The following is a 57447-nucleotide window of genomic DNA, read 5'->3' as shown; positions in this document are numbered from 1 at the left end:
AAAAAAACAATCCGAACAAGCTGTAGAGGAGTCGCAAACGGCTAAAGATATATCAGAGAAACTAAAAGAGAACATTGAAAATAACATGGTTGATATTATCGAGGCAAAAAATCCACCAACAACAGGTCTTAAAGCAAATAAAACATTATGGCGTGACATCAGTAACGGGAAACCTGGTATTTTGAAAATATGGACAGGAGTAGAATGGGAGTCGGTTGTTCCAGATGTAGAAGGAATAAAAAGAGATCTTGAGCTTACTAATGAGGCTGTAAGTTCAAAAATTTCAGGAAAACAGATGGAAGACTATATCGGAGGATTAGGCAGTACGAACATACTTGTCAATTCCGCTTTTGAAGATAGAGAAATTAATACGAGCACCGGCATAATAACTGACAGAACACCTAGTTTAAGTAAATGGGTTGCAACTACTTCTGTAGGTACATCCGTTACTCCTACAACAGATAAGCGACATGACGGTTATAATTCCGTCAAAATCCAGGCGAATGGTTTAGTGACAAACGTTTGGACGGGCGTAAGCCAAAAAACAGCTGTCACATCAGGGGCAGGGAAATTAGTGTTATCAGCATGGGTATTTACAGACAACAAAGATAATTTAGATCAAGATGGAGATTTAGAAATTAAGTTTCTGAATGGATCAACTATAGTTACAACTATTAATGTAAATCTAAAAGATAAATTGAACAATGGCGTATGGACCTTTATTTATGGCACTGCCGATGTTCCTTCGAGTGCTGTTACAAACGCTGATGTTCGTATAGGGATACGTAAAAACGGACTTATTTGGGTTTCTCAACCACAATTTCAACAAGGTGAGAAACCTTCTAGTTTTATGGAAAACCAAAAAGACTATACTAACTACGATCAACTTGTGGATGAAATCGCTAAGAAAGTCGCGACATCAGAATTTGATAGCAAAATAACAAGCGTTCAAACAACGATCAATCAACAATCTGATCGTATCGATCTTAAAGCAGAGAAAAAAGATATTTATAACAAGATTGAATCAGATGGGCGCTATGGTGATAAAGCCATTGTGGAAAGACATGAAAGTTCCATCTCATTATTAACAGACGAAATAAGCTTACGTGTTAAAGATGGCGATATAGCATCAGCGATTAACCAAACAGCACAAGCGGTACTGATCCAAGCAACTAAGATTTATTTAGACGGTTTCATTGAAGCAAAGCATCTTAAAGCACAAGAACTTGTAGGGGTTACAATCAAGACTGCTCCAAATGGAAACCAAAGATACGTTAAGTTAAATCAGCAAAACATTGAGCTATATGATAGAGACACTGCGAGAGCAGAATTTAGATTTTTTAATAGATCAGACGGTACAGCTATCAATCCTACTCTTACGCTAGGACGATCTGTAAGTGGTGGTATAGTAGGCGCTTTAAATATTACTCAGTGGACTCCTATAAACGCTCAAGGTGTAGATAACTACCAAAATGCACAAGCAACTATTGGGATGGTAGAGCAGTACAACCCTATTACCAATGAATTTACTTACGGATCTAGAATCAACTTCTTCCAAAATGGGCTGATGGCTATCAAGTCTACTAATAGTCATAACTATAGTAACAACAATGGTACATTTAATTTTAAAAATACTGGTAAAACTACCGGAAATCAAATGATGTTATCAGATAACAACATAGATGCTGACTTGCGTTTAGCTTTTATCCGTATTAGAGCATCTCATGCAACAGGATATCAGAGTTACTTACAGCTGGTACCTACTGGTGAAAATACCCCTACAGCAGGATTACAGCTTGGTAACTTGAGCTACACTAGCTTAACTAATCGCTCATCTCGTTCTATCAAATCAAACATTAGAGACTTAGAGATTGACTCGCTAGAGAAAATCATGAGTTTGAAAGTTCGACAGTACAATTTCAAGAGTGATGTGGAGAAGCTTTACCAAATGAGGAAGGAAGCAGTGGGAACTAGTCAGGTATTCACTACAAGGGATATTCCTTTGCAATACGGACTTGTCCTAGAAGATACTGATGAGACTTTTGTATCTGACTTGAAAGATGGAATTAACTTGTACACGCTTGTAACTCTTAATGTAGACGCTACTCAGAAGATTAAGCTTACACAAGATGATCATGAGGAAGAAATAAATAATCTCAAGTCCAAAGTGGCTAGTCAGGATGATGAAATTGCAGATCTAAAATTACAAGTAGCTGGTCCTTTTTATTTTGCAAAAAGGAGTGAAAAAATGGATCGTATCGATGTATTATTAAAAGCTTTTATAGCCACTTTCGGTGGTTTCTGTGGGTATTTCTTGGGAGGATGGGATGCGACATTGAAAATCTTAGTGACGATGGCAGTTATTGATTATTTAACTGGCATGATAGCAGCAGGATATAACGGGGAATTAAAAAGTAAAGTTGGTTTCAAAGGCATCGCCAAAAAGGTGGTGCTTTTTCTTTTGGTTGGTGCGGCCGCTCAATTAGATTCAGTGCTTGGAAGTAACAGTGCAATCCGTGAAGCAACAATTTTCTTCTTCATGGGTAATGAATTACTTTCACTTTTAGAAAACGCTGGGCGTATGGGGATCCCATTACCTTCAGCATTAACGAACGCAGTTGAAATTTTAGGCGGTAAACCAAAACAAGAAGAGAAAAAAGGAGAAGATGCATAATGGGTTATATTGTTGATATGTCTAAGTGGAATGGTAGTCCTGATTGGGATACAGCAGCAAAACATTTAGATTTCGTAATTGCCCGTGTACAGGATGGATCTAACTATGTCGATCCAGTATATAAATCTTATGTAGCTGCTATGAAGGCTCGCAATATTCCGTTTGGTAACTATGCGTTCTGTCGTTTCGTTTCAATTGCAGATGCAAAGAAGGAAGCGCAAGATTTCTGGAATCGCGGTGACAAGAGCGCTACGGTTTGGGTTGCGGATGTTGAAGTGAAAACAATGAACGATATGAGAGCAGGTACACAGGCTTACATCGATGAGTTATATCGATTAGGAGCTAAGAAAGTTGGTTTATATGTTGGCCATCATATGTATGCACCTTTTGGTATGGCGAATGTAAAATGTGATTTTGTATGGATACCACGTTATGGCGGTAATAAACCAGCCTATCCTTGTGATATTTGGCAATACACGGAAACAGGAAATGTACCTGGTATCGGGAAATGTGATTTGAATTATCTTGTAGGTAGCAAGTCTTTATCCTGGTTTACGAATCAATCAAAACCTTCTGAAAAGGTGCAAGAACAAGGTAAACAAGAGAAAGAGAAACCTGAAGGGATTGGCATTGCTACTTCAAAATACGCAGATGGTTATGGCGTAAATTTATATGAAAATCCAGCTGATCCACAATACACAGGTAATATAACGCGAAAAATCCCTTATCTCATTTTTCAAGGATATTGGGATGGCGGTGATAAGGATATGATTTGTTTAGGTAGCGAGAAGCAATGGGCAAAATTAGAGCATTTCGATGTACAGTGGTTCTGCGTTTACTCTAAATATCCTCCAGGATACGGAATTGCGGTGCATTCTGAGCCTGAGTGTATAAATCACATCGATAACATCGATGGAACGGTTCCGTACCGTGTTTGGGGTAAATATTTGGATGCTATTGATATCGGTGGAAACAGATGGATTAAAGCGGAACATGTAACAATTAAATAGTGTAAAAGCCGGCTCTTATTGAAGCGAGTCGGCTTTTTAGTGTTTTAATAAACAAGAAATTGAACAGACTTTCGAGCAGTACGAATTGCATAAAGTATTTTGTCATTAGTAAATCTAATTCTGGAATCAGTATGCCTGTCGATATATTCTAAAAAATTCTTGTCTTTTAAGATTACTGCTGGTTCTCTAGAATCGTTATAAAAATCTAAGTTTTATTCAACAATAGCGCCCTTTTATGGAATAACTGAGTAGCTTCTATTAGCTGAGTCCGTAGGGACTACAGGGATACCTAATCAAATAGAAACCTTAGTTATTAACCGTATTAAAAATAGTTTCATAAGATACTTTGTGACAAATAACTAAAAGGTGTGATTCAAATGATTAAGGAAGAAGTTCAAAAGCTGCTTAATAATTTAATTCAACTCGAAAATTTATCGTCTTCTATCTATTTAGCCATGTCTGCCGATGCGAATCGTAAAAACTATACTGGTATGGCACATTGGTTAAAGCTTCAGTCGGACGAAGAGCGAACACATATGTTAAAGCTTATTGATTACTTAGCAGGAAAAGATGGAATCGTACAAATACTTGCAATACCAGCACAACCTACAGATTTTGGTACACCACTAGAAACTTTTGAGAAGGCGTTAGAACATGAACTGTTTGTAACAAACGCATACCGGCGAGCTTATGATTATATTACTCAAGTAGATTCTCAAACCCTGATTATTATTCTAGATTTTTTAAGGGAACAAATTGAAGAGGAAAATCAAACCTTAACCATTGTAGAACGGTTAAAAATAGCAAAGGATAATCCAGCTGCTTTATTGTTATTAGATCAAGAGTTGGGGCAAAGGAAGAACGTTGGAGCAGTAGAATCAAACGGATAAAAAGCAAATATTTCTTTTGAACATTGGAAATGACTCAAACTTCATGTGTAAATATAGCATGCACATTGAACAGAAGAAGTCAAAATAAACGCTATTCTTCCTGTATATTTCTACAGAGAGAATAACGTTTTTTCGTTTTGGGGATATTTCAAAATCTTAGCTTGATGGGTATGGCTACCCCTTATAGACAAAATAAAAAAGAAAAGCTTGTGTTGTGATCAATCATCGTCGTCATTATCACAGTTGAAACACTGAGCGAACGAATCATCTGGACATTCTCCAGGGATCGGTTCACACGGGTTAAAGTTTTGATTATCGAGAACTTCGTATGGTCTCATCATATCATGGTCTTCGTGTTCAAGGATGTGGCAGTGCCACGGGTAGATTCCTATAAATGGCCCAAAACGCGCAATGATACGGGTGACCTCCCCAGGATTGGCACGAACGGTATCTTTCCAACCCATCTCGCTTGGATCGGGTGGTTGTGGCGGTCCAACTATAAGGTCAGGACCATTTGGATCACCAGTAAACGTAGCACGATTCAAAATTTGAAAAGTAACAAGGTGCAAGTGAATCGGGTGAGTGTCAGGTGTAGTATTGTAAAGCTCCCAAATCTCTATCGTCCCATTATATGGGGTTTCTGTAAGGGGTAATTGATGCCAATCTAGGTTATTTAATAAAAGTTTTAAACGCCCGAATTCATCAGTAGTTTCAACTAAGAGATTTTTTCGTACGGTTACAGCATCATTAGGATCCAAGTGTTCCAAGCAACTCAACTTTTTTGGGATTTTACTATTGTCAGGTTTGTGCAATTTTTGTTTGACACGAAATTCCATAATTTGTGTAAGGTTTGAAGAAGGTGGGTCACCGTTAGGGAATGGAGCTGGTGCGTCATTTGTTAAGATGATACTTTGGCCTCTATGGTTTGAAAAATCGATAATAACATCGACACGTTCAGCTGGTGCAAGGATGATTTCTGATACGATGATTGGTTTTTCCAAAAGTCCCCCTTCTGTGCCAATTTGGACAAAATCTTGGGCAGAACTCAACTTTATACGGTAAAAACGAGCATTGGATCCATTAAGGATGCGGAATCGGTATTTTCGTGGCTCGACTGCAAGATAAGGCCATACTTTTCCATTGACTAGGATGGTGTTTCCAAAAAATTCTGGTACAACTGATGGATTTGGTAATGTTGGATCTATTGGTGGAGGTGGTTGTGGTGCTGGAGGTGGCTCATGTCCTGGTTGGGTTGGATAGAATAATTCACCATTAGGATAAAACGAACGATCTTGTATGACTAGCGGAATTTCAAATTTTCCATTTGGTAGGTTCAATTTTTCCTCTTCTTTATCTCGGAGGAGATAAAAACCTGCAAGTCCTGCATAAACGTTCAAACGAGTGATTCCAAGGGCATGGTCATGATACCATAGAGTCGCAGGCCGTTGACAGTTTGGATAATAATAAACTTCATGTACGAATTTTGGACCAACATTTTCAAAATTTCGTGTAAACCAAGCTTCTGGATATCCGTCATTTTCTGGTCTAACCCGACCTTCATGCAAATGTACAACTGTCCTAACAGAAGGTTTGTCTGGTTCTGCTCCATGAATAGTTCGATCTACGGGTAGCAGATGTTCAAAAGGTAATTTATTTTTCCATTTGACTAAAATAGGGTGATTTCTTTGTACTTCGAATGTAGGACCAGGATACATACCGTTGTAACCCCAAACAGTAGTTGGTGGCAAATCGCGATGTAACTTCTGTTTGACTTCCTTCATAGTTACCTCATAGAATGGGATGTTATCATGCTTATCTTTTGCTTTTAAGACCGATGGAATAGGTAATGCATCTACAAACTTTTCTAAAGACATTTATCTGCCTCCTTTTTAAATAATCAGAATATCTCTTGATTCTATTTTTTTATACTTAATCATTTTATGTGAATAGAGACTTGAACAGAACTCACATTAGGAAAATGTAATGAATCGTTATTTATATAAAAATCTATAATGAAAAAAGTGAACTTAATTCTCATAAATAAATATAGTAAGAAACAAAATTGATGAAAAGAACAAGCATGTAATCCCCATTAACAAAGAAAAGAATCGACCTATTTTACTTTTGCTAGAAGAATTCTGACGAGTCACTTCAATAATAAAATTGTTGCCATCAGCTGTTGTTCGAGTTTCCATTTTTTATCTCCTTTAGTTTTTTAACACAAGTATATCAGAGTGTAGTTATGTTTAATGTGAAAATTCAGAAAAATAAATAAATGAAATAAGCAAGCTAACCCTTTTATAGAATCAGCTTGCTTGGTAATTATGAATTCATCATATGAATGAGTTTATCGCCATCGATTAACTCAATGTTTTTATTCGCAGCGTATAGTCTTGCGTTTTTATTGAAATGACTCAATGTAACGAAATACCCTCCAATAGCATCAGCATCCACAATGGCACTATGAAGCTTCTGGATAAACGGCCTACCAATGGAGCTTTTTGTAAAGCGTTTCACCTCAACGAATTTCATTTCTTTTCCTTTACGAAGAATAATATCTTTACCGCCATCATTAGAACCAGAAGTTACTTGGACTTTATAGCCAAGTGAACGAAAGAAGTCGGCCATAAAATATTCGAATTCTCTAGGGTTCATTACTTCTAAATTATTACGAGTCGCAGCTTTCATAATTTGATTTGAACGAATTTCTTCAGGTGTAACATTAGGGGTACTAATTATCGTACCGATGAAAAAAACAATCAAAAGCAATGCTATTGCCCAAATCATGTAATTCACCTCATTATGAGTATGCCCTAATGGTGATTATTCTACTTCTTCTTCAATCCATATTTCTTCTAATTTCATTTCCAGTGTACGAGCAATACGATAAGCGACAGGGAGTGTCGGAAGTCCACCTTTCACTAAATTTGTCATTGTTGATGTTGCAATCCCAGCTTTTTTAGCAATAAAACTGTATTTAATTCCACGTTCATCCAAGATTTCTTTCAAACGACTTTCCATATCCTCACCCTTTTTTTAGTTGTCCTACGAATTTTTTCTCGAAGGACAGGCAAAATCCTTCTTTCTAGGTCATATACCTTTATCAAGACCACGAGGAATACCAAGTGGAATCAAGGACATCAAGAAGGGAGAGGGCGCGCATGCGTTGGCAATATTCACATTTAAACGAAACACCTTACCTGTATCCATCAAAGGAATTGAGAAATATGTATAAAGGTTCTAGTGGTAAAAAAGAAACAAATGCGATCGTGGATCACATGGAAAGACATGAGGTTTTTAATAACCGCGAATATAAAGGATATTACCGTTTATCAAACGATATTATGGATGATCTATATGAAGATGAGGACGAAGTGTTGGAGTGGGGAGATGTTATAAACGAGTATCTACCTGTAATGACTCCAAAGGGATTACAACTCATTCGAAAAGAGGGATTCAAATGACAATCCTAGGAGAAGCAGTAGTGGTATGGACGGCAACTGGCTTGTCAGTTATTACGATGAAAGTCGCAGAGAAAATGGGGGAGAGTGTTCCACATTGGCTTCCACGTATGACCATGTACACAACGCTTACAGGCTCGTTCTTGTATCTTCTACGTTATGTTCTTTTCGCGTTTCTATAAGGGAATACCAACATGGAATTGTAGGACATTTACATGTCAGTGAGAAAAAGCATGTATCGCTATGTTCCGAAAATAAGGGATATATACCCATATAAAGGGTATATGGGGAGTGGAAAAAATGATTGAATTATTACTTGTTCCAGCTGCAAGTTTAACAGTGGCATTATTCGGTGAAAAGTTCAAAAGTAAAAATGATGATAAGCGAAAGATACAAGTATTCTTTGAGGTATCTGGAATCGCGATAAAAAGAGAAGATAAGCTGCACTATCCGAAATTTCAAAAGCAAATCGATGATGATCGTAGTACGACTTACGTGTACACTTTACCAGTCGGAATGCCGAGTAAAATTATTCAAAAAGTCAAGGATGTTGTGAGTGAGGGATTAAGTAAGCCGGTACGGATCATGTACGATAATTATAAATTGAACATCCGTGTGTTCAGAAGAGAAATTCCAAAGAATTGGTCATGGTCTATGAACTTAGTAACGAAAGGGAAATGGCTTGTTCCAGTTGGCCAAAGTTTAGAACGAATTATCTATCATGATTTCGATGAAACGCCGCATATGGCTGTTGGTGGATTAATTCGTATGGGGAAAACCGTGTTCCTTAAAAATCTGTTCGCTTCTTTATCGTTAGCGAATCCAAATCATGCTCATTTTTATTTGATTGATTTAAAAGAAGAAGGCCTTGAATTTAGTGAATATAAAAAACTGAAACAAGTCGAACAAATCGCAGAAACATCAGAGCAAGCGCACGGCATGTTGTTAAAGGTGATGGAGAAAATGCATGAACGAGGAAAATACATGAAAGAACGCGGTATTAAAAATATCGTTCATACAAAAGAGAGAGACCGGTACTTTATTGTAGTGGATGAAGGAGCAGTACTAGCCCCAGCAAAAGGATTACCGAGAGCTCATAATAAAATGCTTGAGGAGTGTCAATACATGCTAAGTCATATCGCGCGTGTTGGAGGGGCACTTGGATTCCGTATTGTCTTCTGTACGCAATATCCAACTGGTGATACATTGCCAAGGGTTATAAAGCAAATGGCGAATGCAAAACTCGGCTTTCGTTTGCCGACTCGTACCGCTTCCGAAGTAGTTATTGATCAGTCCGGATTAGAACAACTACCATCTATTCCAGGAAGAGCTATATATATGAAGGAAAACTTCACAGAACTGCAAGTGCCGTATATTGATGACAAGGTCATGTGGGAACATCTAAAAGAATACGAGGTGGAAAAACATGAACATCCAGAGTCACATGAAAATCAACCGTCAGATGGCGATACTTGCGACGATTAGAAAGCTACAGTTTGCAACAAGAAGACATGTAATGAGTGTACATGATATGGGTGGTATCCGAAATGCAAATCGCATTATGGGAGATTTAAACCCATACGTGAGCAAGACGATGCAAGGAAAGGAATATGTGTATTATCTCAATAAAGAAGGGCACGCCATGTTTGGTGATGACGGGAGGGTTGTATCAAGAGGGAAATTAGCTCATGCATTATTACGTAATGAAGCATGGCTGCATTTATTTTGCCCGGGCGATTGGCAGATAGAAACGGATATACGTTATAAAAAAAACGGTGAGAAAAAAAGAATCATTCCTGATGTAAAGTTTCGTGATGAAGAAGGGATACTTCATGCAGTCGAGGTAGATCGTTCACAGAAAATGAAAGTGAATGAAGAGAAGTTAAAAAAGTATGAAGAGCTTACGCAGATTTATAAACAGAAGCATAATGGAAAAATGCCGGTGATGCATTTCTTTACGGTAACGAAATACAGAGAAAAGAAATTTGAAGAGTTAGCAGTAAAATATGATATATATGTGAAGGTCTATGTGATTCCGAGTATATAAGAGTGTAACAAAAAATAACAGCCTTTACATAGAATTGTTATTTTTACATTCCAAATAAGGCTGTTTATTTCTTTAATTTAGAGATTTTTACATATTACGTGTAATAATTGCATTTTGATAATCGTTATCTAAGCTGAGCACGCTTCCATTTGGTCGATATTCTATGTGAAAGGTATTATGTTATTACTTATACTCAGGCTCTTCTTGTTCAATTAGCTGAAGACGAGGATTTAAAGATTCAATAATTTCTTGAGTTTGTTGTGCTGCACATTTATATAATTGTTTTGCTTGCTGGTTATCAGTATCAAGAACAAATCCTTCTAGGCATGCTTGAGCACCCTTTAATCCAGCGATAGTTTGTTTAAGTTTAGTGCTTACTGTCATGTAGTTTTTCCTCCTTGTAAATGCACTTCAAAATATAGAATGCCTATTTTGTAATCATAGTACGATTTCCAATTTTAGGGTTATTAGAAATGATAACCCTAAATTAGAGGTATGTGAATAAGAAATTTTACAGTTAATTATTTGAAGGAGGATTTTTTTAGCCAATAGATACATGGAATACCGTTAAGCGGTGTTATATTAACCTGAATAGAAAATTCATAAGAAAAATCTACCATGTAAGAACGTAATTGACTTACATATTCTAGGGCAAAGATTGGCTTCATGGATGGATATGGAATAGTTTTGTCCCGATAACAAAAACTAACAGAAAAAGAACGATAATATATAAAGGAGATTAAATATGCTGAAAAAGATGGGGAAAATTCTCCGAGCACTCCTCTTTGTATTTATTGGCGGATGTTTTGTTTTACTTGTTTGGGGTAAAATCGACAGAACAATAGCTGAAAAAAGTGGGAGATTTGACCAGCAGCCTAGCCAATACCCTATTCGTCAGAGTGATATTACTATGTATACAGACGGGAAACAGTTAAACAATCAATTATTCTCAGATATAAAGAAAGCAAAACATTACGTACATATTAACTTTTTCTCTATTGCTGATGATAAAGTAAGTCACCAGTTTCTAGAGTTATTGAGGCAAAAAAGTCAGGAAGGTGTAGAAGTATACTATGCAGTGGACAGGCTAGGTGGAGTTTTACTAAAGAAGAAGGAAAGAGAATTATTAGTTAAAAGAGGAGTGCATTTTACGTATTATAATAAGCCAGCTTTCCCTTATCTTGTTTCTTCTTTTGATCATCGGAATCATCGTCGTATTTCAGTTATTGATGGGAAAATTGGGTACATTGGTGGATTTAACATTGGAAAGAAATATTTAGGAGAAAAAGAAAAACTTGGTTACTGGAGAGATTATCACCTTCAAATACGAGGAGAAGGCGTTCAAGATCTAGAACACCAATTTGTGTTAGACTGGAAGAAAAACTCAGAGGAACCGATTCCGATACACAGTGCGATAAAGGAAAAGGGAGCAACCTCGCATCGATTTACTGCATATTATAGTGGAGAAAAGCTTGGGCAAGATTATGCAATGCTGTTTCAACAAGCAAAAGAATCCATCATTATATTAACACCTTATTTTATACCCAAAGATAGAACTATTTGGAACGCATTAGTAGATGCAAGAAAGAGGGGAGTCCGTGTCAAAATTCTGTTCTCACCTCATTCGGATGCACTGTTAGTTAAAGAAGCATCATATCCATATATTCGAAAAGCATTAAAACAAGGGGTGGAAGTATATGGTTATAAAAATGGAGTGTTACACGGTAAAGTATTTTTGATTGATGAAAAAGTATTGATGGTTGGGACCGTGAATTTTGATTCGCTCTCGTTTCATTTAAATGAAGAAATGAACTGTTATATTCATGACCCTGTCTATATTTCGAAAATAAAACCAGTGATTAATGCAGACTTACAAAATTCAAAACGAGTAACATCCTCTGACGTCAATCAATTATCTATAAAAGAAAAAATGAAAGAAAAGGTTGCAAAAATGTTTGAGTATTATTTGTAAAAACAAAGGATTTTTATATTAAGGAGTAGTAAACTGCATTTTATTAGAATAAATTAAATTACTGACATTAATAAAGAAAGCTATGGAGAGGGAACATTGTTTTCTTCTCTTTTTTATTTAGATTATGTTAAAGGAGAATGTTGGTAATCATTTTTTTAAGAATATTTCAAATGTTAGTTTTGATATAAGGTGCATAATAGTAAAGGGAACACATACTATATAACAGCAAATAAAGTCTATGTGTATGTGAAGTAAGGAAAAGAAGTGAATTTATAAGATTAAGTTACTTGTCCAGCCATGGTGTACTTAACCGAAATACAGTGAGGAAAAAAATAAAATGAGAAAAATTAATGTTTTACCTAATAATCTATTGAATAAATATAAAGGTATAAAGAGTGGCCTAGCGTAATGTTTTTGTGATTTTTTGTGAAAGGTCTTTCCTTGTGCATTTAAATAAGGGATTATTGCTGCAAGAGATATATGTGTCAATTTAAAAAAATCTGTATGGATATCTTCTTGATAGGTTGGTTATATTAACGGTTGTGGAGGTGACAAATAATGGATAAAAATCAACAAGGTCATAATAAAACAATTTCTGGTGCTAGTATTCAAAGTGCAAAACAACAAAATGCTGGCTATGGTACAGAGTTTGCAACTGAAACAAATGTAAACCAAGTAAAACAACAAAATGCCCAATCAGCAGCGAAAAAATCACAAGCTGCTAGTGCTGGTGTTCAAAATGCAAATGCTGACTATGGTACAGAGTTTGCAACTGAAACAAATGTAAATCAAGTAAAACAACAAAATGCTCAATCAGCAGCGAAAAAATCACAAGCTGTTGGTAAAAATCAGGGCACTGATCAATAACAAAGAAAAATACTCCTCGATTCAAGAGGAGTATTTTTTATGCTGTTTTAATGGGAGTGCCGCTAAATAAAAATAAATAGAAGAAAAAGACTATTCCGGATGTGAGATATCGAGATGAGGAAGGAGTACTTCATCCCATTGGGGTAGAGCGTTCTCAAAAAATGAAAGTAACTGAAGAGAAATTAAAAAAGTACAAAGAGTTCACGCAAATTTATAAACAGAAATACAACGGAAAAATGCCAGTCATTTATTACTTTACGATTACAAAATACAGAGAAAAGAAACTGGAAGAACTAGCAGCAAAGTACGATGTGTTTGTGAATGCGTATATAATAGAAGAAATATAAAAAAGTGCTAACAAGTTTGCAAACGAACTTGCTAACACCTATACGAAATAGACATAAAATATCGCTGATATGTCATTTATAAAAACTAGCTTATCCCAGTAGATAGCAATAAATAAAAACAGTTATAACTACACATAGTATACAAGGAATATTAATTTTAGGAGGTGCTTTAATTGAAGTATAAAAAAATGCTTTCTATATGTATGACAAGCATATTTACAGTAGGACTGCTATTTGGGTGTAATACAGCTCAAAAGGATGAACAGGAACCAGACCCAACGGAGGAACCTTCTGAGCAAAGACAACAGGATAAGAATAAACAGAAAGATCCTTCTGAAGAACGAAAGGAAAAAGAAAATAAAAAATAAGGAAAAGTAAAATGTACCTTCAATTATTAGAATAAGTCCAATAGTTGGAGGTATGTTTCATTTCTAAGTATAAGAAAAATAGAGTTTTTTGTTGAGGAGGGCAGTAACTTAATTTTTATTAAGATTAATGTTATATACAGAATTAAAAGCTATAAAGATGTTTAGAATATCTTAGATGCTATGTATTTGTTATCTTTATTTTTTAGTTTTTGCTAGTAGATTGTTGTTTTCTTTTATATATCAGTACGAATCTTAGCAGCCAATAAATGTGAAATGACAATGTTATTTCGCATCTAGATGTAAAGTTTCGTGATGAAGAAAATATACTTCATGCAGTTGAGGTAGATCGTTCGCAGAAAATGAAAGTGAATGAAGAGAAGTTAAAAAAGTATGAAGAGCTCACGCAAATTTATAAACAGAAGGATAATGGAAAAATGCCAGTCATTCATTTTTTTACGGTAACAAAATACAGGGAAAAGAAACTGGAAGAGTTAGCAGCTAAGTATGATGTGTTTGTGAAGGTGTATGCAATAGTAGAAATTTAATCACGGGTAAATATATGGTGAAATATATGAATTAAACATTTTGACTTACAATAATAACTAATTATAGGTATTAATTTCAAGAAATGAATAAATCGCCTTTTTAAAGGCGATTTATATTTGTTTCATTCTCTTGATAAATAAGTACTTGTTTACTAAAAAAATGTTCTACATTAACGTGTTTCTGGATCTTTGTCTTTTTTTCTAAGACCAAATAATCCTAATAGTCCTAATAAACCAAGCCAAGTCCAATTATTATTTTTATCACGATTATCATTTAGGTCATTTGTCGTATTTACATTTCGAGTTCTCACATCATTATTAACTCTATTCATGTTATTGTCATTAACTCGAGTTGAAATATCAGTATTATTAACTCTATTCATATTATTTCCATCGTATTCAGCATGGGCATTTGTACCTAAAAACATAATAGCTAATACTAAAACGCTTAAAATAGATGATAATTTCTTCTTCATAGTTTTCCCCTCCTTTCTTATGTATTAATTTCTCCAGTTATTTTGTACATTATTCGTTTAACAGTTTCTAAACCTTAAGGCTAAAATTATGAGAAATATCTTTAATCTCCAGTATTAAAAGTACAGGTAAATACAACGAAGCGGTTAACAAAAGTTAACCGCTTACTCCATGTTATGCTTGATCAGATTGAAGAACATGTAAAGGAGGAGGAATAATCCAACCTTTTTTCTTATTTAATCGTAGTAAAGTAGCACCTGCTTGTGCTTTTTTCATATGGAATTGTCCAAACATCATTCCTACATCTTCTCGAAGAGATTGTCCCATAGCTTGACTACATGCTACTAATCCAGCAGCAAGATCCATAGAAACTTTAGCTGCAATTTCTGCGTCATTAATACGAGCACCAGGAGGAATTGTTTCAATAGATGCAACTGGGCGTTCTGGAGGTGCTGGTGGTAATGCCACCCCGTTTAATTTCAACAGGTTTTTTAATTCTTCAACTTCTGATTGGATATCATTTTCTATAAGGTTTTCTAAAAATTTTTTTAAGTCCTCGTCTCCGGTATGATTAACGAGAACTTGGTAACCAGCAATTGCACCTTGCGCCCCTGCAAGATAACTCCAAAGCGCAAAAACTTCTCCGTAATGCATTGGTTCATTTTGGGGATTGCCACTTAATACTCCCATTTTAATATGCCTCCTTAAAATGAATAAATTTTTTGAAAGACTTTTTATCAAAGAAAAAATGGTTTTAAAAATGTTCCGTAATAAAGAAAATAGGTTTCTAAAGTTCATTTGGAACACCCTAACTACAAGTAATACTTTCTCAAACTATAATGTACAAATGTAAAGAATATATACCATGTAATATAGGATAGAAATATTAATCCGATTTAGTTTATAGATTATTGAATTTAAAAGATGAAGTGAAAGGGAAAGAAGCTGTAACCATTTCTTTTACCGCTTTAACTCTTGCATACACTCTTGTACAAGAGTTACTGCCTGACTTATAGTAGCACCACCACCAAATGCAGCTGTCACTCCCACCGCCTCAAAGATCTCCTGTTCTGAAGCTCCTTGATCTAGACATCCTTTAATGTGATAAATGATACAATATTCATCCTGAGAATAAAGGCTAATACCTAAAGCAATTAACTGTTTTTGTTTTTTTGATAAGGTGCCTTCTTTAAAGCATTCCTCTGTAAAGGAATTAAATTGTTCGGCTAGTTTAGGCATCTTCTCAGTAAATAAACCCAAACCATACTTATAATGAAGAAGTGCAGATTTTGTAGAATTTTTACCTTCAAATTCCATATTTAATCCAACCCCATTTCTCATATTTTTAAACAAAAGTTAGTATGAACCTATTGGGAATGGATTAAACAAAAATGATATTTATATCAAGGTGAGTGAAAGAGGAGAGGGGAATTTAGAGGCATGATATAAAAAGAAATTAACTAATAGTATTACACACACGATATGGATAATCCATCGACTTCTGTAAAAGGAAATGATGATATGGAAAAACAGAGTGTAGTCAATATATTAAATGCCTTTCTAAAAGAACAGTACATGGGTATTCATGCCTATGAGCATTATATAGAGAAGTTAAAAGATTCACAAATAAAATGGGGATTTCAAAGAATACAACAAGATTACAAACAACATGCCTTAAAAGTAGCAGAAAGAATACAAAATCTTGAAGGAGTACTGGTTGATAATGAAGGAATCGTTGGCTCTGTTCAAGGTTTGATAAGTCAACTTACAGTACCAGATACAACAGAAGGAATTGTAAGTAGTACGTTAAAGGGCGAAGGTTATTATGGCGTCAAATATCAGAAGAAATTGTACAAGGTGATTTGGATCCAGAAAGTTTTATGTTAATAAATGATATTTTAGATAAAGATAGAGAACATGTAAATGTATAAAAACAACTTACGCATTAATATTTTTAGTTACGCTGTATCATAATTAAAAGAAGATAATTAAAATAACTCCACATATTTTCACAAGGAAGGAAAATACTAATACGTGTTTTAGTACTTTAATTCCAAAGTATTAAAGCAGGATTACTAACTGCGATACTAGGAGGACGTTACTATGAATATTCGTGAAGGATTAATTCCAACTACATTAGGTACAGCAGTTACAGCTGTGGGTTATACCTTAAAGCAAACTCGTGGATCTAATAAGATGATTGCAAATACAGTATTTGGATTTGGTTTAGCTCACGTTGTTTTAGGTGTAATTGATCTTGTGGAACATCGTCGTTAGAAGAAAGGGCAAGCACATTTTGATGCTTGCCTTTTCATAGTTCTTAATTTATGAAAGTAATTCATAAATTAAGAACTATGAAAAGGCGGTTACATGCTCAATATGTATACAAGAAGGATTTTGTTATCCAGGCTAAAGGAATGGGCTCATTCATTTCAAAAATTACCGACTGCCAAAGGGATATTAAAAGATCCTAATATGCCTGCCTTATCCACATATGTAAGGCATTTTGGTAGTTGGAATCAGTCTCTAAGGCAAGCTGGGTTCCAACCAAGAAAAAAGGTAAATAAAATGTGAAAAATAAACAAAGCAGTCAGTTCAATAAACTGTCTGCTTTGCCCACTTGCTATGAAATTTCAGGTATTTATATGAGCTTTTTAACGGATTATATGTATTACTGAATACGGTATATTTATCACGTGCAGTAGATGCTTTACGTACAAAAAGCGTGGACATTCCAGAGGAATATTTACAACATATATCGCCACTTGGATGGGAACATATTACATTGACAGGTGATTATGTGTGGAATTTAAACCCAAAAACAAATTGTAATAATTTGTGTCCAAATTTATAGTGACCCCTATGTAGAAGAAATATAAAAAAGTGCTAACAAGTTTGCAAACCGAATTGCAAACCAAATTGCAAACTAAACGAATACATCTTAGTAATGGTAAGAGGGAAATGGTCGCTGATATGTCCTCTAAACCCTTATATATTAACGATTGTTAACGTTGCATAATCATGCATAAAACGTACTACTTCACCCTTACGCAATCTGGGCACCATGTAGTAAAGAACTTAACAACTACTGGCTCCTCGCTTGCGATGATGTCTTTGAATTCTTGTTCAGATTTGATTTCTTTCATGTTTTTGACTCCTCTCAATGTCACACGGATAAGCTAGTATTTTTTATGCAAAATCCGTAATTGCAAAATCTTCGACTGTTTTTTCTTGTAGGTCTGGTACACATGTGAGTAGGTGTCCAATGTGATGCCTACTCTTTTATGTCCTAATCGTTCACTTACGATTTTCGGATTTACGCCTTATATCCTGCAAACGAATATTAGGAACCTCACTTTCTTTATAAGCTTTTTCCGGAGCTGTGTCAAACTTCTGAAATTACAGGGGTTACCGTTATATGTTGGGCAAACCAAATCGTAGTCATTATAGCCTTCACCATATCGCTCTTTTTCCTCAGAAATTTTTTGCAAGATATACGTTAGGGAAAGGTATGTTTCAAACGCGGATCGCTCCATTATTTTTAAAGGGTCACCCAAATTATTAACTGCTAAATTATATCCTCCGTAAGTTTGTTCTAGCAATTTTCTATATAGGGAAATGTCAACATGCTAAAGACGGAAAAGAAACAACAACGAATACTTTGAAAGAATTAAAGAAGGCTGGTTATTTAAAACGGTATCCCGTATAGAATCCAGAGACGGGGAAAATCTCTCATTGGGAAACTGCAGTTTATGAAGTGCCAACCATAGACGAGGAAAACCACCCACTGGAAAAACCACCTAGTGGAAAAATCAGTGACTGGAAAACCATATGTATGGAAAACCAGCCAGTGGAAAAACCGCCACTACTAAATACTAATGATTTACCAAGTACTAATCTAACTAATGATGATGTAGATAAGCACCCTTTGATAGATGAAGAATTTCAAAAAAGTTACAACTATCTTTTACAGAACAATATCCCGTTAAGTGAACGGTAATGCAAGACCTTGGAGAGTTTAGTGATGTGTTAGGTAGCCAAATCATTATGGAAGCTGTTGATAGAGCAGTGGATCAGAACGCAAAGCGATGGAAATACATTAGCGGTATTTTATTCAACTGGCAAAAAAGCAACGTGAAAACAATGGCAGATGTAATAAAGCTCGATGAGGATTATAAAAACCAAAGAGGTGGTGTAGGAAATGCAACACGTAGGGGACGCACTGGCAAAGGTTTTGGAACGGGCAGAAGCTATGAGGAAGAAATTGCAAACCGAGAACAAAACATGCCAAGCTTCATTAAACGAGTATAAATGCTTAAAGTGTCAAGATTCAGAAGTAGTTTTTTACGATGAAGTGAATCAATTCGGTATGTGGGTGGCAATGCAAAAAGATTGTGAATGCAAAGCGCAGCGAGTGCTGGAGCGTAGATTAAAAAACGCGATGATTCCAGAAGAGTTTACGGATGCTCGGTTTGATTCATACAAACGAGAAACAGAAGAACAACAGCTTTTGTATAGCACGATGGGAAAATACTTGCAGAACTTCAAAGAAATCAAGGAAACAAAACAAAATAGCCTGGGTTTCATCGCAACATTTGGAGAGTTACGAATTAAGCAGTTAGAGCCAGCAAAGCGAACGCAAGCCAAGAGAGAACATAACAGTTTTGGACTTGGTAAAACGCATCTTCAAGTAGCTGCAGCAAAGTATCTTATGAAGCGAGGGTATAGCGTACTGCTTATATCAGACGGAACATTCATGGATGATCTGATTGCAGCCAAGATGATGAACGATGATAAGAAAGAATTTAACCGATTGTTAATCCACGCAAAACAAGTAGAGGTCCTCATCTGGGATGACTTAGGGAAGTCAAAGTGGTCAGAAGCAAAAGAAAATCTGTACTACCAGATTATTGATTATCGGTATCGTCATAATTTGCCGATTTTATACAGCTCCAATGAAGATGATGAAACATTACCTGAAAAGATTGGTTATGCAGCAAAGAGCCGATTATTTGGAATGAGTAAATATTACTTAATCGCTGTAGAAGGCGAAGATTATCGTGAGAAGGAGTGAATGATATGTGCCCTAAATGTAATAACACAGGCATTATCCGTAAAGAAATTTATCCTGGTGTGATTGAAACAAAGGGTTGTGATTGTGAGGTGGCTAAACAGCAGGAAGCTTGGTTACAAAGGTTTGCAGAATGGGAAAAGGGGTGCAGCGTGAGCAATGTTGTTCGAGGTTACCAAAAAGGAAGATATGCAATATAAGTAAAAAAGGACAAGCAGTCGTACCTGCTGTCCTTTATAGGAGAAAGATTACTTTGGATAAGAACTACGAATAACCAGAAAACATGCTTTTAACCAGTGTTGTCAAAGATGTAATAATCTATGCAACAAATGACCTTAGAAAGAATTCAAAACACCAAAATGGCTTGCATTGGTAAACAGGCTCAAAAGTAGTATATGCAAAATGAAAAATTCCATACAAAAAGCAGACAACAATTTTGGTTGTCTGCCAGTGAGTCGAATGAGTTAGCTAATTGTGATAAATTGCTTTCCCATTAAAAGAAGAGTGAAGCTGCTAGTTCAAACAGCTTGTAGATAGTATTTTCGAAATCTTAAAAAATATACAGAGAAAGCAGATAAGTGAAGAACCTACCTACTTACTACTGTAACAAAAGAAAGAAGTACCAGCCGTGGATTAAGAGGCTTGGAAGTAGTATATATTGATCTGGAAAAATTATTCAAGGGGTGAAGAGAAGAATGGCATCGATAGTGAATAGTGTATGTGAAATAATTCAGTTAATGAGTAAAACGAAAGTAGAACGCATCCAAATCACATACGAAATTGGCGATATTATTGAGGAGAAATGCAGAAGGTGTTATTACAATCGTTCGGAAAAAGAGTGTTTCAGTATTAGTGTCTGTCAAAATTGCCCGACTGGCCAAGAATTACGTCAGTTGGGTAGATACCTTGATACGCAGCCGAAAGAACGCGGTGGAAAGCGAAAGGATATACCTATTGGGCTTACTCCGGAGCGTGTACGAGGATTGAATCAACAAGGCATCCCAGATAAAGATATTGGCATTATGTATGATTGTAGCCGCTCTTATGTAGGGAAAATGAAACAACAATGGAAGCAAGCTGGTATATGGAAAGGACCAACTTTAATGTGGGAAATCAAAAGGAGTGGGGAGAATGGCTGAGGTTGTTGATGTGAAAGCAATGTCGGATGATGAGTTTATGAAAAAATATAAAAAACTAGTTTATAATTTCGTTTGGAAAAAATACAGTTCAAATGCGGAGGTGATAAAAAGTAACACGGGATTAGAAATAGATGATTTAATTCAATACGGCATGATCGGTTTACTGAAAGCGAGAAAGGGTTTTGACCCTACGTATGGATGTGAATTTTCTAATTATGCCATTCCTAAGATATTCGGCATAATTGCAGTGAACATTAGGGACGCTCAAAAGGTAAAGGTGCCGCGTGATGTTTATTACTTAAAAGGGAAGATAATGAATCGGGGACTTTTGGAAGAGAAACCAGAAGAAATTAGTAAACGGCTAGATGTATCGATACAAGTAGTTGAAGAAGCTTTACGGTATCAGCATATAACAAAATCAATACATGAGATAGCTCATTCATCAGGGAATAGCGATGATGATTTAACAATAGAACAAATGCTGGTTGATGAATATTCAGCGAGTGAAACTGAGGAAGTTGAGCGTGAAATGTTAATGGGTTCTTTTGTTCAGACGTTGCCAGATAGAGAAATGATCGTATGGGATATGTATTCAAACCACATGTCGCAAGAAAGTATTGGAAAGAAAGTTGGAGTTACTCAAACTCAAATTAGTCGGATATTAAAACGAATCAAAGAAAGAGCCGCAACTTTTGGGAAAGCGCAGGGAGTTGCAAAGTAGTTCCAATTTTGAATGTTATACAGAAAGGTGGAGTTACATTATGTTTTGGTTAGGATGCTTTTTAGGATACATTGCAGGTTCGGTTATTACATGTGCGTTATTCTATTTTGGTTTTAGAGCTGAAAAAAGCAAAAAAGCTGATATGCAAAGAAGAATGGTAGATGAATTGGTAAAGAAGGAAACGGAACAACAGAAAGAGATAAAGAATGATGGAAAGAAAGCTCAATAAAATAGTTATTATATGCAGACAAAATAAAAGAACCCGTTAGTTATAAACAGATTCTTCCCACAAGGTGTGCAAGAAATTCAAGGAAACTGGACTAGAGCAACCTGTGGAATTCCTTGTGATAATAATGTATGCGAAGGAATCAAAAAGATACATGAGAATAATACAAAATCCTTATTTGAGGCAATCCTACAGGAGTCCAGAATATAAAAAGGCTGTAGAGGATAAGCCAACTACAGCCTGAGTACGATCAGTTTATTTTAGTCCTAACTTTGCTTTAGCGGCTGCAGGAATCTCATTTGGTTGTACTTCCATCCATGATTTTCCGTTTGCTCCTTTAGCTGTAACTTTTAAGTAAGCATCATGACGAAGTTTTTTGGTTATGGGGTCCGTAAGCAAAACGAAAGGCTGCGAGTGCATCAATACATTAGAAGTTTTGTGAACATGATGTACAAGGTCCACCAGTAGGTTGAAATACAACATTGTCAACAAAAGCTGTTGCGCCTTCTCCACCTGTAGCAATATTTTGGAAAGCAACACATGCTGTAGTCACACCAGCAGGTATACACACAACAAGAGTATAATGTTGGAAACTAGATTGCGGTTGATTCGCAGCTGGTACAATATTCGGAATATTCGACGGGCCAAGAGTTGCAGGGAGAGGAGGACATCCATGTCCAAGTTCTGGGAAAGATACAGAAGCTATAAGAAATGCACCATCCCTTATATCCGCAGCAAAAGAAAACGTAAAACAACAACCTTCGCCAACATCAACCGATTGATTAATACTTCCACCTGCTTCAATTGACGCAGCTAAGATACTAAGTATCCCATTTGAAAGAATACGACCACTATGGGCGTTTGGAAAACCTACTTCTGTAACATTCCCAATTTGATTCCAACCTGGAACTAAATCGCCTACTAATGGTGGTTCGTCAAATCCAGGATTGTCGAGAACATTAGTACATGGACAACATGCTACCGCTGTTGGCCCCGTTGGGCCTGTTACTCCTGTTGGCCCTGTTGGCCCTGTTGGCCCCGTTGGCCCTGTTGGCCCCGTTGGCCCTGTTGGCCCCGTTGGCCCTGTTGGCCCCGTTGGCCCTGTTGGCCTCGTTGGCCCTGTTGGCCCCGTTGAGCCTGTTGGGCTCGTTGGCCCCGTTGGCCCCGTTGGACCTGTTGGGCGGCTTTTTTCTTATTTATTCTCCTAATGTTCCTTTATTCATATTTAATTCACCGTTTTTTATCATTTCTTCTCCATAGATATTTTCCATTAGCTTTTGATGATCTTCTTGCTTCTTACGTTCTCCATCTTCTGGAGTCTCCTCAGTTTTCTCTATTGCTTTTTGTTCCGCCTGTTTTCTATAGTACTCATTTATTTCATCATATTTCATCGGTAAACCTTTTCAAAAAGTGTACGGTGCACTTTTTACAATTTTATCGAATCATACTTTGCGGTCTATGACAACAACTCTGTCACTACCCTTATACACTGGAATCTAAAACATTTGTAAAAAATAGCATAGTTGTTACAAAACCTATATCGTTACCAATAAAAAACCTTGAAAGGCAAGCCAATCAAGGTCTCTTAATTTTTTTAAATGTCTAATAAAGTATTCACACCTACATTATTTACTAATAATTCGGTTAGCGATGGTGCAATTTTCACTGCCTCCTCAATATCCAAATCTGCGAATCTGTTATAGTATATTCCAAAACCATCTTTATCCTGTAGATAGATTAATGCACCACCTCCTTCATCATCACCAATTGCGAGTGAATTCGGGAGATATTTCTGCACTTCATAAGTTTCATTCATTTCAATGCACCCCGAAGCTCCCCAAATTCGAATATAAATTTGGTCGTCAATATTAATTTCAATGTCTGAAGCTAGCTGAATTATTTCTATATATTCTGTAGGTACATCTATTGTTGAAAAATCCTGAAGCGCTTTAATTTCTTCTTCTTTCGAAGGAGATTTTTTGGCATCAATTCTATACACACTACTGATATTATCTAATCTGTTCATTAATAATCAATCCTTTCATATTTAACTCCTAGTTTATCTAGCATCTTGAATTGTTGTTCAAGAACTTGGCTAGTAGTATCACGTGAAAAACCAGCTTTAGTTAAATCGCCCACCATGAATTGCATTTCTTCTTGTAAAGTAGTACTCCATTTCCCTACCCCTGAAGCCACCCGTTCATTTCGTCTAGCAGTTTGAGCATTAGTAATGATTGTATGTGGTAGTACAAACTTAAATTATAGAGCACGAGTGGAAATTCGTGTTAATGGAAATCCAGCAATTGCAATAGATAATGACTTTTTTGGTCCAATAAACTTTACTAATGCTGTAGCTGTTTCATCAATAATTCAATTAAATGCAGGAGATTTAGTCGAGGTATTTGCGCAAAGTAGTATAGCGGGCGTTATTAGTGCTGCAGAAGATGGTGCGCATTTTGAAGCAGCCAGATTCCCGTCTCCAAAAGTATAAGTGGTATGAAACCTTCCAATAACAGGTGATTTATTTGTAGTGCATGAAGTGTTTTAACGATGTCTAAGCTGTTTTGAAAGTACTAGATAAATGAACGATGTACTATTAAATATTGCCTGATGATTGTAAATGAAACAGTCGAAGAAGAGCAGTGTTTTATGTAAGAAATACATGATGTCCAGGTAATGAAAGCTAATTAGTAAGGAATTTTTATCGATTTAGTTTATGAAAAAAGGCCCTGTTGTCTCCAACAGGGCCTTTCCTAAAATGGCAAAGAGTAACTCTTACCTTACTCCTTGTCCATAGAATACACAAAATTCTTACGTTTGTACAGGTAAATAATTTACAATAATAATATTAGAATATAATGTTTGACGGTAATTCTGAAAGGTGGAATATAATTTGTTATAGGGAGATTGTTGATTTCATAGGGGATTTAAGAGAATATTATCATTTTATCGATAATAAAAGGATATTGAAATAATAAAATATGAAATATTGCATATCGTACTGAATGTTGAAATCTATTTAATAATAATAAATTTGTACGGAGGAGAAGGCTAGAAATACGAGTTGATGAAACGGGATAATTGATATTAGTGATATAATCAAAATTTAAAATACAAGCTTTGTTTTTTAGTTATATTTTCTCTTCAAGCTGTCTTATGGTAGCACGTTCTCATTTTTGTAATAGCAACAACTTGTCCAAACTTTCCAAGTCTAGCATGCATAGTATGCAGTAATAGAAAGGAGCGATATATATGTACAAAAAGAAAAATCATGATTGTTGTAAAAAGAGAAGAGAGGACTGTAAAAAATATGATGACTGTTCTTGCGATCATAAGGAGAAAAACCTTGTAAGAGCATCCGCTTTTAGAGCGGTAAATACAGTTGATCAAAACCTTCCAGCCAATACTTTTGTCAAAGTATTATTTCAAAATGAACAATTTGATTTAGCGGATGAATATAACCCGGCAACATCAGAGTTTACTCCGAAGACTAGAGGCGTTTATTCCGTAATTGGAACGATTGGTTTCTTTCCAAACGATACAAATGTAAACTATAGAGCGCGTGTAGAAGTTCGAGTGAATGGAAATGCGGCAATTGCTATAGATAACGACTTTTTTGGTCCAATAAATTTTGGGAATGTCGTAAGTGTTTCAACGATACTCCAATTACATGCAGGTGATATTGTTGAGATTTTTGCGCAAAGTAGTATAGATGGGGTTATTAGTAGTTCAGAAGATGGTTCTCATTTTGAGGCTGCTAGATTTCCATCTCCAATTGTATAAATATTAAAAAGGAAAAAATTATATTAACTCTGCTTTTCGGTGGAGTTTTTTTAATTTCATATTAGCAATAGCTCGTCCAAACTTTTTAAATTTATTTTGCATAGTATACAACAATAGATTTAGAAAGGGGATATAAATATGTCATATTATTATTGTAAGCATTGCAATGGCTATAAAAAGACACAGCATATTTGTTGTAAGAAGAGTACAGATTATTACGATAAGTGTTGTGATAATGAGAAAGATAAGCTTGTAAGGGCATCTGCTTTTAGAGCTGTTAGTACAGTAAATCAAAATGTCACTGCAAATACTTTTGTTAAAGTATTATTCCAAAATGAACAGTTTGATTTAGCGAATGAATATAATCCAGTAACATCAGATTTTATTCCGAAGACTAGAGGAGTTTATTCTATTATTGGTACAATCAGCTTTGCACCTAATGATAGTAATACGAATTATAGGGCGCGTGTAGAAATTCAGGTAAATGATAATCCAGCTATAGCGATAGATAATGACTTTTTTGGTCCACCCAATTTTGCAAATGTCGTAGCTGTTTCAACAATACTTCAATTACATGCAGGAGATGTAGTTGAAATTTTTGCTGAGAGTGATGTAGATGGACTGATTATACAAAATGATCCAGGATTTATTAGTACGCATTTTGAAGCTGCAAGATTCCCATCTCCAATAAAATAAAAGACATGTTTGTGATTTATGGACTATTTAACTAAAAGGCTCTACCTTATGGTAGGGCCTTTTTTTTAAAGATGTTAAATTGGTAATATATTAAAATAAGTTCATAAATACTTGATAAGCAACACCTAGAGTTAATACGATAGCTAATAGTTTTGCTACCCAACTCGGTGCATTGAAATTTAGTAAAAGAGAATGACATATACTAAATGTAATGCCGAGTGTTAAAAGAAGTGCGATAGGATATAAAACTAATAGGAAGAAGGGGTGCTCTATGGAGCCAAAGTCAATTTTGAATTGGGTCATATAATATGTACCTCGTTTTTATTTATATATTAATATAATAATGAGTAATACGAAAAATTGGAATAGTTATGTAATAAATACTATAAAAGTAAATTTGAAGTTGTGGATGGAGTAGATAAAATAATCTTTGAAAAGACGATACAAAGCTATCATTCGTTTAAGTATCTTTACAGCGGTTTTTGATTAAAGTTTAAGTTCGATATCAAGAACAAGTGTTCTTGAAATACTGAAAAATAAAAAAGGTGTGTCTACATGATTGATTTTAGTAATATAGTTGGAAAACTGGATGAGATGATTTACAAACCTAATAATCTATTCATCACTAACCAAAAAGATAAAAGTAAAATTCAGAATATGCAGGAGGGATATTCCAGCTAAATAATAGAAGTATACGATTTAGGGTATCAAAAATTACGCCTAATAAGATTGGACAATTTGTTTCTTTTTGGGAGAAGGGTGCTTCCATGAGAAATCAGGCATTTTCTTATGATTTGGCTCCTGATCTTTTAGTTATTACTTGTATAGCGGATAATAAACTAGGACAATTTATTTTTCCAAAAGAGATTCTTCTAAAAGAAAAAATATTAAAAACTCAAAACCAAAAAGGAAAAATGGCTATGAGGGTTTACCCTATTTGGGATAAACCTGCTAGTAATCAGGCTAAGAAGAGTCAACTATGGCAACTTCAATATTTCGTCGATTTAAGTGATGCTGAAAATGTAGCTATCGATAAATTGTTAAACTTATATTCATAGCGATTAATAAGAAGATGATTTTTTGAAATACTCGATGTTTGTATGGGTGATCTTCGGAAATATGAACAGGGTAATGGTAAGTAAAGAATAAAAAAAGAGTATACAAATAAAGTATACTCAAAAGAAAGATAGGTTTTATGAGTGGAGTAACTCCATACGATAATATATGCGCATTTTATTAATATGTGTAAAATATCAACGAAATATCAATAGAATATCAATTAATGAGTTATTTTAGTTTATTATTGAAGTTATGTTTTGTGAAATGAAAAAGAGCCGTTTCTTTAGAAAGACTCGGCTCTTTCTATTTTTTTATTATCGAACGGTTCGAAATGAAAAATCACAAATTATATGATTAACAATTTGATAATGATCGGACTTCAGTTATATATTTCTTGAAGTCTGGATATTGAGATACAGTCTGGCAGTTAGGGATGAGTAGTTGATTAATTAAAGATACGTTTGTAATTACTTCGTTACAAGGACCGTAGAATGTAACTTTTAGCTTTGAATTCGGGGGAACTTTGAATACGATAGGCATTTTTTTCATTGAATCAACTCCTTATATAATAGGGGTTATATTTTTATTACTTTTTAATTAGAAAGACATATTAATATAATATGTAATTTTATTGTATTTGATTATTATATATACGATATTAGTAGATGGAGTTTTATACCGCTATTTGTGGGCAGTAAGACTCTAACCTTAAAATTCGGCGAGAGCAAAGAAGTTAGGTGGAAGCCCTGCTGCCCGTAAACACCCGATTGGTGAGGGCTAATAATCAATGGGGGATGAACCCCCCCCACTGATTAAAGTTTCACTGTATTTCACCATTTCATTTGAAAGTAAGATGTGGAAATTTAAAATACTTTTTCTAAATTGTTTTATAACTATGTAAAGGAAAGGACATTTTCATAAATAGGAAAAGTTATTTCTAATACGTATCAAAATAGCGCTGTAAAAAAATATATACCATGCATGCTAATACAAAGCTTAAAAAATACTAATACGAGGGAGTAAGCAGTAATTAACTATAAATTGTAAAAAGGCAGCTTTTTTAGCTACCTTTTACAGGGAGATTGAAAAATCTTGGAGGCCATTCATGAGTATAAGCAAAAATTGCTTATATATAGTATGCACATTATTTATAGTTTTATCCCATTATTTAGTATGAAGAAAACGTATACTTATCGTTAATAAATGTAAAAGAGAAGAACTTGTTTATTATGGATAAAAAGAAATTATATAGTTTTAAAAAATAATGAAAATATATTTATTTGTTTTATAGAGGCTTGTTATTAGGCATATGGGTCTAACAATAAAACAAGCTTTGAATAAGCTAATAAAAAAGGAGTTGATTAATAATGGGTTATATTGTAGATATTTCGAAATGGAATGGAAATATTAATTGGGATATTGCAGCGGCTCAGCTAGATTTAGTTATTGCTAGAGTTCAAGATGGTTCGAATACTGCGGATTTTATGTATCAAGGTTATGTGAAAGAAATGAAGAAACGTAGTATTCCATTTGGAAATTATGCATTTTGCCGTTATATATCTATTTCAGATGCAAAAAAAGAAGCGCAAGATTTTTGGAATCGTGGCGATAAAAACGCCAAATTTTGGGTGGCAGATGTAGAAGTTCAAACAATGGTAGATATGCAAGGTGGGACTCAAGCATTTATTGATGAATTACGCCGATTAGGTGCAAAAAAAATTGGTTTATATGTAGGACATCACACGTATATATCATTTGGAGCTCGCAATATTGATGCTGATTTTATTTGGATTCCTCGTTATGGAGGGAATAAACCAGCATACCCTTGTGATATTTGGCAATATACTGATTCAGGAAATGTTCCTGGTATTGGAAAATGTGATTTAAATCAATTAATTGGGAATAAAAATCTTTCTTGGTTTATAGGTTCAAATCAAACAAATCAATCTAGTATTGGAGATAGTAAGCAACCAAATGGAATTGGTATTGCAGTTTCAAAATATAATGATGGATACGGCATTAATTTATATGAAAATCCTGCGAATCCACAGTTTACAGGAAGACTTACGAAAAAAATCCCATATTTAATTTTTAAAGGTTATTGGGGAGGTGGTGAAAAAGATATGATTTGTTTAGGTGGAGAACAACAGTGGGCTAAGTTAGAGCATTTTAATGTGCAATGGTACTATGCATACTCAAAATACACACCTGGATATGAAATTAGAACGTACGATGGACCAAACGGGAATGATACAGGTGCGGTCGATGGGAAAATTCCTTATCGTATTTGGAATCGTCAGGATGGATATGTAGATATAGGTGGAAACAAATGGATCAAAGAAGAACATGTACAGATTAAATGATGTTAAAAAATCGGCTGCATGCCAGCTTTTAGTGTTTAATAAATCTTGCCTCTGACATGAAGAGAAATACTTGCGGAAAACACATTAATTTCACAATAGCGCTGTATAGTTCCTAATATACAATTATCAAAGTGAGGTATTTGAATTGAAAAAGAATAAGCTATTTATGGGAACTATTATTACATGTGTGGCGCTAGCATTGTCTGCGTGTGGTTCCGCAGAAAATGTTGCAACATCAAAAGTAGGAAACGTGACAGAGAAAGAGTTAAGTAAAGAATTAAGGCAAACATATGGAAAAAGTACTTTATCTCAAATGATGTTAAATAAGGCATTGCTAGATAAATATGAAGTTTCAGATGAAGAAGCTAAAAAACAAGTAGACGCAGCGAAGGAACAAATGGGTGACAAGTTTGATGTGGCTTTAGAGCAAGTAGGGTTAAAAAATGAAGATGAACTAAAAGAGAAAATGAAGCCAGAAATTGCGCTTGAGAAAGCGATTAGAGCGACTGTCACAGATAAAGATGTGAAAGATAACCATAAACCTGAAATGAAGGTAAGTCACATTTTAGTGAAAGATGAAAAAACTGCGAAAGAAGTAAAAGAGAAAATAAATAATGGTGAAGATTTTACTGCTTTAGCGAAACAATATTCGGAAGATACTGGTTCAAAGGAACAGGGCGGAGAAATAGCTGGTTTTGCTCCTGGTCAAACTGTGAAAGAGTTTGAAGAAGCTGCGTATAAATTAGATGCAGGACAAGTAAGTGAGCCAATAAAAACATCTTATGGTTATCATATAATAAAAGTGACGGATAAAAAAGAATTGAAACCATACGATGAAGTAAAAGATACGATTCGAAAAGATTTAGAACAACAAAGACTGCAAGATGCGACAGGTAAATGGAAACAACAAGTAATCAATGATCTATTGAAAGATGCGGATATTAAAGTAACAGATAAAGAATTTAAAGATACATTTAAATTCTTAGATGAGAAATAAGGTTTAGAAGAAAAACAGAGATTTAGCATAATGCTATATTTCTGTTTTTTTATTTTCAATAGAAAAGGGAACTCGTATAGAGTTCCCTTTTCACGTTAGTGTGTGTGTTATAAATAGATAGTAAGACAATACAATATTACATTTAAATATTAAGAATTACAATGGGAAAATTTGTATGTAGATAAAAGGAATAAGCAATTTAATTCGCAAAATGTTGAAATGATAATGTTTTAGTTAATTAATATTGTTAAATATAAACTAAATATATTTTTTGTATTTTCTTAGAGAATGAATAGAAGACATAATTTAAAGAATGATACATACCATATTATCGGAGAGTAAATTGACTTTATACGAAATGAAATGTAGAAATTTTTATTGCAAAAAGTGTTCTACATTATAATATGAATAATTTTAGATTTACTAGATTATTAAATTAACTTGGAGGAGAATATATGAAAGTTATTTTTAAAAGAGAAGGTGGAGGGAAAATTTTCGAATCAGCTAATGAAAATATAAGTATTTTACTAGATGTATTAAAAGAAACAAAAGGGATAAAGATTGGGATGATTGAGTATGAAGTAATAGAATATAAACTGGAATATTATCGGAATCCGAAAAAAACAGAAACAGAGAGAGAATTACATATTATTATGCAACCTAAACTTAATCAATAGAGAAAGTAAAGTAATGAAATAATTAGTTTTGACTTTGTTCGTCCTTACTGATTATTATCCCGCACATAGCAGGATCAGTGAAATGATTTGTCGAAATGTATGAAACTTATAAAGAATGTATTGTTTTACATTCTTTATAAGTTTCGAAATTTTTGTGAGTTTCGTTCATAATAAAAGTATATGCTTATGTCGATGGATGGTTAATGAATAGTAAAACTAAAATTTCTTTTATCTATGCAGGAAATGAATATATATATAAATAAATAAATAAATGTATTTATGAAGAGCTTTGTTGAATAATATTGGAGGAGTTAAAAATGAGTTTAGCTAGTTATATAGGTTGTAATGTAGAAGTGCCGTTAACCCCAGAAGATTCCAATGATTTAATCATAATTGGACCGTGCTTTTCAGATGAAGGTTTACTTGAAGTTGTAAAAGAGCATCAATTTCAAACAAATTACATTTATGAAGTATCATCAGGATGGGGAATAGAACTGGTTGAGTGGCAAAGATTAGTTGATAAGAAAGAATCTCAAAATAAACTTTTAACTTTATGCTCGATTATGGAAGGGTATTTAAAAGAAGGAGATTACTTTGAATTATATAGTTGTTGGGTTGGTGAAGAAAATCAGGAAAAAGTAGGGGAATTAAATTTGAAAATAAATCATTTTGATGTAGCTGAAATTTGTATTCCAGAAAGAACGTTAGTTAGGATAGAAAAGTAGAAATATAAAAGCGACTCCACATTGGGTGGAGTCGCTTTTATTGTTGCTACACGTATTCTATGGTGTGATAGGAAGTGCAAAGAAAGTTGATTAATAATAGGGAGTAATCAATGGGTATGAATAAACTTCATAGATTAAAGTTACATTTTGTTTGAAAAATTTACATATTGCACTTCCGAAAGAACGTTCGTTCGTGTATAATGAGAACAAACGTTCTTTTGTAGTGGAGATTTCTACAAATTCATAAATAGTTTTGAATTGGAAAGCTACGCTACATATTAAATAAGAGATGGATAAAGTGTATTTAGAAGTGAAATTTCTATTTTGTGAATGGATAGATATAGAAAATTGAGGAGTAAAGAAAATGAGTTATGTAAAGATACAGGAAACAGGAAGAGAGTGGGTTCCGTTTACAGTAATGTCGGAACAATTATTAAGTATGAAAAAAATTATTGGAGAGAAATTAAAAGTCCAAAGACCGCTAATAACTAATGAAGCGAAAGAAAGTATTACAGACAAGTTATTAACTTCATTATTGTCTGAAGAAGAGATGTTAGTGACATATTTTGAAGAAGGATACATACTTACAAGTTATATGACAGTGGTTCATATAAATCCTATTCAACAAATTGTAAAATGTACAGATGCATTTTATAAAACATATATATTTTCTACAATGGACATAATTGATGTAACCTAAAAGAAGCTGAATTTTGAAATTTAGCTTTTTTAATTTGTCCCGCTATTGGTGGGTAGTTAGATTCACACCTCGAAATTTGGCTGTACGTCAGGCTGCCTGCAAAAGCCCAATTGTTATGGATTAATAGTCAATGGATAATAGACAAAACCCTTACTATTTTTGAAGAGGTAAAGAATTAAATGAAAAAGCAGCTAGATGCAAACTAGCTGCTTAGCCCCAGGGAAAGGGAGAAAAAGATTGGGCACTCAAAAAATTAACGATAGCTGTTTATCAGCCTGAGTATAGTATAGACAAATTTTAAAATATTATACAAATCTGATTACAGATCTGGTTAGGCCGTACCAACTTGGTTTTGATCTGCTAAATCAGAATCAAATGTATTAGTCGCGCTAACCCCGCTAAAAGTGTTCACAACGAAACCAACGTTAGATGCGCCAGAGCCGTTATAAGCTTTTGTATTCTCCTTTGGAGAAACGTTGTAGAAATCACCTAAGTTGAAAGATCCGTTACTATTTTGTACAACTAAATTCCCAACAACTGAGGGCATAATTTTCACCTACCTTATAAGTAATTGTTTGCACTACTATATGAAGGTATAGTTTAATTGGTTCATGTGGCAAATATTGTGGGATAGGGAAACGTTTGAAGCTTTATTTAATCAATTTAGCAAAAAGTATGTTAAATTTAATGAAGAGTTGAATTTTATAAAGTATAAATTCTAATAATTAATATATACGGAATTAAAGGAGGCGAAATGTAATGGATAATGTTATAAAAACAGTAGATTTAACAGATGTAGAATCAAGTAAACTTGTTGCTTTTATTTGTAGTAATGATGTTACATTGATCGAAAAAGCATTTTGTCCTAATGAAATAAAATTAAAGTTTAATGAAATAGCGATTTTATCGGCAATTAAAACAGCATATATTACGAAAGTATCTATAAGGAAAGAACTTGAAGCGATTTTTCACGATACAGGCGTTTTATTAGTGAAGCAAAATGTTGAAAGGAATAGTATTCAATCTATAACAATGCATTTTGAACAATTTAAAAAGTTGCAAAATGAGATTGAGAATTTAAATGAAAGCGTGTTTAAGGCTACGTGAAAATACTTGGATAAAGGTGGATCATGTTATGTTGAAAATGTGGATTGAAAAGTATTTGGATAAATCGAACTGTAAACATAAATATAAATATAAATATAAATATAAATATAAATATAAAAATACTTTCATCAATGTGTAACCTATATTTATTGATATGAGAAATGTAGGAAAGAGCAGATACAATTTAAAAATAATAAAGATACAAACAAAAAGAGTAACTATGATGGTTACTCTTTTTGTTTGTAATATGTAATATCAAAAATACTCCTAAAGTATGAAATGAATTGATACTTAAGTAAGAATTTGAATAAGAATAAAAAGAGTAATATTAATTGAAAGGAGGAGATGAAGTTGGAGCGAAACGACATTGAAAAACTTGTAATTATTACTGGAGTAACGCAAGGGTTAGGACGTGCATTGGTTGATAGGTTTCATGAATTGGGATGGAATATAGTAGGGTGTGGACGCTCAAAAAATAAAATTGAAGAGCTTAATAAATATTACGGTGCTTCACATGATTTTCAAATAATTGATGTTTCAAATCATCACCAAGTTAGTAAATGGGCAAGTTGTATTCTTAATAAGTATAGGGCTCCTGATATGTTAATAAATAATGCATCGATTGTTAATCAAAACGCACCGTTATGGAAAGTTACCGCTCAAGAATTTGAAAGTGTAATGAGTGTAAATGTGAACGGGGTAGTAAATGTCATTAGGGCGTTCGTCCCGGCGATGATAGCTAGAAAAGAAGGGATTATTATTAATATGAGCTCTAGTTGGGGAAGAGAAGGTGAGGCTGAGCTTGCTCCATATTGTGCTTCGAAGTTTGCTATTGAAGGTATCACGCAGTCCATGGCAATGGAATTGCCAAATGGCATGGCCGTAGTTGCTTTAGATCCAGGTGGAAGTATTAGCACTCCAATGCTTCACTCCTGTGCACCTCAATATGTAAAAGAATCTCCTACACCTGAAATATGGTCACATAAAGCAATCCATTATATATTAAATATATCAATAGATAAAAACGGAGACTCATTGACATGTCCGATATGCGTTTAATGTTTAGCTAGGTATTAAATGTGATATGCACATTTTTGAAGGACAAGCATATATTGAAGTATGTAAAAAGCATTTGCAAATTAGACATTTATCGAGAAAGCCCTTGTCAAAAAGAGCGCCTGAATGGTGCTCTTTTGTATTATTAGTACATTATGTGATGCACAAAATTACATATGAAAAATAAAATAAAGAATTGAAGGTGATATTTGTTTGTTTCGAATGTACTAGAAAATTTTAATATAGGTGATGGAAAATGAACCTACGCGATTTAGAATTGACAGGGGCCTGGTTTCAAGTAGGAGGAAATCTTATAGCAGCAATTGGAACAACTAGAGGTTTTTCAGGAGAAGAAAAGATTGAGTCGGATCTTGTTATTGTAGGGAGTTCATTACAAGCCCTCGGATATATATTACAAATCATAGCAACTATTGATGCGAAAGATGAAGATAAATGTGAGAAGCAAGAGATAACTATAGATAACAAAAATAAAGCGCTAGCGAAAACGGGGATTGAGTTATTAGCTTTAGGTAATATTTCAAATGTAATAGGAACGTATTTTAATCTCAATGAACAAATGAAAGAAAATGATTTCCTTATAATTACTGGAAATAGTTTGCAATCAATTGGCGCTTTTTTAGGAGTAGAAGTAGCATTGAATGAGATAAATGGAATACAGTGGATTATCGTATTAGGGAATTCAATGCAAAGTTTAGGTGCGGGATTACAAGCATATCAAGGTATTAAAAATATATCAAAAGAAGAAAAGGGAAACGAAGACAGTAATATAGATAAAGAAGCTCAACGTATAATAGGGCTAATAGGCATTTGGATACAGGCAATAGGTACTGTAATTTCAGCAATTGGATTAACCGAAATAGTAGAGGAACAACGATTGGAATCTAAGAAAAGGTGATGAAATACTCATTTCAATGAATTTTGGAGTATTTCAATTTTAGATGTAGGACAAGATTGATGTGTTAATTCATTTTGTAGGCTTTTTCATATAGGTGTAGAATATACATATAAACGAACAAGTGAAAATAACTTGTTAACGTTAGTGAGATGCTCCTCATTTAGTTATACTATTATATGTGATTTTTGTAATGACGAATTCTTATATATGCTTTTAGAAATAACATAATTTCATAGGTTTGATAGTGTAGGAGATGGATGGGTAAGAATTGAAAAAATAAACATTAAGGAGTTTTTTAGACATGATGTACTTATTAGCAATTCTACTTCCGCCAGTAGCTGTTTTATTTTGCGGAAAGCCGTTTCAAGCGATTATTAATTTCATTTTAACCTTGATTTTTTGGGTTCCAGGAGCGATACACGCAGTTCTTGTCGTACATGATAAAAAAGCCGACAGGCGACTTAAAAGACAAATTCAAGCGTACGATGAAATTAATAAAAGAAGATAGAAGGTAAATTGCGAGTGAAAACATACAAAAAAGAAAGGGAATTTGATTCGCCTTTCTTTTTTTGTATGCCAATCGAGTTTAAATTTTAGTGTAGCGGTAAGAATTTTTAATATAGGTATTATGATAATAACTTTTAGAGTGTGCGTTTAATAAACCGGTGTAAATGCTTTCTGGTACATTAAAGAAATCATACATACCATTCTTTAGTTGAATACGTAAAATCATTGAAAAAGGATTATAGCCTACAGCAACTATATTTTTTGAGATAACGGGAGAGAGCTTCATCAATACGCAACTCCTTACTTTTCATTTTAGATGGTTTCTTCTAGATAAGGGGATTGTCGTGTTGAAATCCTAATAATTAAAGAGGTATTATATTTATATGCGATATATCAAATGTTCTTTATACGCAATTATAAGGAAGTTCACACGAAGTACATATCGTTGTGCTATTTTTATTTCACCTTTGATTTATAAATAAGAAAATATTGACCATTTGAAAAAAAGGTATATTATTTATACGAGGTATTAAAAATTCACTTCTTACATTCTATGCTTTAAGGGGCAGCATTATTAGAAAAAATAGAAGTGAAAATAGTTTGTATAAGAAGTATTCTAAAATTTATAATCTGTGAATTAGGAAAATATTGAATGCTCCAGGTCAATATACTTTCTTGACTAAATGTATTTGTGAAAGTGACCTCAATATTTTTAAGTAAATCAACGGGAGAATTGAAAGGCAGGAGAAAGTAACATGTCAGAAAATTATCGTTCTCGAGAGGAGCGAAGACAAGTTCAAAAGAAAAAACAGCCAGCTTCTAAAAAAACAAAATCAAAAGGTAAAACATCGTTTTTTCGTAAATTTTTAATTAGTTGTTTACTACTTGGTATTGTAGGTTTAGTGGCAGGGGTGGCTACCTTTTTCGTTATGATAAAGGATGCGCCGAAACTTGAGAAAGCAAAACTTGTTAATCCGTTATCCTCAAAAATTTATGATAAAGACGGGAATTTGGTATATGAATATGGGAAAGAAAAGCGGACGAATGTTACGTATGATCAAATCCCTAAATTGGTAGAAAATGCATTTTTAGCGACGGAAGATGCACGTTTTTATGAGCATAGTGGAGTAGACTTTAAAGGTACTGCACGTGCGGTTTTAGTCAGTCTTAAAGGAGATTATGGCTCTCAAGGTGGAAGTACGATAACGCAGCAAGTTATTAAAAATTACTTCTTATCGATGGAAAAAACGTCAAAGCGTAAGGTTCAGGAAATATATTTAGCGTATAAGCTAGAACAACAATATTCAAAACATGAAATATTAGAGATGTATTTAAATAAAATTAATTTAGGTAACCGTTCATATGGAATCGCAACTGCAGCACAAAACTACTATGGTAAGGAATTAAAAGATTTAACTTTACCAGAAGTTGCGATGCTTGCCGGTTTACCGAAAGCACCAAATAACTATGATCCAACGAAAACAGAAAATATTCAAAGGGCAACAGAAAGAAGAAATACTGTACTAAACTTAATGAATCGACATGGTTATATTACAAAGGCAGAAATGGAAGAAGCATCAAAAGTTCCAGTAACAAAGGGACTTAAGACTGCAACTGTACAAACAATGCCATATCCTGCATTTATGGATGCGGTTGTGAAAGAAGTAGAAAAAGAACTACCAGATGCTAATATTGGTTCTGATGGTTTAGAAATTTATACAACATTGGATCCAAAAGCACAGGATTATGCTGACAAGCTTTTAAATGAAAATATTATTAATTATCCAAATGAGAACTTCCAAGGCGCTTTCACATTTATGGATACGAAAACAGGAGAAGTTCGTGCTATAGGTAGCGGACGTGGTGAAAATAAAGCGGTATTTAAAGGGCATAATATGGCAATTGAATTAGATCGTGCAGCTGGTTCGACAATGAAGCCAATTTTTGACTATGCTCCTGCAATTGAATATTTAAAATGGGCTACGTACCATCAAATTGATGACTCTCCATTTAAATATTCAACTGGACAAGAAGTTCGAAATGCAGACAGAAGTCATTTAGGTCCAATTACTATGCGTGAAGCATTAAAGATGTCGCGTAATATTCCGGCAATTAAAACTGCAAAAGAAGTGGGAATTAGTAAATCGAAAGATTTCTCTGAGAAATTAGGTATTACATTTAATGCTGCACCGACAGAATCTACAGCGATTGGTACAAACGAAGTATCACCAACTGAAATAGCGGGTGCTTATGCGGCATTTGGCAATGATGGTAAGTATACGAAGCCGCATTTTGTTAAGAAAGTAGTTTATCCAGACGGCAAGTCACAAAGTTTTGGACAAAAATCAAAACCAGTTATGGCGGATTCTACAGCATATATGATTACTGATATGCTTCGTTCTGTCGTTACATCAGGTACTGGTACATCGGCAAATGTGGACTCTTTAGATGTAGCTGGTAAAACAGGTACAACTAACTATTCTTCAAAACAACTAGCACAATATGGAATTCCAGAAAGTGCAACTCGTGATAGTTGGTTTGCAGGTTATACACCGCAATATACGATGGCAGTATGGACTGGATATATGAAAGATGGCAAAGATGAGTATATTAGTAGTAAAAATACGAAAATTGCGCAGTTGATTTTTAAATCAATGATGAGCGAGATGGCTACAGATAAATCACGCTTTAAAATGCCAAGTAGTGTTATTCAAGAAGGTAGTGAGTTACGTATAAAAGGTGAAAAACGTGATTCATCTCCAAATACGAGCGTACCGGATACAACGGAACAACCAAAACAAGATCAACAGCAAAAAACTGAAGAAGAGAAAAAGCAAGAAGAATTAAAGAAACAGGAAGAACTTAAGAAACAAGAAGAGCAAAAGAAACAAGATGAACTTAAGCAACAAGAAGAGCTTAAGAAGCAAGAAGAGCAAAAGAAACAAGATGAATTAAATAAGAAAAATGAACAAAATAATGGAAATGGTCAAGGAAATACAACTCCACCGAACAATGGTGGAGGCCAAGGAAATACAACCCCACCGAACACCGGTGAAGGCCAAGGGAATACAACTCCACCGAACACCGGTGGAGGCCAAGGGAATACAACCCCACCGAACACCGGTGGAGGTCAGGGGGATACAACCCCACCGAATAACGGTGGAGGGGGCCAAGGGAATACAACTCCAACGCCACCAGCAACAACGCCACCAACTACTGGTGGGAACACAGGAGAAGCCCCTGTCAATAATGGACAATAAATAACGTATATAAAAAAGCACCAAAGGTACCGATAAAACGGTTCCTTTGGTGCTTTTTATATTATAAAGATTACTATTATTTTTAAATGTTAAAAGTACCATAGAAATTTTGAAAGTAAATTGATGGGAAATGATAAAAAATTTGAGTAGGAGGTATTGGAGGATAGCCCGGGTTATAAAAACCAGTACTACTAGGATGTGTGCCATGATTCCAATATACAGGGGTGACTTGCCCAGGAGTTTGGAATTGTTGCCAAGTAGCAGGAAGTTCAATACCAACATCGGAGCTAGCTGTATGAACAGAGGGGACATGTATTGAAGGAACTGACGGAACTGCAGTAACTATTCTTGGTGATACCCACATGAAACGATCACTCCTAAGTTTAATAATAAAATAGTATATTCTTTTAGAACATATAAAGGTACATATATAGGACTTTCGCTTAAAACATAGGTATAAAGTCGTAAGACCAACTTAAATTGATGGTAGACCATTTATTATGAAAAGATACGTCTATTAGCGGAGGGAAAGGGAGCATGAAAAATATACAATTGATGTGTTGATTGCAATATTTTACGTGTTTATGGAGGAATTTTAATGGAACGATTATGGACGAAATCATTTATTCAAATGACTATCGCGATGTTATTTTTATTTACAGGGTTTTATTTACTTGTTCCAACGCTACCGCTCTTTATTAAAGAGATTGGTGGAAATGAATCACAAGTTGGACTGATGATGGGAATGTTTACAATAGCTGCAGTTGTAATACGACCGATTATCGGAGGAATGTTAGATCAATATGGTAGAAGATCTTTTATTATTTTCGGACTCATATTTTTTGGGATAACGATGTATTCGTATAATTTAGCATCGACTATTGTCCTTTTAGCTGTTTTACGCGTTATTCACGGAGTGACGTGGGCTGTTTCTACAACAGCAGTTGGAACAGCGATAACTGATATTATTCCAGATTCACGTCGTGGTGAAGGAATGGGCTGGTATGGCATGGCGATGACAATCGCGATGGCAATTGGCCCAATGATTGGATTATGGGTTGTACAAAATTATTCATTTCATGGTCTATTCTTGTTAGCGACTCTTTTATCCTTTATGGCAGTCGTATTATCGTTAATAACGAAAATGCCATTCACGCCACAAAAAGAAAAAGGGAAAATCCAGCTGTTTGAAAAATCCGTTTTATCAATAACGATTGTTGTTTTCTTTTTATCATTTGCATATGGAGGAATAACAACATTTTTACCGTTATTCGCGTCATCAATTGATGTGAATCCTGGGACATTCTTTTTTGTATATGCAATTGCTTTAACAATTGTAAGGCCGATTTCAGGTAAATTATTAGATAAGTATGGAGAAGTATTTATCATACTCCCGGCACTATGTATTACCATTTTAGCGATAGTTGTATTAACGATTTCAAATGGTTTGACTGGTGTAATTATCGCAGCGGCATTATACGGTGTTGGATTCGGTTCAGCACAGCCCGCTTTGCAAGCAGCGATGCTGACAATTGTTGATCCTAGTAAAAGAGGAGTTGCTAACGCTTCATTCTTTACTGCATTTGATTTAGGTATTGGATTAGGTGCGATTTTACTTGGAGTTGTTTCACAAATGTTTGGTTACCGTATTTTATTTGTTGGTAGCGCAATTTCTGGATTAATAGCTTTAATTCTTTTCGTTGTTTTTGTAAAACAAAGATTAGGCAAAAAAGATTTTGCGTAAACAGGAAGGGCGAAGATGAAAATTTCAATTGAACATGATGCTCTACGATGATTTAAGGAAGAATTGCGTATAAAGTATGATGAATCGCTTTAATTTATCCCGCTATTTGCCGGGCAGTAAGACTCACACCTCAAAATTCGGCTGGAGCAAAGAAGTTAGGTGGTAGATAAACTGCTCGTAAACGCCCGATAGGTAAAGGCTAAAAATCAGAGGGAGATGAACAAAACCCCCACTGATTAAAGTTTCACTTTATTGTAATGTGCGGAGGAAATAGTGCAATTCATCCAGGATACTCTTTAGGAATTGTTTCTGAGAAACCAGTTCGGGAAATAGTGTCAGTTGAGAAAGACGGTATATTATTTTTATAGATTTTGATAATCTTTCGTACCTTCAAAACTATGATTTAGTTGTCAGCTATCGTAAAGAAACGGAAGAAATTCAATTTAATTATGTAAAATAATAACTTTATTAAAAATAAATAAATTTTATATAAGAATTATATTTATGAGAATATGAAATTAATATTATTAAAAACGAGCTGTGCATGAATGCAGCTCGTTTTTTTTATATTTGTTAAATAAAAAGAGAGTAAAGGTATATTTAGTGGGATTATATGGATGATTGTTATATTTCGTTTTAAAAAATCGTAAAAGGATGTATGCCCTTTACTTATAAAATATGAAAGCTATTTTTGAAAAATTGTATTATTACAGTAGAAAAAGTATAGGAAACTTATCATTATAAAATAAATTGAAATCTTCTAAAAACTCTGATACATTGAAATAGAAATGTAGTTTCATAGTATTGTAAAGGCTTACAGTTATGTGCACGAAGATCTATTAGGATTGGAGGAAATAATGATGAAAGCTGAAGAAAAATTTTCCCCGGGATTAGATGGTATAGTAGCAGCGGAGACGAAAATTTCGTTTCTTGACACAGTAAAAGGTGAAATTGTAATTCAAGGGTATGATTTAATCGAACTCTCAAAAACAAAAGAGTATTTAGACATTGTGCACCTTTTATTAGAAGAACATCTACCGAATGAAGATGAAAAAGCAACAATTGAAAAGAAATTAAAAGAAGAATATGCAGTGCCAGAAGGTGTATTCAACGTGCTAAAGGCATTGCCTAAGGAAACGCATCCTATGGATGGGTTACGTACAGGTGTGTCTGCATTAGCTGGTTACGATAGTGATATCGAAAACCGCTCGTTAGAAGTGAATAAAAGTCGAGGGTACAAGCTTTTAAGTAAAGTGCCAAATATTGTAGCGAATAGCTATCATATTTTAAATAATGAGGAGCCAATTCAGCCCCTTCAGGAATTGTCATATAGTGCGAATTTCTTCTATATGTTAACTGGTAAAAAACCAACTGAACTTGAGGAAAAGATCTTTGATCGTTCCCTTGTTTTATATAGTGAACATGAAATGCCAAACTCTACGTTTACAGCTCGCGTAATTGCATCAACGCAATCGGATTTATACGGTGCTTTAACAGGTGCAGTTGCATCTTTAAAAGGAAGCTTACATGGCGGTGCAAATGAAGCGGTTATGTACATGCTTTTAGAAGCTGGAAATGTTGAGAAATTTGAAGAACTATTACAGAAGAAACTTTATAACAAAGAAAAAATTATGGGCTTTGGACACCGTGTTTATATGAAGAAGATGGATCCAAGAGCACTTATGATGAAGGAAGCTTTAAAGCAGTTATGTGATGTAAAAGGTGATTATACACTATATGAAATGTGTGAAGCTGGAGAAAAGATTATGGAGAAGGAAAAAGGAATTTATCCGAATCTTGATTATTATGCAGCTCCAGTATATTGGATGCTTGGTATTCCAATTCAACTGTACACACCAATCTTCTTTAGCTCTAGAACAGTAGGATTATGTGCGCACGTTATTGAGCAACATGCAAATAATCGTTTGTTCCGTCCACGCGTAAAGTATATAGGCGAGCGACATGCATTTAGTAAATAAAAACAACTGGGGAGTTGTTAGCGCCGCCCGCCAGATGGGTGTTTGACCGACACCCATCATTAATAATAACGAATTTTCGACAGAAAGGGAAGATTAGCATGATTAAAACAAATGAAATTAAACAAAAAGATGCATTATTAGAAGAAATTACGGATTATGTATTAAATAAAGAGGTTACAAGTGCGGAAGCATTCAGTACTGCTCGCTACGTATTACTTGATACACTTGGATGTGGAATTTTAGCACTACAATATCCAGAGTGTACGAAATTACTAGGACCAGTTGTACCAGGAACAATCGTGCCAAATGGTACACGTGTACCAGGAACATCTTATGTGCTAGATCCAGTAAAAGGTGCATTTAATATCGGATGTATGATTCGTTGGTTAGACTATAACGATACTTGGCTTGCAGCAGAATGGGGACATCCATCTGATAACTTAGGCGGAATTTTAGCAGTAGCAGATTATATTAGCCGCGTTCGTATTTCAGAAGGAAAAGAACCATTAAAAGTACGTGAAGTACTAGAAATGATGATTAAAGCACATGAAATTCAAGGTGTACTTGCTTTAGAAAACAGCTTAAACCGTGTTGGTCTTGACCATGTTTTATATGTAAAAGTAGCAACAACTGCTGTAGTTGCGAAAATGCTTGGTGGAACACGTGAAGAAATCTTTAATGCATTATCACATGCGTGGATTGATAATTCTAGTCTTCGTACATATCGTCATGCCCCAAATACTGGATCACGTAAATCATGGGCAGCAGGTGACGCAACGAGCCGCGGTGTTCATCTTGCAATGACTGCTCTAAAAGGTGAAATGGGTTACCCTACAGCATTATCTGCACCAGGCTGGGGATTCCAAGATGTATTATTTAATAAACAAGAATTAAAATTAGCAAGACCATTAGAGTCTTATGTAATGGAAAATGTATTATTTAAAGTATCATATCCAGCAGAATTCCATGCGCAAACAGCTGCAGAATGTGCTGTGAAATTACATCCGGAAATTAAAGAAAGATTAGATGAAATTGACCGAATTACAATTACAACTCATGAGTCAGCAATTCGTATTATCGATAAAGAAGGTCCATTAAATAACCCAGCTGATCGTGATCATTGTTTACAATACATTACGGCAATTGGTTTATTAAAAGGAGATATCGTTGCAGACGATTATGAAGATGTAGTAGCAAATGATCCACGTGTAGATGAATTACGTAATAAGATGGTTGTTGTTGAAAACAAACAGTACAGTTTAGATTATCTTGACCCGAACAAGCGCTCAATCGCCAACGCTGTTCAAGTTCACTTTAAAGATGGTACTGTAACAGAAAATGTGGAATGTGAATACCCACTTGGTCACCGTTTCCGTAGAGACGAAGCGATTCCAAAAGTTGTTCAAAAATTCACTGCAAATATGGCAGGTCATTATTCTAGTAAGCAACAAGAACAAATTCATGAAGTTTGTTTAAATGAAGAAAAACTAGAAAATATGAATGTAAACGAATTTGTAGATCTATTCTTAATTTAATAATAGGGGGAATTTAGAATGGCTTGGGTTGTTAATAAACAGTCAACACAAGAGGAGCTTGCGAATCGCTTTCGAACTTTAGTAGAAGCAAATGAAATTTTGCAAATTCCAGGTGCTCATGATGCAATGGCGGCTTTAGTTGCAAAAAATACAGGTTTTTCAGCTCTTTATTTATCCGGAGCTGCTTATACAGCAAGTAAAGGTCTACCAGATTTAGGTATCGTGACGTCTACTGAAGTAGCAGATAGAGCAAAGGATCTAGTAAGAGCTACAGATTTACCAGTTCTTGTTGACATTGATACAGGGTTTGGTGGAGTACTAAACGTAGCAAGAACAGCTGTAGAAATGCTGGAAGCGAAAGTAGCGGCTGTTCAAATTGAAGATCAACAATTACCAAAGAAATGTGGACATTTAAATGGCAAGAAACTTGTTACAACAGAAGAATTAGTTCAAAAGATTAAAGCGATTAAAGAAGTTGCGCCAAGCTTATATATTGTAGCACGCACAGATGCTCGCGGTGTGGAAGGATTAGATGCAGCGATTGAAAGAGCGAATGCATATGTTAAAGCAGGGGCAGATGCAATTTTCCCTGAAGCGCTTCAATCAGAAGAGGAGTTCCGTCTATTTAATAGTAAGGTAAATGCACCTTTACTTGCGAATATGACTGAATTCGGAAAAACTCCATATTATAGTGCAGAGGAATTTGCAAATATGGGCTTCCAAATGGTGATTTACCCTGTAACTTCACTTCGAGTTGCCGCGAAAGCGTATGAAAATGTGTTTACTTTAATTAAGGAAACAGGTTCTCAAAAAGATGCACTTTCTAATATGCAAACGAGAAGTGAGTTATATGAAACAATTTCATATCATGACTTTGAAGAATTAGATACTGGAATTGCAAAAACAGTATTATCAGAAGATCAATAGATAAAACAACGAAGGCGATGAGAATACATCTTTGGCAAAACGAACTGCTTGATGTGAAAAATCATCGCCTTCTGTTTTAAATAATAAGATATTCCACTCATCGTAGACGAGCATATGCAAAGAGCAATGAAGGCCGAAATGATAGGGGGATTCAGATGGAGAAAACGAAGTTACCTTGGGATGAATTCTTTTCACTCAATAAAGATGTGAACAATACTTTCTTTACACCAGAAGATTTTTCAGGGGATGAAGATTTAATTGCAAAAACGACAGAACAATTTGTAAAACAAGAAATTGTTCCGCAAATTGAGAACATTGAACAACATAACTATAACGTTTCTCGTCAATTATTTGAGAAAGCTGGGGAACTTGGATTATTAGGCATTGAGGTACCAGAAGAATACGGTGGGTTCGAATTAGGAAAGGCTGTCTCAGGTCTGGTAGCAGAGAAAATGGGTTACGCTGGTGCATTTAGCGTTTCATTTAATATACACGCTGGTGTAGGTACATTGCCTTACATATATTACGGAACGAAAGAACAAAAAGAAAAGTACTTGCCGAAAATCGCATCCGGAGAATGGATTGGTGCTTATGCTTTAACTGAGCCCAATGCTGGTTCTGATGCATTAAGTGCAAAAACGAGTGCAGTTTTGAATGAAGAGGGTACAGCTTGGAAGTTGAATGGTGAGAAGCAGTGGATTACAAATGCTCATATGGCAGATGTATACGTTGTTTTTGCGAAGACAAATAAAGGGATGACAGCGTTTATTGTCGAAAGAACATGTGAAGGTGTATCTATTGGATTAGAAGAAAAGAAAATGGGGATTAAAGGTTCTTCAACGGCGACGCTTATTTTAGAAGATGTAGTTATCCCTGCTGAAAATGTTTTAGGAGAAGTTGGGAAAGGGCATCACGTAGCCCTTAATATTCTTAACTTTGCTAGACTAAAACTTGCTTTTGGAAATATTGGAACAGCAAAACAAGCAATCGGTTTGTCGGTTCAATATGGAAAAGAGCGAAAACAGTTCCAAACGGAATTAGTAGACTTTACGATGATTCAAGAGAAAATTGCAAATATGATCATTGCTACATATGGAGCAGAAAGTGCAGCTTACCGTACAGCAGGTGTAATTGATGAAGCAATTCATGAGAGTGATGAAGATCTTATGAAAAAAATGTCCCAATTTGCAATTGAATGTGCACTGAATAAAGTAAACGCTTCTGAAACACTTGCTTATATCGTAGACGAAGCTGTACAAATTCATGGCGGGTACGGCTATATGCAAGAGTACGAGGTAGAACGTTTATATCGTGATGCTAGAATTAGTCGTATTTTTGAAGGAACGAATGAAATTAATAGATTAACAGTTGCCAAAATGTTAATGAAGCAAATCGAGCAAATAGAAGATGCTGAAGTAGAAATTGATGTAGCAAATGTAGAAAGAAACCATCGTTACATTTTATTAGCGAAAAAATTGTTGAAACAATCTTTGAAAGCGCTCTCTAAAACTCCAGGATTAAAAATTGATCAAGAGCAAGAATATTCACGTGTATTATCAAATATGTTGACGGACGTGTACGTCATGGAATCAGCATTTTTACGTACGAGTAAAGCAATTAGTAAAAATGGTGAAGAAAAAGAGCGTACGAAACAAATGATAACGGATGTTATTTGTGAAGAAGGCTATCGTAAAGTAGAAGAATCGACGATTTCAATACTTTCAGCGGCTGTCACAGAAGAACAAGATAGACACGTAATGTTAGCTGAAATCCGTCAATTATTAGTGCCTTTATACACGAACGTATTTACGAAAAAGAGAGAAATTGCGAAAGCTATTATAAATCGTGGGAAATATATTGTGTAAATAGGAGGAAAGCGATATGAAAAAGATTGGTTTTATCGGCTTAGGTAACATGGGTCTTCCGATGTCTAAAAATTTAGTTAAATCAAGTTACACAGTATATGGAGTGGACTTAAACAAAGAGGCTGAAGCTTCCTTTGAAAAAGAAGGAGGGATTATCGGCTTATCAATCTCAAAACTAGCAGAGACATGCGATGTGATTTTTACAAGTTTACCTTCACCTCGTGCTGTTGAAGCGGTATATTTTGGGGAAGAAGGATTATTTGAAAATAGCCACTCGAATGTTGTATTAATTGATACAAGTACTGTATCTCCACAGTTAAATAAACTGTTAGAGGAGTCGGCGAAGGAAAAGAAAGTAGACTTTTTAGCAGCGCCTGTTAGCGGTGGGGTAATTGGAGCAGAAAATCGTACATTAACGTTTATGGTTGGTGGATCAAAAGACGTATATGATAAAACTGAATCTATCATGGCAGCGTTAGGGGCGAATATTTTCCACGTTAGTGAACAAATTGATAGCGGTACGACTGTTAAATTAATTAACAATCTATTAATTGGTTTTTATACAGCTGGTGTGAGTGAAGCTTTAACGTTAGCGAAAAAGAACAATATGGATTTAGATAAAATGTTTGATATTTTAAATGTAAGTTACGGTCAAAGTAGAATTTATGAGCGTAATTATAAAAGTTTCATTGCATCCGAAAACTACGAGCCAGGCTTTACTGTGAATTTATTAAAGAAAGATTTGGGATTTGCAGTTGATTTAGCTAAGGAAAGTGAACTCCACTTACCAGTAAGCGAAATGCTATTAAACGTATATGAAGAAGCGAGTAAAGCAGGATATGGTGAAAACGATATGGCTGCTTTATATAAGAAAGTTAGCGAACAATTAATTTCTAATCAAAAATAATAGACTTATATACATCATAAAAAAGGAGAGAATATAATGATTACAACTGAAATTAAACGAGTAAAAAATCATATTAATGGTGAGTGGGTAGAGTCTACTGGTACAGAAGTAGAAGTAGTTCCAAATCCAGCAACTGGAAAAATTATCGCTTACGTTCCGCTATCTCCGAAAGAAGATGTTGAAAAAGCTGTTGAAGCTGCAAAAGCGGCATACGAAAAATGGTCTAAAGTACCAGTTCCGAATCGTTCAAGACAATTGTATAAATATTTACAGCTTTTACAAGAAAACAAAGAAGAGCTTGCAAAAATCATTACGCTAGAAAACGGTAAAACACTAACAGATGCAACTGGTGAAGTGCAGCGTGGTATTGAAGCAGTAGAACTTGCAACATCAGCACCAAATTTAATGATGGGACAAGCTCTTCCGAATATTGCTAGTGGAATTGATGGATCGATTTGGCGCTATCCAATCGGTGTTGTTGCTGGTATTACACCGTTTAACTTCCCAATGATGATTCCATTATGGATGTTCCCACTTGCAATTGCTTGCGGTAATACATTCGTATTAAAAACATCTGAAAGAACGCCACTTTTAGCAGAGCGACTTGTAGAGCTATTCTATGAAGCTGGTTTCCCAAAAGGTGTATTAAATTTAGTACAAGGCGGAAAAGATGTTGTAAATAGCATTTTGGAAAATAAAGATATTCAAGCTGTTTCATTCGTCGGATCTGAGCCGGTAGCTCGTTACGTATATGAAACAGGTACGAAACATGGAAAACGTGTACAAGCGTTAGCAGGTGCGAAAAACCATGCGATTGTAATGCCAGATTGCAATCTTGAAAAAACAGTACAAGGTGTAATTGGATCTGCGTTCGCAAGTAGTGGAGAGCGCTGCATGGCATGTTCTGTTGTAGCAGTAGTAGATGAAATTGCGGATGAATTCATTGACGTGTTAGTAGCAGAGACGAAAAAATTAAAAGTAGGCGATGGTTTCAACGAAGATAATTACGTCGGACCATTAATCCGTGAATCGCATAAAGAACGTGTTTTAGGCTATATTAATAGCGGCGTAGCAGATGGAGCAACTTTACTAGTCGATGGCCGTAAAATCAATGAAGAAGTTGGGGAAGGTTACTTTGTTGGTGCAACGATCTTTGATGGTGTAAATCAAGAAATGAAAATTTGGCAAGATGAAATTTTCGCTCCAGTATTAAGTATTGTAAGAGTAAAAGATTTAGAAGAAGGTATTAAGCTGACAAATCAATCGAAATTTGCGAATGGTGCTGTTATTTATACTTCAAATGGTAAGCATGCTCAAACGTTCCGTGATAACATCGATGCTGGTATGATTGGTGTAAACGTAAACGTTCCGGCACCAATGGCATTCTTCGCATTTGCAGGAAACAAAGCTTCATTCTTTGGAGATCTTGGTACAAATGGTACGGATGGCGTTCAATTTTATACACGCAAAAAAGTTGTAACTGAGCGCTGGTTTTAATATAGAGTAAACAGCCAAATCAGTTATTAAATGAAAACCACCACTATTAATAGTGGTGGTTTTCGTCTTGTTAATTATTTCTTTCAAAAGCTAGTTTAATACCAAACCCAATTAAAACGATTCCCGTTAATCCTTGAATATAACGTTGCGTCTTCGGTTTCTTCATAAAGGCACTAATTTTATCAATTAAAAATATATAAAAAGCAAACCAAATGACTGTCAAAATGAGATAAGTAAGTCCCATAACGAGAAGTTGTATAAATGTATTATGATTTGGATTTAAAAACTGTGGTAAAAAAGTTAAAAAGAAGACTGCAATCTTAGGGTTTAGTAAATTTGTAAGGAAACCTTGGCGAAAGCAAGAAGTATGTTTATTTTCATTATTTATTGGAACTTCATTTGTATTTAAGTCCGATGTGTTTCTGACTGCTAAAAGGGCTTTAATACCAATATAGACTAAATATACAGCACCAACATATTTAAAAATAGAAAATAAAAGAGCAGACTTTACAATAAGTGCCGAAAGACCAATTACAGCAGCTAAAGTGTGAATTAAAAGCGCAACACAAGTACCAAAAACAGTTTTTACGCCGCCGATTTTTCCAGCAACCAATGTGTTTTTCGTAGCCATTGCTGTATCTGGACCGGGTAAAATGATAAGACAAATTGACATAATGATGAAAAGAAGATAATTTTCTATCATAAATTGTCCTCCTTTTTATTTTTAGAAAATTCGATTAAATATAGTGTAGCACACATTTTGGTTAAATTAAATTAAATTGTATTTAAAAATATTAAATAAAAAAGGCTATATTTGTAATGTTGCATACACTACAAATATAGCCTTTTTGTTATGCATTAAGTAAATTAAAGAAACGATTTACGTCTTCTTCTGAAACATCACTTAACTGTTTATATTTATAATTCGGATTTTGATCTTTATCAACGACAACGGAGCGTACTCCTTCGAAGAAATCTTCATGTCTCATAAAATTTTTAGCTAGTATAAGGTCCGTAGCGAAACATTCTTCAACGGACTTATCTTGTCCATCAATAAACTGTTTTAATGTTACTTTTAGTGAAACAGGTGATTTTGATAATAGCGTTTCTTTCGTTTTTAGTGCAAATGAACTTTGGGCTTTCTCCAACGAGTGGATGATTTCTTCAATTGTATCGAATGCAAAATGTGAATTGATTACTTCTAAAGAAGGAGCAAGCTCGCTTTCTAAGTTTGGAGCAGTTGCAAATGTACGAATAACTTCTTTTAAATGAGTATGTACATCTTCTTTATTCCAATTTATATTTTCAAGTGCGGTAAGGAAATTTGGTAATGAATCGGATGTCATAAAATAATCAGCAGCGTTTATATATAATACATCAGGAGCTTTTAATATGGATGCTGTTAAAGCGACATATCGGCCAGTAGATCCTGGAGCTTTATTTAAGAAATAAGCAGCACCGACATCTGGGAAGAAACCGATGTTCATTTCAGGCATCGCCCACTTCGTACGTTCTGTTACTATTCGATATTTAGCTCCATTTGTCAGACCAACACCACCGCCCATTACGATTCCATCTAAACAGGCGATAATTGGTTTTTTATATTGATAAATAAATGTATCAATTTCATATTCTTCTTCAAAAAATTGTTCTGCATGCTGTAATGCAATCTCGTTTGAACGTGCTTCGTATAGCGTTTTAATGTCGCCACCTGCACAAAAACCTTTCGTTCCAGCTCCTTTTAAAACGATAACTGTAATCTGATCATCTTGCTCCCATTCTTTAAGTTTTTGTCCAATTGGTTTTAACATGTCATAGGATAAAGAATTAAGTGCTTTTGGACGGTTTAAAGTAATAGATGCAACGCCGTTTTCGCTAACAGAAAATAAAACGTGTTCAGTCATTATAAATCCTCCCTTACATATCTTCCTATTCTTATTTCTTGATACATGATGAAATGTCCTTTATAAATTTGTCTAATATTGGCGCTATAAGGATTAATATGTACTCCGCATATTTTGACGAGTTATATTTGCAGGATTCTGAAGAAGGAAGAGGAATATTACAACATTACTGTAAGCGCAATTATTTGGAATTATAGTGTTGAAGGCGCTATTATATGTATAACTTATATTGAGTTATTATGCGTGGCGTAACAATTTATTAAAGAATGGATGTAGAAAAGATTAAAAAGCTGAATTGTCTAACTTTTAAAGACCGTTGGTTTTGTATATAATTAGAAATAGAGAAAGGAGAGATCGGAATGCCAGGACCTTTACTATTGTCGGTAATTATTTTGTCATCTCTTATGGTAGGAATTACACAGTATTTTCATCATACAGATACGACAGAAGAAGTGAAGGATAAGGTGCGTCTCGTGTTTCCGATTTTTATAATATCTATTTCCATATGTTTTTTACTAAATAAAGATGGGTATGTAGTGGCTGTATTTGCGTTTTTTGTAGCGATTGTCTTAATAACTGTATTGTACTACGTTATGAAAGAGTACTTACAAAAATAAGGATGCCTGAATGGCATTTTTATTTTTGTAGATTGATAATTTCACATACCGTATTTTATGTAAAAAACATAAAATACTTATAATTAAAAAAGTGTGTACATCGTAGTGTATTTACTTGTCAATCTTGCATGACCACTATACTATTAAAATGTAGAGATTAGAAAAAAGGGGTTGTATCTAGCATGAAATTTGAGATGCACACAAAAATTATTTCAAATGAAAAAGAAGTGAGATTACATATAGAAGATAATTTATTTCAATTAATTTTAGATGGTTATCATCTATTTACTATTCAAGAAATATTACCTTTATATAAATCAAACGAAGAAAGAATCGGTAGTGCAATTGTCCAAAAGTTAGAATGGGAGAAAGGAAAAACTACACTAAACTATCAACTTGTTTCACTACAATCAGTAAACTAAAAGGAGAAGGGTAATATGAAGTTTTTTCATACAGCGGATTGGCATTTAGGTAAGCTTGTTCATGGTGTATATATGACTGAAGATCAAAAAATTGTGTTAGATCAGTTTGTACAAGCTGTTGAAGAAGAAAAACCGGATGCTGTAATTATTGCAGGAGATTTATATGACCGAGCAATTCCACCTACAGAAGCAGTAGACTTATTAAATGATGTATTACAAAAGATAGTTATTGAGTTACAAACACCAGTAATCGCAGTTGCAGGAAATCACGATAGTCCGGACCGTATACATTTTGGTAGTAATTTAATGAAAAAACAAGGATTACATATTGTTGGACAATTCCAGTTTCCATATAATCCTGTTGTTTTAAATGATGAATACGGAGAGGTTCATTTCCATCTCATTCCGTATGCGGATCCAAGTATTGTTAGACATATATTGAAAAATGAAGATGTTCGTTCTCATGATGATGCGATGCGTATTTTTATGAATGAACTTTCTGAAACGATGGATAAAGAAGCGAGACATGTATTTGTAGGACATGCATTTGTAACTTCTTCAGGAGAGGCAGAGGAAAATACAAGTGATGCGGAACGACCACTTTCAATTGGTGGTGCTGAATATGTAAATAGCCATTATTTTGATAAGTTTCATTACACGGCGCTTGGTCATTTACATCAAGCGCATTTTGTACGTAATGAGACAATTCGTTATTCAGGTTCGCCACTTGCCTATTCTATCTCTGAAGAAAAACATAAAAAAGGATATTATATTGTGGAACTGGATGAAAAAGGTGAAACAACAATTGAAAAACGTTTACTTACACCACGTCGTAAAATGCGTACAGTAGAAGCAAAAATAGACGATTTATTACATCATCCAGTAAATGAAGATTATGTATTTGTGAAATTATTAGACGGAAATCCAGTCTTGCAGCCAATGGAAAAAATACGTTCTGTATACCCAAATGCAATGCATGTTGAAAGATCTATTCAAAGACGAGAGTTCACAGATGAAAATGAAGTAACTATTTCAAGACATAAAACGGATGATTTATCTCTTTTAAAAGCTTTTTACAAAGAAATGAAAGGGTTAGAGTTATCAGAAGAGAAAGAACGTCTATTCTTAGATGTGTTGCAAACAGTGCAAGAACGGGAAGGTGAGCGAGGATGAGACCGATTGAGCTTATTATGACGGCATTTGGTCCATATAAACAGAAAGAAGTAATCGATTTTAATGATCTTGGCGAACATCGTATTTTCGCTATTTCTGGTAATACAGGGGCCGGAAAAACAACGATTTTTGATGCGATTTGTTATGTGTTATATGGAGAAGCTAGTGGGGAAGAGCGTAGTGATACAAGCATGCTCCGTAGTCAATTTGCTGATGATAATGTTTACACAAGTGTGGAATTAACCTTTCAATTAAAAGGGAAAAGATATGAAATAAAGCGACAACTTGGTCATAAAAAACAAGGGAATAAAACAATTACAGGACATGCAGTTGAATTATATGAAGTAATTAATGAAGAAAAAGTTCCTTGTGTCGATCGTTTTCATGTAACGGATGTAAATAATAAAGTTGAAGATTTAATTGGATTAAGTAAACATCAATTTAGCCAAATAGTAATGTTACCGCAAGGAGAGTTCAGAAAGCTATTAACGTCTGAAACAGAAAATAAAGAAGAGATTTTACGTCGTATTTTTAAAACAGATCGTTATAAGTTAATGCGTGAGTTACTAGACCAAAAACGCAAACAATGGAAAGACGTCTTACAAGAAAAACAAAAAGAACGAGAGCTATATTTCCGTAATGTTTTTAAATTGCCAATACGTGATGGAGCATTGTTAGAGACATTAGTAGAGCAAGAACATGTAAATACACATCAAGTAGTAGAGGTATTAGAACAAGAAACAATTTGGTACAAGGCAGAGGTTGAGCAATTACACGTAGAACAAAATGACAAAACGAAACAGTTAAAAGAAGCAGCGGCACGTTTTCATGCAGCAAAAGCTGTAAATGAGAAATTCAAAGATTTAGCACAAAAGAATGAGAAATACAGTATTTTACAAGAAAACCATGCAGTAATCGAAATGAAAGAAAAATCTTTTAAACATGCGGAACAGGCGAAGCGATTATTACCATTTGAGCAATGGTATGAGGAAGCGATGCAACATGAACAGAAGTCTGAAGGTTTGTTAAAACAGATAATCGCAAAAAAAGAACATATAATGAACAGTTTTGAACTTGCTCAGGATAAATATGAAGCATTAAAGAATAAGGGATCAGAGCGAGAAAACGCTAAAAAACAAGTTCAAAGACTAGAAGAGTTACAACCAATTATTGCATCATTAGCTGAGAAAAAGTTAAATTTGCAAAATGCTGAAATTCAAATAGGGAAATTAAAAGAAGGTATGCGAAAGTTAGGTGAACAACTAGAAGTGCATACAAATGAAAAACAAAGAATGTCTGGCGAATTACAGCAATTAGAAGCAGCGCTTGAACAATATGTAGCTAAAGTAGAAGAACTAACGAATATGCGAGAAGATGCAAAAGTGTTAAAGCAGGCATATGATGTATGGCAAGAAAAACAAAAATACGAGCAAGAAAAAGAAATTGCGCTTCAAAAGACGCAACTGGCAGTTAGTGCATATGAAAATATGGAACGCCGCTGGTTAAGTGAACAAGCTGGTATATTAGCTCTTCATTTACATGATGGTGAATCTTGTCCAGTATGTGGTAGTATGGATCATCCGAAAAAAGCTACAGAGCAAAGTAATGCAATTGATGAAAAAGAGTTAAATGAGCTACGAGAAAAGAAAAATGTTGCGGAAAAATTACATGTTCAATTAGAAGAAAAGTGGAATTTCTATCGAGTTCAATATGAACAAGTGATAGAAGAAGTGCTAAAGCGAGGCTATCGCTCAGAGGAATTAGTAGAAACATATAGTGCGCTCGTTCAAAAAGGAAAGCAATTAGCAGCAGAAGTAAATACGTTAAAAGCATGTGAAGAAACGCGTAAGCAAATTGTTGTGAATATAAAAAGCGTAGAAGAAAAAGTAGAAGAACTCCAGAAACAAAAGCGTGAAGTAGAAACAGTGCAGCACCGTACTGAAATGGAGTGTATGCAACTTCGTACGTCATATGAACATGATAAGCAAAATATTCCGGAAAGCTTGCAAACGGTACAAGCTTGGAAAGTACAGTTTGACCAAGCTCTACAAGAACTCAGGTTAATGGAAGATGAATGGGAGAAAGTACAAGAAGCGTATCAACATTGGCAAAATGAAAATATACGTATTCAAGCAGAACATGATAGTGCTTCTAATCAATTCAATAGTGCAAAAGAGAAGAAAGAAGAGACTTTCACACGCTTTATGAAAGAGCTAGAACAAAGCGGATTTACAGATCAATTAACATATACAGCAGCTAAATTAAATGATGCTGAGCTGGATAAGTTACAACAAGAAATCCAAAGTTACTACTCGTCTCTAGAAGTACTTGTAAAACAAATTGAAGAATTAAAGGCAGAATTAAACGATAAAGAGTATATGGACATTTCTTCATTGGATGAGCAAGTGAAAGAATTGGAAATTAACCTTGATATTATTAAAGAAAAACGACAACGTGCTCAAAACGCCGTAGCATATATTACGGATTTACATGAAAACATTAAACGAATTGATGAACAAATTCATGAGGAAGAAAAAGCATTCCAAGAACTTGTTGATTTATATGAAGTAATGAAAGGGGATAACGATAGTCGTATATCCTTTGAACGTTACATCTTAATTGAGTATCTAGAACAAATCGTTCAAATCGCAAACGAACGATTACGTAAATTATCAAATGGCCAATTTTATTTAAAACGAAGTGAGCGAGTTGAAAAGAGAAACCGTCAAAGTGGATTAGGCTTAGATGTATATGACGCATACACAGGTCAAACCCGAGATGTAAAAACATTATCTGGCGGTGAGAAATTTAACGCATCACTTTGCTTAGCACTTGGAATGGCAGACGTAATTCAAGCGTATGAAGGTGGTATTTCCATCGAAACGATGTTTATCGATGAAGGATTCGGCTCATTAGATGAAGAGTCATTAACGAAGGCAGTTGACGCCCTAATCGACTTACAAAAATCTGGTCGCTTTATTGGCGTAATTTCACATGTTCAGGAACTGAAAAACGCAATGCCAGCTGTATTAGAGGTAACGAAGCAGAAGGATGGGTGTAGTCAGACTAGGTTTGTGGTGAAGTAACAAGATCAAATTGCTGAGGATTTTAGTAAAATAATAAATAAAACGCCGTCTCCTTATTGAACTGAACCCAAAAAGTTAGACAAAGAATTTAAGCGGCCGATGGGATGTGAGTCCGGTATTGCACTGGACTCAT

The 57447-nt window shown here is 34.7% G+C and carries 58 protein-coding genes and 11 pseudogenes (1 of these 69 only partly in view); 48 read left to right on the top strand and 21 right to left on the bottom strand.

What is annotated here, in order from left to right:
* The 3 genes from JDS80_RS19570 to JDS80_RS19560 all read left to right on the top strand — a co-directional run.
* Positions 1 to 2674, top strand: partial view of a phage tail spike protein gene (locus JDS80_RS19570; protein WP_199639763.1) — the 3' portion only. Its footprint begins 1178 nt before the window's first position; the window shows 2674 of its 3852 coding nt (coding positions 1179–3852); the start codon falls outside the window, past its left edge; the stop codon is at positions 2672 to 2674.
* On the top strand, positions 2674 to 3684 hold the full coding sequence (locus tag JDS80_RS19565; protein ID WP_199639762.1) for a glycoside hydrolase family 25 protein: 1011 nt from the start codon (positions 2674 to 2676) through the stop codon (positions 3682 to 3684). Before JDS80_RS19570 ends, JDS80_RS19565 begins: the two co-directional genes overlap by 1 nt.
* Positions 3685 to 4061: 377 nt before the next feature.
* Positions 4062 to 4574 (top strand): ferritin, encoded by a 513-nt coding sequence (locus tag JDS80_RS19560; protein ID WP_199639761.1) that lies wholly within the window; start codon positions 4062 to 4064, stop codon positions 4572 to 4574.
* Positions 4575 to 4792: 218 nt separating this feature from the next.
* Here JDS80_RS19560 and JDS80_RS19555 read toward each other — a convergent pair whose 3' ends face one another.
* The 3 genes from JDS80_RS19555 to JDS80_RS19545 form a co-directional block, all read right to left on the bottom strand.
* Positions 4793 to 6448: a multicopper oxidase family protein gene (locus JDS80_RS19555; RefSeq protein ID WP_199639760.1), complete on the bottom strand. Its 1656-nt coding sequence runs from the start codon at positions 6446 to 6448 to the stop codon at positions 4793 to 4795.
* A gap of 448 nt (positions 6449 to 6896) precedes the next feature.
* On the bottom strand, positions 6897 to 7361 hold the full coding sequence (locus JDS80_RS19550) for a restriction endonuclease (protein WP_199639758.1): 465 nt from the start codon (positions 7359 to 7361) through the stop codon (positions 6897 to 6899).
* A gap of 36 nt (positions 7362 to 7397) precedes the next feature.
* On the bottom strand, positions 7398 to 7595 hold the full coding sequence (locus JDS80_RS19545; protein ID WP_088058710.1) for a helix-turn-helix domain-containing protein: 198 nt from the start codon (positions 7593 to 7595) through the stop codon (positions 7398 to 7400).
* Between the two features lie 140 nt (positions 7596 to 7735).
* On the opposite strand from JDS80_RS19545, the gene JDS80_RS19540 reads away from it, so the two are divergent.
* The 4 genes from JDS80_RS19540 to JDS80_RS19525 all read left to right on the top strand — a co-directional run bounded on the left by JDS80_RS19540 (position 7736) and on the right by JDS80_RS19525 (position 10082).
* Complete coding sequence (locus tag JDS80_RS19540) at positions 7736 to 8038, top strand: hypothetical protein (RefSeq protein ID WP_088058714.1); 303 nt, start codon at positions 7736 to 7738, stop codon at positions 8036 to 8038.
* The gene (locus JDS80_RS19535; protein ID WP_088058716.1) at positions 8035 to 8217 is read left to right on the top strand and encodes a hypothetical protein; all 183 of its coding nucleotides are present in this window, start codon (positions 8035 to 8037) and stop codon (positions 8215 to 8217) included. Before JDS80_RS19540 ends, JDS80_RS19535 begins: the two co-directional genes overlap by 4 nt.
* Positions 8218 to 8335: 118 nt before the next feature.
* Positions 8336 to 9520, top strand: a complete 1185-nt coding sequence (locus JDS80_RS19530; protein WP_199639756.1) for an FtsK/SpoIIIE domain-containing protein — start codon at positions 8336 to 8338, stop codon at positions 9518 to 9520.
* Positions 9462 to 10082: a replication-relaxation family protein gene (locus JDS80_RS19525; RefSeq protein WP_199639754.1), complete on the top strand. Its 621-nt coding sequence runs from the start codon at positions 9462 to 9464 to the stop codon at positions 10080 to 10082. Before JDS80_RS19530 ends, JDS80_RS19525 begins: the two co-directional genes overlap by 59 nt.
* A gap of 183 nt (positions 10083 to 10265) precedes the next feature.
* Here JDS80_RS19525 and JDS80_RS19520 read toward each other — a convergent pair whose 3' ends face one another.
* Positions 10266 to 10466 carry a DUF1657 domain-containing protein gene (locus JDS80_RS19520; RefSeq protein ID WP_088058722.1) on the bottom strand — a complete coding sequence of 67 codons (201 nt, stop codon included), beginning with the start codon at positions 10464 to 10466 and terminating at the stop codon, positions 10266 to 10268.
* Between the two features lie 361 nt (positions 10467 to 10827).
* Between JDS80_RS19520 and JDS80_RS19515 the strand changes: the two genes are divergently transcribed.
* From JDS80_RS19515 to JDS80_RS19495, 5 genes and pseudogenes are all read left to right on the top strand, one after another.
* A complete protein-coding gene (locus JDS80_RS19515) occupies positions 10828 to 12054 on the top strand; it encodes a phospholipase D-like domain-containing protein (protein ID WP_199639752.1) in 1227 nt (408 codons plus the stop codon).
* Between the two features lie 558 nt (positions 12055 to 12612).
* Positions 12613 to 12921, top strand: coding sequence for a gamma-type small acid-soluble spore protein (locus JDS80_RS19510; RefSeq protein WP_088058725.1), 309 nt, complete (start codon positions 12613 to 12615; stop codon positions 12919 to 12921).
* Between the two features lie 80 nt (positions 12922 to 13001).
* Positions 13002 to 13268, top strand: a pseudogene (locus tag JDS80_RS19505) (replication-relaxation family protein); the annotation flags it as partial.
* A 173-nt stretch (positions 13269 to 13441) separates the two neighbouring features.
* Positions 13442 to 13633 (top strand): annotated as a pseudogene (locus tag JDS80_RS19500) (hypothetical protein); the annotation flags it as partial.
* Positions 13634 to 13932: 299 nt separating this feature from the next.
* Positions 13933 to 14181: pseudogene (locus JDS80_RS19495) on the top strand (replication-relaxation family protein); the annotation flags it as partial.
* 170 nt (positions 14182 to 14351) lie between these two features.
* On the opposite strand, the gene JDS80_RS19490 reads toward JDS80_RS19495, so the two are convergent.
* The 3 genes from JDS80_RS19490 to JDS80_RS19480 form a co-directional block, all read right to left on the bottom strand.
* On the bottom strand, positions 14352 to 14657 hold the full coding sequence (locus JDS80_RS19490; RefSeq protein ID WP_088058729.1) for a WGxxGxxG family protein: 306 nt from the start codon (positions 14655 to 14657) through the stop codon (positions 14352 to 14354).
* Positions 14658 to 14829: 172 nt separating this feature from the next.
* A complete protein-coding gene (locus JDS80_RS19485; RefSeq protein WP_002119162.1) occupies positions 14830 to 15345 on the bottom strand; it encodes a DUF3231 family protein in 516 nt (171 codons plus the stop codon).
* Positions 15346 to 15615: 270 nt separating this feature from the next.
* On the bottom strand, positions 15616 to 15972 hold the full coding sequence (locus JDS80_RS19480) for a carboxymuconolactone decarboxylase family protein (protein WP_098889076.1): 357 nt from the start codon (positions 15970 to 15972) through the stop codon (positions 15616 to 15618).
* Between the two features lie 204 nt (positions 15973 to 16176).
* On the opposite strand from JDS80_RS19480, the pseudogene JDS80_RS19475 reads away from it, so the two are divergent.
* From JDS80_RS19475 to JDS80_RS19465, 4 genes and pseudogenes are all read left to right on the top strand, one after another.
* A pseudogene (locus JDS80_RS19475) lies at positions 16177 to 16586 on the top strand (ferritin-like domain-containing protein).
* A gap of 172 nt (positions 16587 to 16758) precedes the next feature.
* Positions 16759 to 16932 (top strand): asparagine synthase, encoded by a 174-nt coding sequence (locus JDS80_RS19470; protein ID WP_199639750.1) that lies wholly within the window; start codon positions 16759 to 16761, stop codon positions 16930 to 16932.
* Positions 16933 to 17025: 93 nt separating this feature from the next.
* Entirely contained in the window at positions 17026 to 17229 is a 204-nt protein-coding gene (locus JDS80_RS31580; protein WP_346011388.1) for a homing endonuclease associated repeat-containing protein, read from the top strand.
* Between the two features lie 97 nt (positions 17230 to 17326).
* Positions 17327 to 17509: pseudogene (locus JDS80_RS19465) on the top strand (Tn3 family transposase); the annotation flags it as partial.
* A gap of 187 nt (positions 17510 to 17696) precedes the next feature.
* On the opposite strand, the pseudogene JDS80_RS19460 reads toward JDS80_RS19465, so the two are convergent.
* Together JDS80_RS19460 and JDS80_RS32130 are read right to left on the bottom strand one after the other, a co-directional pair.
* Positions 17697 to 17801, bottom strand: a pseudogene (locus tag JDS80_RS19460) (thioredoxin domain-containing protein); the annotation flags it as partial.
* A 43-nt stretch (positions 17802 to 17844) separates the two neighbouring features.
* Positions 17845 to 18191 (bottom strand): annotated as a pseudogene (locus tag JDS80_RS32130) (site-specific integrase).
* A gap of 463 nt (positions 18192 to 18654) precedes the next feature.
* Between JDS80_RS32130 and JDS80_RS31570 the strand changes: the two are divergent.
* The 6 genes from JDS80_RS31570 (at position 18655) to JDS80_RS19425 (ending at position 21815) form a co-directional block, all read left to right on the top strand.
* Positions 18655 to 18966 carry a DnaD domain-containing protein gene (locus JDS80_RS31570; RefSeq protein ID WP_242477391.1) on the top strand — a complete coding sequence of 104 codons (312 nt, stop codon included), beginning with the start codon at positions 18655 to 18657 and terminating at the stop codon, positions 18964 to 18966.
* Entirely contained in the window at positions 18920 to 19729 is an 810-nt protein-coding gene (locus tag JDS80_RS19445; protein WP_242477390.1) for an ATP-binding protein, read from the top strand. The genes JDS80_RS31570 and JDS80_RS19445 overlap by 47 nt, the downstream gene beginning before the upstream one ends.
* Positions 19730 to 19734: 5 nt before the next feature.
* Positions 19735 to 19926 (top strand): hypothetical protein, encoded by a 192-nt coding sequence (locus JDS80_RS19440; RefSeq protein WP_199639748.1) that lies wholly within the window; start codon positions 19735 to 19737, stop codon positions 19924 to 19926.
* A gap of 495 nt (positions 19927 to 20421) precedes the next feature.
* Positions 20422 to 20865 carry a hypothetical protein gene (locus JDS80_RS19435; RefSeq protein WP_098889732.1) on the top strand — a complete coding sequence of 148 codons (444 nt, stop codon included), beginning with the start codon at positions 20422 to 20424 and terminating at the stop codon, positions 20863 to 20865.
* Positions 20858 to 21586, top strand: a complete 729-nt coding sequence (locus tag JDS80_RS19430; protein WP_199639746.1) for a sigma-70 family RNA polymerase sigma factor — start codon at positions 20858 to 20860, stop codon at positions 21584 to 21586. The genes JDS80_RS19435 and JDS80_RS19430 overlap by 8 nt, the downstream gene beginning before the upstream one ends.
* A gap of 40 nt (positions 21587 to 21626) precedes the next feature.
* A complete protein-coding gene (locus JDS80_RS19425; RefSeq protein ID WP_098889734.1) occupies positions 21627 to 21815 on the top strand; it encodes a hypothetical protein in 189 nt (62 codons plus the stop codon).
* Between the two features lie 252 nt (positions 21816 to 22067).
* Here JDS80_RS19425 and JDS80_RS19420 read toward each other — a convergent pair whose 3' ends face one another.
* The 5 genes and pseudogenes from JDS80_RS19420 to JDS80_RS19400 all read right to left on the bottom strand — a co-directional run bounded on the left by JDS80_RS19420 (position 22068) and on the right by JDS80_RS19400 (position 24008).
* Complete coding sequence (locus tag JDS80_RS19420; protein ID WP_180237381.1) at positions 22068 to 22211, bottom strand: YxeA family protein; 144 nt, start codon at positions 22209 to 22211, stop codon at positions 22068 to 22070.
* Positions 22212 to 22239: 28 nt separating this feature from the next.
* Positions 22240 to 22950 (bottom strand): annotated as a pseudogene (locus JDS80_RS31565) (collagen-like protein); the annotation flags it as partial.
* A gap of 58 nt (positions 22951 to 23008) precedes the next feature.
* Positions 23009 to 23203: a hypothetical protein gene (locus JDS80_RS19410; protein WP_180237382.1), complete on the bottom strand. Its 195-nt coding sequence runs from the start codon at positions 23201 to 23203 to the stop codon at positions 23009 to 23011.
* Between the two features lie 203 nt (positions 23204 to 23406).
* Positions 23407 to 23838 carry an SMI1/KNR4 family protein gene (locus tag JDS80_RS19405; RefSeq protein WP_098889735.1) on the bottom strand — a complete coding sequence of 144 codons (432 nt, stop codon included), beginning with the start codon at positions 23836 to 23838 and terminating at the stop codon, positions 23407 to 23409.
* A complete protein-coding gene (locus tag JDS80_RS19400) occupies positions 23838 to 24008 on the bottom strand; it encodes a hypothetical protein (RefSeq protein ID WP_257208398.1) in 171 nt (56 codons plus the stop codon). Before JDS80_RS19400 ends, JDS80_RS19405 begins: the two co-directional genes overlap by 1 nt.
* A 55-nt stretch (positions 24009 to 24063) precedes the next feature.
* Between JDS80_RS19400 and JDS80_RS19395 the strand changes: the two are divergent.
* From JDS80_RS19395 to JDS80_RS19385, 3 genes and pseudogenes are all read left to right on the top strand, one after another.
* Positions 24064 to 24303 (top strand): annotated as a pseudogene (locus JDS80_RS19395) (ABC transporter permease); the annotation flags it as partial.
* 761 nt (positions 24304 to 25064) lie between these two features.
* Entirely contained in the window at positions 25065 to 25595 is a 531-nt protein-coding gene (locus tag JDS80_RS19390; RefSeq protein ID WP_098889736.1) for a C1q-like domain-containing protein, read from the top strand.
* A gap of 138 nt (positions 25596 to 25733) precedes the next feature.
* Positions 25734 to 26291: a C1q-like domain-containing protein gene (locus JDS80_RS19385; RefSeq protein ID WP_199639742.1), complete on the top strand. Its 558-nt coding sequence runs from the start codon at positions 25734 to 25736 to the stop codon at positions 26289 to 26291.
* A 90-nt stretch (positions 26292 to 26381) separates the two neighbouring features.
* Here JDS80_RS19385 and JDS80_RS19380 read toward each other — a convergent pair whose 3' ends face one another.
* Positions 26382 to 26594, bottom strand: coding sequence for a hypothetical protein (locus JDS80_RS19380; protein ID WP_098889737.1), 213 nt, complete (start codon positions 26592 to 26594; stop codon positions 26382 to 26384).
* Between the two features lie 252 nt (positions 26595 to 26846).
* Between JDS80_RS19380 and JDS80_RS19375 the strand changes: the two are divergent.
* A pseudogene (locus tag JDS80_RS19375) lies at positions 26847 to 27349 on the top strand (MepB family protein).
* Positions 27350 to 27704: 355 nt separating this feature from the next.
* On the opposite strand, the gene JDS80_RS19370 reads toward JDS80_RS19375, so the two are convergent.
* Positions 27705 to 27899, bottom strand: coding sequence for a hypothetical protein (locus JDS80_RS19370; RefSeq protein WP_071745807.1), 195 nt, complete (start codon positions 27897 to 27899; stop codon positions 27705 to 27707).
* Positions 27900 to 28717: 818 nt separating this feature from the next.
* On the opposite strand from JDS80_RS19370, the gene JDS80_RS19365 reads away from it, so the two are divergent.
* The 5 genes from JDS80_RS19365 to JDS80_RS19345 all read left to right on the top strand — a co-directional run bounded on the left by JDS80_RS19365 (position 28718) and on the right by JDS80_RS19345 (position 32812).
* Positions 28718 to 29713: a glycoside hydrolase family 25 protein gene (locus JDS80_RS19365; RefSeq protein WP_199639740.1), complete on the top strand. Its 996-nt coding sequence runs from the start codon at positions 28718 to 28720 to the stop codon at positions 29711 to 29713.
* Positions 29714 to 29858: 145 nt separating this feature from the next.
* The gene (locus tag JDS80_RS19360) at positions 29859 to 30710 is read left to right on the top strand and encodes a peptidylprolyl isomerase PrsA (RefSeq protein WP_071747323.1); all 852 of its coding nucleotides are present in this window, start codon (positions 29859 to 29861) and stop codon (positions 30708 to 30710) included.
* Between the two features lie 455 nt (positions 30711 to 31165).
* On the top strand, positions 31166 to 31387 hold the full coding sequence (locus JDS80_RS19355; RefSeq protein WP_071747324.1) for a hypothetical protein: 222 nt from the start codon (positions 31166 to 31168) through the stop codon (positions 31385 to 31387).
* Positions 31388 to 31704: 317 nt separating this feature from the next.
* A complete protein-coding gene (locus JDS80_RS19350; protein ID WP_098889741.1) occupies positions 31705 to 32112 on the top strand; it encodes a hypothetical protein in 408 nt (135 codons plus the stop codon).
* 364 nt (positions 32113 to 32476) lie between these two features.
* Positions 32477 to 32812: a YolD-like family protein gene (locus tag JDS80_RS19345; RefSeq protein ID WP_071747326.1), complete on the top strand. Its 336-nt coding sequence runs from the start codon at positions 32477 to 32479 to the stop codon at positions 32810 to 32812.
* Between the two features lie 331 nt (positions 32813 to 33143).
* Here the strand turns inward: JDS80_RS19345 and gerPF are convergent, their stop codons facing one another.
* A complete protein-coding gene (gene gerPF / locus JDS80_RS19340) occupies positions 33144 to 33359 on the bottom strand; it encodes a spore germination protein GerPF (RefSeq protein WP_001141569.1) in 216 nt (71 codons plus the stop codon).
* Positions 33360 to 33571: 212 nt separating this feature from the next.
* On the opposite strand from gerPF, the gene JDS80_RS19335 reads away from it, so the two are divergent.
* The 4 genes from JDS80_RS19335 to JDS80_RS19320 all read left to right on the top strand — a co-directional run bounded on the left by JDS80_RS19335 (position 33572) and on the right by JDS80_RS19320 (position 36399).
* A complete protein-coding gene (locus tag JDS80_RS19335; RefSeq protein WP_071747328.1) occupies positions 33572 to 33919 on the top strand; it encodes a hypothetical protein in 348 nt (115 codons plus the stop codon).
* A 351-nt stretch (positions 33920 to 34270) separates the two neighbouring features.
* On the top strand, positions 34271 to 34978 hold the full coding sequence (locus JDS80_RS19330) for an SDR family oxidoreductase (RefSeq protein WP_071771402.1): 708 nt from the start codon (positions 34271 to 34273) through the stop codon (positions 34976 to 34978).
* A gap of 253 nt (positions 34979 to 35231) precedes the next feature.
* Positions 35232 to 35891, top strand: coding sequence for a DUF6944 family repetitive protein (locus tag JDS80_RS19325; protein ID WP_071771403.1), 660 nt, complete (start codon positions 35232 to 35234; stop codon positions 35889 to 35891).
* A gap of 301 nt (positions 35892 to 36192) precedes the next feature.
* Positions 36193 to 36399, top strand: a complete 207-nt coding sequence (locus JDS80_RS19320) for a YqaE/Pmp3 family membrane protein (protein ID WP_000990221.1) — start codon at positions 36193 to 36195, stop codon at positions 36397 to 36399.
* 78 nt (positions 36400 to 36477) lie between these two features.
* Here JDS80_RS19320 and JDS80_RS19315 read toward each other — a convergent pair whose 3' ends face one another.
* Positions 36478 to 36684 (bottom strand): KTSC domain-containing protein, encoded by a 207-nt coding sequence (locus JDS80_RS19315; protein ID WP_000777813.1) that lies wholly within the window; start codon positions 36682 to 36684, stop codon positions 36478 to 36480.
* A gap of 469 nt (positions 36685 to 37153) precedes the next feature.
* Here JDS80_RS19315 and JDS80_RS19310 point away from each other — a divergent pair, with 469 nt between their 5' ends.
* The gene (locus JDS80_RS19310) at positions 37154 to 39658 is read left to right on the top strand and encodes a transglycosylase domain-containing protein (protein ID WP_199639738.1); all 2505 of its coding nucleotides are present in this window, start codon (positions 37154 to 37156) and stop codon (positions 39656 to 39658) included.
* A gap of 82 nt (positions 39659 to 39740) precedes the next feature.
* On the opposite strand, the gene JDS80_RS19305 is transcribed toward JDS80_RS19310, so the two are convergent.
* Entirely contained in the window at positions 39741 to 40022 is a 282-nt protein-coding gene (locus tag JDS80_RS19305; RefSeq protein ID WP_071747332.1) for a hypothetical protein, read from the bottom strand.
* 234 nt (positions 40023 to 40256) lie between these two features.
* Between JDS80_RS19305 and JDS80_RS19300 the strand changes: the two genes are divergently transcribed.
* From JDS80_RS19300 to JDS80_RS19265, 8 genes and pseudogenes are all read left to right on the top strand, one after another.
* Entirely contained in the window at positions 40257 to 41402 is a 1146-nt protein-coding gene (locus tag JDS80_RS19300; RefSeq protein WP_199639736.1) for an MFS transporter, read from the top strand.
* A gap of 248 nt (positions 41403 to 41650) precedes the next feature.
* Positions 41651 to 41862, top strand: a pseudogene (locus JDS80_RS19295) (HesB/YadR/YfhF family protein); the annotation flags it as partial.
* A gap of 397 nt (positions 41863 to 42259) precedes the next feature.
* On the top strand, positions 42260 to 43381 hold the full coding sequence (gene mmgD, locus JDS80_RS19290) for a citrate synthase (RefSeq protein ID WP_142347536.1): 1122 nt from the start codon (positions 42260 to 42262) through the stop codon (positions 43379 to 43381).
* Between the two features lie 98 nt (positions 43382 to 43479).
* Positions 43480 to 44916: a 2-methylcitrate dehydratase gene (gene prpD, locus JDS80_RS19285; RefSeq protein ID WP_000598135.1), complete on the top strand. Its 1437-nt coding sequence runs from the start codon at positions 43480 to 43482 to the stop codon at positions 44914 to 44916.
* 18 nt (positions 44917 to 44934) lie between these two features.
* Entirely contained in the window at positions 44935 to 45843 is a 909-nt protein-coding gene (gene prpB, locus JDS80_RS19280) for a methylisocitrate lyase (protein ID WP_098889745.1), read from the top strand.
* A gap of 155 nt (positions 45844 to 45998) precedes the next feature.
* Positions 45999 to 47708: an acyl-CoA dehydrogenase family protein gene (locus JDS80_RS19275; RefSeq protein WP_098889746.1), complete on the top strand. Its 1710-nt coding sequence runs from the start codon at positions 45999 to 46001 to the stop codon at positions 47706 to 47708.
* A 16-nt stretch (positions 47709 to 47724) separates the two neighbouring features.
* Positions 47725 to 48615 carry an NAD(P)-dependent oxidoreductase gene (locus tag JDS80_RS19270; protein ID WP_071745527.1) on the top strand — a complete coding sequence of 297 codons (891 nt, stop codon included), beginning with the start codon at positions 47725 to 47727 and terminating at the stop codon, positions 48613 to 48615.
* Between the two features lie 36 nt (positions 48616 to 48651).
* On the top strand, positions 48652 to 50112 hold the full coding sequence (locus JDS80_RS19265) for a CoA-acylating methylmalonate-semialdehyde dehydrogenase (RefSeq protein ID WP_071745528.1): 1461 nt from the start codon (positions 48652 to 48654) through the stop codon (positions 50110 to 50112).
* A 70-nt stretch (positions 50113 to 50182) separates the two neighbouring features.
* Here the strand turns inward: JDS80_RS19265 and JDS80_RS19260 are convergent, their stop codons facing one another.
* On the bottom strand, positions 50183 to 50815 hold the full coding sequence (locus tag JDS80_RS19260) for a LysE family translocator (RefSeq protein WP_071745529.1): 633 nt from the start codon (positions 50813 to 50815) through the stop codon (positions 50183 to 50185).
* 148 nt (positions 50816 to 50963) lie between these two features.
* Positions 50964 to 52016 (bottom strand): enoyl-CoA hydratase/isomerase family protein, encoded by a 1053-nt coding sequence (locus tag JDS80_RS19255; RefSeq protein ID WP_098889747.1) that lies wholly within the window; start codon positions 52014 to 52016, stop codon positions 50964 to 50966.
* A gap of 359 nt (positions 52017 to 52375) precedes the next feature.
* Between JDS80_RS19255 and JDS80_RS19250 the strand changes: the two genes are divergently transcribed.
* The 4 genes from JDS80_RS19250 (at position 52376) to JDS80_RS19235 (ending at position 57314) form a co-directional block, all read left to right on the top strand.
* On the top strand, positions 52376 to 52633 hold the full coding sequence (locus JDS80_RS19250) for a hypothetical protein (protein ID WP_001119412.1): 258 nt from the start codon (positions 52376 to 52378) through the stop codon (positions 52631 to 52633).
* Between the two features lie 182 nt (positions 52634 to 52815).
* Positions 52816 to 53055, top strand: coding sequence for a DUF2584 family protein (locus JDS80_RS19245; RefSeq protein WP_060751731.1), 240 nt, complete (start codon positions 52816 to 52818; stop codon positions 53053 to 53055).
* A gap of 15 nt (positions 53056 to 53070) precedes the next feature.
* Positions 53071 to 54228, top strand: a complete 1158-nt coding sequence (locus tag JDS80_RS19240; protein WP_098889748.1) for an exonuclease SbcCD subunit D — start codon at positions 53071 to 53073, stop codon at positions 54226 to 54228.
* Positions 54225 to 57314 carry an AAA family ATPase gene (locus JDS80_RS19235; RefSeq protein ID WP_199639734.1) on the top strand — a complete coding sequence of 1030 codons (3090 nt, stop codon included), beginning with the start codon at positions 54225 to 54227 and terminating at the stop codon, positions 57312 to 57314. The genes JDS80_RS19240 and JDS80_RS19235 overlap by 4 nt, the downstream gene beginning before the upstream one ends.
* The last annotated feature ends 133 nt before the right edge of the window (positions 57315 to 57447 follow it).

Source organism: Bacillus cereus group sp. N8 (assembly GCF_016483685.1).
Classification (GTDB): Bacteria; Bacillota; Bacilli; order Bacillales; family Bacillaceae_G; genus Bacillus_A; species Bacillus_A proteolyticus.
Note: the sequence above shows the minus strand (reverse complement) of the source record. Positions and strands in the feature narration are given on the sequence as shown.

Coding starts and splice junctions, on each gene's coding strand:
- JDS80_RS19275 (WP_098889746.1), top strand. CDS start 45,999: ATGGAGAAAACGAAGTTACCTTGGGATGAATTCTTTTCACTCAATAAA.
- JDS80_RS19515 (WP_199639752.1), top strand. CDS start 10,828: ATGCTGAAAAAGATGGGGAAAATTCTCCGAGCACTCCTCTTTGTATTT.
- JDS80_RS19510 (WP_088058725.1), top strand. CDS start 12,613: ATGGATAAAAATCAACAAGGTCATAATAAAACAATTTCTGGTGCTAGT.
- gerPF (WP_001141569.1), bottom strand. CDS start 33,359: ATGCCCTCAGTTGTTGGGAATTTAGTTGTACAAAATAGTAACGGATCT.
- JDS80_RS19560 (WP_199639761.1), top strand. CDS start 4,062: ATGATTAAGGAAGAAGTTCAAAAGCTGCTTAATAATTTAATTCAACTC.
- JDS80_RS19405 (WP_098889735.1), bottom strand. CDS start 23,838: ATGAACAGATTAGATAATATCAGTAGTGTGTATAGAATTGATGCCAAA.
- JDS80_RS19325 (WP_071771403.1), top strand. CDS start 35,232: ATGAACCTACGCGATTTAGAATTGACAGGGGCCTGGTTTCAAGTAGGA.
- JDS80_RS19385 (WP_199639742.1), top strand. CDS start 25,734: ATGTCATATTATTATTGTAAGCATTGCAATGGCTATAAAAAGACACAG.
- JDS80_RS19535 (WP_088058716.1), top strand. CDS start 8,035: ATGACAATCCTAGGAGAAGCAGTAGTGGTATGGACGGCAACTGGCTTG.
- JDS80_RS19265 (WP_071745528.1), top strand. CDS start 48,652: ATGATTACAACTGAAATTAAACGAGTAAAAAATCATATTAATGGTGAG.
- JDS80_RS19365 (WP_199639740.1), top strand. CDS start 28,718: ATGGGTTATATTGTAGATATTTCGAAATGGAATGGAAATATTAATTGG.
- JDS80_RS19430 (WP_199639746.1), top strand. CDS start 20,858: ATGGCTGAGGTTGTTGATGTGAAAGCAATGTCGGATGATGAGTTTATG.
- JDS80_RS19315 (WP_000777813.1), bottom strand. CDS start 36,684: ATGAAGCTCTCTCCCGTTATCTCAAAAAATATAGTTGCTGTAGGCTAT.
- JDS80_RS19320 (WP_000990221.1), top strand. CDS start 36,193: ATGATGTACTTATTAGCAATTCTACTTCCGCCAGTAGCTGTTTTATTT.
- JDS80_RS19380 (WP_098889737.1), bottom strand. CDS start 26,594: ATGACCCAATTCAAAATTGACTTTGGCTCCATAGAGCACCCCTTCTTC.
- JDS80_RS19335 (WP_071747328.1), top strand. CDS start 33,572: ATGGATAATGTTATAAAAACAGTAGATTTAACAGATGTAGAATCAAGT.
- prpB (WP_098889745.1), top strand. CDS start 44,935: ATGGCTTGGGTTGTTAATAAACAGTCAACACAAGAGGAGCTTGCGAAT.
- prpD (WP_000598135.1), top strand. CDS start 43,480: ATGATTAAAACAAATGAAATTAAACAAAAAGATGCATTATTAGAAGAA.
- JDS80_RS19425 (WP_098889734.1), top strand. CDS start 21,627: ATGTTTTGGTTAGGATGCTTTTTAGGATACATTGCAGGTTCGGTTATT.
- JDS80_RS19250 (WP_001119412.1), top strand. CDS start 52,376: ATGCCAGGACCTTTACTATTGTCGGTAATTATTTTGTCATCTCTTATG.
- JDS80_RS19555 (WP_199639760.1), bottom strand. CDS start 6,448: ATGTCTTTAGAAAAGTTTGTAGATGCATTACCTATTCCATCGGTCTTA.
- JDS80_RS19240 (WP_098889748.1), top strand. CDS start 53,071: ATGAAGTTTTTTCATACAGCGGATTGGCATTTAGGTAAGCTTGTTCAT.
- JDS80_RS19545 (WP_088058710.1), bottom strand. CDS start 7,595: ATGGAAAGTCGTTTGAAAGAAATCTTGGATGAACGTGGAATTAAATAC.
- JDS80_RS19345 (WP_071747326.1), top strand. CDS start 32,477: ATGAGTTATGTAAAGATACAGGAAACAGGAAGAGAGTGGGTTCCGTTT.
- JDS80_RS19305 (WP_071747332.1), bottom strand. CDS start 40,022: ATGTGGGTATCACCAAGAATAGTTACTGCAGTTCCGTCAGTTCCTTCA.
- JDS80_RS31570 (WP_242477391.1), top strand. CDS start 18,655: ATGCAAGACCTTGGAGAGTTTAGTGATGTGTTAGGTAGCCAAATCATT.
- JDS80_RS19530 (WP_199639756.1), top strand. CDS start 8,336: ATGATTGAATTATTACTTGTTCCAGCTGCAAGTTTAACAGTGGCATTA.
- JDS80_RS19370 (WP_071745807.1), bottom strand. CDS start 27,899: ATGAAAAAAATGCCTATCGTATTCAAAGTTCCCCCGAATTCAAAGCTA.
- JDS80_RS19350 (WP_098889741.1), top strand. CDS start 31,705: ATGAGTTTAGCTAGTTATATAGGTTGTAATGTAGAAGTGCCGTTAACC.
- JDS80_RS19310 (WP_199639738.1), top strand. CDS start 37,154: ATGTCAGAAAATTATCGTTCTCGAGAGGAGCGAAGACAAGTTCAAAAG.
- JDS80_RS19260 (WP_071745529.1), bottom strand. CDS start 50,815: ATGATAGAAAATTATCTTCTTTTCATCATTATGTCAATTTGTCTTATC.
- JDS80_RS19390 (WP_098889736.1), top strand. CDS start 25,065: ATGTACAAAAAGAAAAATCATGATTGTTGTAAAAAGAGAAGAGAGGAC.
- JDS80_RS19520 (WP_088058722.1), bottom strand. CDS start 10,466: ATGACAGTAAGCACTAAACTTAAACAAACTATCGCTGGATTAAAGGGT.
- JDS80_RS19525 (WP_199639754.1), top strand. CDS start 9,462: ATGAACATCCAGAGTCACATGAAAATCAACCGTCAGATGGCGATACTT.
- JDS80_RS19550 (WP_199639758.1), bottom strand. CDS start 7,361: ATGATTTGGGCAATAGCATTGCTTTTGATTGTTTTTTTCATCGGTACG.
- JDS80_RS19490 (WP_088058729.1), bottom strand. CDS start 14,657: ATGAAGAAGAAATTATCATCTATTTTAAGCGTTTTAGTATTAGCTATT.
- JDS80_RS19435 (WP_098889732.1), top strand. CDS start 20,422: ATGGCATCGATAGTGAATAGTGTATGTGAAATAATTCAGTTAATGAGT.
- mmgD (WP_142347536.1), top strand. CDS start 42,260: ATGATGAAAGCTGAAGAAAAATTTTCCCCGGGATTAGATGGTATAGTA.
- JDS80_RS31580 (WP_346011388.1), top strand. CDS start 17,026: ATGCTCAATATGTATACAAGAAGGATTTTGTTATCCAGGCTAAAGGAA.
- JDS80_RS19540 (WP_088058714.1), top strand. CDS start 7,736: ATGCGTTGGCAATATTCACATTTAAACGAAACACCTTACCTGTATCCA.
- JDS80_RS19485 (WP_002119162.1), bottom strand. CDS start 15,345: ATGGGAGTATTAAGTGGCAATCCCCAAAATGAACCAATGCATTACGGA.
- JDS80_RS19355 (WP_071747324.1), top strand. CDS start 31,166: ATGAAAGTTATTTTTAAAAGAGAAGGTGGAGGGAAAATTTTCGAATCA.
- JDS80_RS19255 (WP_098889747.1), bottom strand. CDS start 52,016: ATGACTGAACACGTTTTATTTTCTGTTAGCGAAAACGGCGTTGCATCT.
- JDS80_RS19270 (WP_071745527.1), top strand. CDS start 47,725: ATGAAAAAGATTGGTTTTATCGGCTTAGGTAACATGGGTCTTCCGATG.
- JDS80_RS19235 (WP_199639734.1), top strand. CDS start 54,225: ATGAGACCGATTGAGCTTATTATGACGGCATTTGGTCCATATAAACAG.
- JDS80_RS19470 (WP_199639750.1), top strand. CDS start 16,759: ATGAATATTCGTGAAGGATTAATTCCAACTACATTAGGTACAGCAGTT.
- JDS80_RS19245 (WP_060751731.1), top strand. CDS start 52,816: ATGAAATTTGAGATGCACACAAAAATTATTTCAAATGAAAAAGAAGTG.
- JDS80_RS19300 (WP_199639736.1), top strand. CDS start 40,257: ATGGAACGATTATGGACGAAATCATTTATTCAAATGACTATCGCGATG.
- JDS80_RS19565 (WP_199639762.1), top strand. CDS start 2,674: ATGGGTTATATTGTTGATATGTCTAAGTGGAATGGTAGTCCTGATTGG.
- JDS80_RS19480 (WP_098889076.1), bottom strand. CDS start 15,972: ATGGAATTTGAAGGTAAAAATTCTACAAAATCTGCACTTCTTCATTAT.
- JDS80_RS19410 (WP_180237382.1), bottom strand. CDS start 23,203: ATGAAATATGATGAAATAAATGAGTACTATAGAAAACAGGCGGAACAA.
- JDS80_RS19440 (WP_199639748.1), top strand. CDS start 19,735: ATGTGCCCTAAATGTAATAACACAGGCATTATCCGTAAAGAAATTTAT.